50 protein-coding genes (1 of these 50 running past the window's edge) are annotated in these 57,671 nt (G+C 38.3%); 15 read left to right on the plus strand and 35 right to left on the minus strand.

Annotated elements, in window-relative coordinates; all coding sequences use genetic code 11:
- Positions 1-221, minus strand: a 221-nt coding sequence (locus BM266_RS08420; protein ID WP_175494782.1) for a transposase, incomplete at its 3' end; no start/stop codon positions are given.
- Between the two features lie 46 nt (positions 222-267).
- Here BM266_RS08420 and BM266_RS08425 point away from each other — a divergent pair.
- Positions 268-699: a hypothetical protein gene (locus tag BM266_RS08425; protein WP_139220612.1), complete on the plus strand. Its 432-nt coding sequence runs from the start codon at positions 268-270 to the stop codon at positions 697-699.
- Positions 700-977: 278 nt separating this feature from the next.
- Here BM266_RS08425 and BM266_RS08430 read toward each other — a convergent pair whose 3' ends face one another.
- From BM266_RS08430 to BM266_RS08535, 22 genes are all read right to left on the minus strand, one after another.
- Positions 978-1,925 (minus strand): glycosyltransferase family 2 protein, encoded by a 948-nt coding sequence (locus tag BM266_RS08430; RefSeq protein WP_175494783.1) that lies wholly within the window; start codon positions 1,923-1,925, stop codon positions 978-980.
- 140 nt (positions 1,926-2,065) lie between these two features.
- Positions 2,066-3,166, minus strand: a complete 1,101-nt coding sequence (locus BM266_RS08435; RefSeq protein WP_093408314.1) for a DegT/DnrJ/EryC1/StrS family aminotransferase — start codon at positions 3,164-3,166, stop codon at positions 2,066-2,068.
- A complete protein-coding gene (locus BM266_RS08440) occupies positions 3,159-3,716 on the minus strand; it encodes an acyltransferase (protein WP_093408317.1) in 558 nt (185 codons plus the stop codon). The genes BM266_RS08435 and BM266_RS08440 overlap by 8 nt, the downstream gene beginning before the upstream one ends.
- Entirely contained in the window at positions 3,713-4,132 is a 420-nt protein-coding gene (locus BM266_RS08445; RefSeq protein ID WP_093408320.1) for a sugar 3,4-ketoisomerase, read from the minus strand. The genes BM266_RS08440 and BM266_RS08445 overlap by 4 nt, the downstream gene beginning before the upstream one ends.
- Positions 4,116-4,523 (minus strand): sugar 3,4-ketoisomerase, encoded by a 408-nt coding sequence (locus BM266_RS08450; protein WP_093408322.1) that lies wholly within the window; start codon positions 4,521-4,523, stop codon positions 4,116-4,118. The genes BM266_RS08445 and BM266_RS08450 overlap by 17 nt, the downstream gene beginning before the upstream one ends.
- Positions 4,513-5,385: a glucose-1-phosphate thymidylyltransferase RfbA gene (gene rfbA / locus BM266_RS08455; protein WP_093408325.1), complete on the minus strand. Its 873-nt coding sequence runs from the start codon at positions 5,383-5,385 to the stop codon at positions 4,513-4,515. Before rfbA (BM266_RS08455) ends, BM266_RS08450 begins: the two co-directional genes overlap by 11 nt.
- A gap of 30 nt (positions 5,386-5,415) precedes the next feature.
- On the minus strand, positions 5,416-6,504 hold the full coding sequence (gene rfbB / locus BM266_RS08460) for a dTDP-glucose 4,6-dehydratase (protein WP_093408327.1): 1,089 nt from the start codon (positions 6,502-6,504) through the stop codon (positions 5,416-5,418).
- Positions 6,505-6,643: 139 nt separating this feature from the next.
- Positions 6,644-7,486, minus strand: a complete 843-nt coding sequence (locus BM266_RS08465; protein ID WP_093408330.1) for a hypothetical protein — start codon at positions 7,484-7,486, stop codon at positions 6,644-6,646.
- Positions 7,487-7,660: 174 nt separating this feature from the next.
- Positions 7,661-8,917: a sulfate adenylyltransferase subunit 1 gene (locus tag BM266_RS08470; RefSeq protein WP_093408332.1), complete on the minus strand. Its 1,257-nt coding sequence runs from the start codon at positions 8,915-8,917 to the stop codon at positions 7,661-7,663.
- Positions 8,918-8,950: 33 nt separating this feature from the next.
- Entirely contained in the window at positions 8,951-9,334 is a 384-nt protein-coding gene (locus tag BM266_RS08475; RefSeq protein ID WP_245760411.1) for a GxxExxY protein, read from the minus strand.
- Positions 9,335-9,437: 103 nt separating this feature from the next.
- Positions 9,438-10,343: a sulfate adenylyltransferase subunit CysD gene (cysD, locus tag BM266_RS08480; protein ID WP_093408337.1), complete on the minus strand. Its 906-nt coding sequence runs from the start codon at positions 10,341-10,343 to the stop codon at positions 9,438-9,440.
- Positions 10,340-10,939 (minus strand): adenylyl-sulfate kinase, encoded by a 600-nt coding sequence (gene cysC / locus BM266_RS08485; RefSeq protein WP_093408340.1) that lies wholly within the window; start codon positions 10,937-10,939, stop codon positions 10,340-10,342. Before cysC ends, cysD begins: the two co-directional genes overlap by 4 nt.
- A 19-nt stretch (positions 10,940-10,958) precedes the next feature.
- Positions 10,959-11,402, minus strand: coding sequence for a DUF2061 domain-containing protein (locus BM266_RS08490; protein ID WP_093408342.1), 444 nt, complete (start codon positions 11,400-11,402; stop codon positions 10,959-10,961).
- Positions 11,392-12,192 carry a 3'(2'),5'-bisphosphate nucleotidase CysQ gene (cysQ, locus tag BM266_RS08495; RefSeq protein WP_093408345.1) on the minus strand — a complete coding sequence of 267 codons (801 nt, stop codon included), beginning with the start codon at positions 12,190-12,192 and terminating at the stop codon, positions 11,392-11,394. Before cysQ ends, BM266_RS08490 begins: the two co-directional genes overlap by 11 nt.
- Positions 12,193-12,321: 129 nt before the next feature.
- Entirely contained in the window at positions 12,322-13,716 is a 1,395-nt protein-coding gene (locus tag BM266_RS08500; protein ID WP_093408347.1) for a UDP-glucose 6-dehydrogenase, read from the minus strand.
- 82 nt (positions 13,717-13,798) lie between these two features.
- The gene (locus BM266_RS08505; protein ID WP_093408350.1) at positions 13,799-14,170 is read right to left on the minus strand and encodes a four helix bundle protein; all 372 of its coding nucleotides are present in this window, start codon (positions 14,168-14,170) and stop codon (positions 13,799-13,801) included.
- Between the two features lie 103 nt (positions 14,171-14,273).
- Positions 14,274-15,626 (minus strand): nucleotide sugar dehydrogenase, encoded by a 1,353-nt coding sequence (locus BM266_RS08510; RefSeq protein WP_093408352.1) that lies wholly within the window; start codon positions 15,624-15,626, stop codon positions 14,274-14,276.
- Positions 15,627-15,799: 173 nt separating this feature from the next.
- On the minus strand, positions 15,800-16,027 hold the full coding sequence (locus BM266_RS08515; RefSeq protein ID WP_449415961.1) for a four helix bundle protein: 228 nt from the start codon (positions 16,025-16,027) through the stop codon (positions 15,800-15,802).
- An 84-nt stretch (positions 16,028-16,111) separates the two neighbouring features.
- Entirely contained in the window at positions 16,112-17,110 is a 999-nt protein-coding gene (locus BM266_RS08520) for an SDR family oxidoreductase (protein WP_093408355.1), read from the minus strand.
- Positions 17,111-17,924: 814 nt separating this feature from the next.
- Complete coding sequence (locus tag BM266_RS08525; protein ID WP_093408357.1) at positions 17,925-19,481, minus strand: hypothetical protein; 1,557 nt, start codon at positions 19,479-19,481, stop codon at positions 17,925-17,927.
- 11 nt (positions 19,482-19,492) lie between these two features.
- Positions 19,493-20,362 (minus strand): glucose-1-phosphate thymidylyltransferase RfbA, encoded by an 870-nt coding sequence (gene rfbA / locus BM266_RS08530; protein WP_093408360.1) that lies wholly within the window; start codon positions 20,360-20,362, stop codon positions 19,493-19,495.
- Between the two features lie 7 nt (positions 20,363-20,369).
- On the minus strand, positions 20,370-21,824 hold the full coding sequence (locus tag BM266_RS08535; protein ID WP_093408362.1) for a lipopolysaccharide biosynthesis protein: 1,455 nt from the start codon (positions 21,822-21,824) through the stop codon (positions 20,370-20,372).
- A gap of 95 nt (positions 21,825-21,919) precedes the next feature.
- Here BM266_RS08535 and BM266_RS08540 point away from each other — a divergent pair, with 95 nt between their 5' ends.
- On the plus strand, positions 21,920-22,909 hold the full coding sequence (locus BM266_RS08540; RefSeq protein WP_093408366.1) for a glycosyltransferase family 10 domain-containing protein: 990 nt from the start codon (positions 21,920-21,922) through the stop codon (positions 22,907-22,909).
- Here the strand turns inward: BM266_RS08540 and rfbB (BM266_RS08545) are convergent.
- Both rfbB (BM266_RS08545) and BM266_RS08550 read right to left on the minus strand, forming a co-directional pair.
- Positions 22,906-23,961: a dTDP-glucose 4,6-dehydratase gene (gene rfbB / locus BM266_RS08545; RefSeq protein ID WP_093408368.1), complete on the minus strand. Its 1,056-nt coding sequence runs from the start codon at positions 23,959-23,961 to the stop codon at positions 22,906-22,908. The genes BM266_RS08540 and rfbB (BM266_RS08545) overlap by 4 nt on opposite strands.
- 363 nt (positions 23,962-24,324) lie before the next feature.
- Complete coding sequence (locus BM266_RS08550; protein WP_093408371.1) at positions 24,325-25,332, minus strand: LacI family DNA-binding transcriptional regulator; 1,008 nt, start codon at positions 25,330-25,332, stop codon at positions 24,325-24,327.
- Positions 25,333-25,466: 134 nt separating this feature from the next.
- On the opposite strand from BM266_RS08550, the gene BM266_RS08555 reads away from it, so the two are divergent.
- The 5 genes from BM266_RS08555 (at position 25,467) to BM266_RS08575 (ending at position 28,898) form a co-directional block, all read left to right on the plus strand.
- Complete coding sequence (locus BM266_RS08555) at positions 25,467-25,931, plus strand: thiol-disulfide oxidoreductase DCC family protein (RefSeq protein WP_093408373.1); 465 nt, start codon at positions 25,467-25,469, stop codon at positions 25,929-25,931.
- Between the two features lie 281 nt (positions 25,932-26,212).
- Positions 26,213-26,536, plus strand: coding sequence for a phosphoribosylpyrophosphate synthetase (locus BM266_RS08560; protein WP_093408376.1), 324 nt, complete (start codon positions 26,213-26,215; stop codon positions 26,534-26,536).
- A gap of 96 nt (positions 26,537-26,632) precedes the next feature.
- Positions 26,633-27,136, plus strand: a complete 504-nt coding sequence (locus tag BM266_RS08565) for a Dps family protein (RefSeq protein ID WP_093408378.1) — start codon at positions 26,633-26,635, stop codon at positions 27,134-27,136.
- A gap of 12 nt (positions 27,137-27,148) precedes the next feature.
- A complete protein-coding gene (locus tag BM266_RS08570) occupies positions 27,149-28,039 on the plus strand; it encodes a mechanosensitive ion channel family protein (RefSeq protein ID WP_093408381.1) in 891 nt (296 codons plus the stop codon).
- Position 28,040: 1 nt separating this feature from the next.
- Positions 28,041-28,898, plus strand: coding sequence for a hypothetical protein (locus tag BM266_RS08575; protein ID WP_093408383.1), 858 nt, complete (start codon positions 28,041-28,043; stop codon positions 28,896-28,898).
- Positions 28,899-29,022: 124 nt separating this feature from the next.
- Here the strand turns inward: BM266_RS08575 and BM266_RS08580 are convergent, their stop codons facing one another.
- Positions 29,023-32,742, minus strand: coding sequence for a metallophosphoesterase (locus BM266_RS08580; RefSeq protein ID WP_093408386.1), 3,720 nt, complete (start codon positions 32,740-32,742; stop codon positions 29,023-29,025).
- Positions 32,743-32,792: 50 nt separating this feature from the next.
- Between BM266_RS08580 and BM266_RS08585 the strand changes: the two genes are divergently transcribed.
- Entirely contained in the window at positions 32,793-33,977 is a 1,185-nt protein-coding gene (locus BM266_RS08585; protein ID WP_093408564.1) for a Pycsar system effector family protein, read from the plus strand.
- Here BM266_RS08585 and BM266_RS08590 read toward each other — a convergent pair.
- Entirely contained in the window at positions 33,969-36,338 is a 2,370-nt protein-coding gene (locus BM266_RS08590) for a GAF domain-containing protein (protein ID WP_093408388.1), read from the minus strand. The two genes, BM266_RS08585 and BM266_RS08590, sit on opposite strands and share 9 nt — an antisense overlap.
- 137 nt (positions 36,339-36,475) lie before the next feature.
- On the opposite strand from BM266_RS08590, the gene BM266_RS08595 reads away from it, so the two are divergent.
- Entirely contained in the window at positions 36,476-37,600 is a 1,125-nt protein-coding gene (locus BM266_RS08595; RefSeq protein ID WP_093408567.1) for a TlpA disulfide reductase family protein, read from the plus strand.
- A 218-nt stretch (positions 37,601-37,818) separates the two neighbouring features.
- Here the strand turns inward: BM266_RS08595 and BM266_RS08600 are convergent, their stop codons facing one another.
- Together BM266_RS08600 and BM266_RS08605 are read right to left on the minus strand one after the other, a co-directional pair.
- A complete protein-coding gene (locus tag BM266_RS08600; RefSeq protein ID WP_093408390.1) occupies positions 37,819-38,502 on the minus strand; it encodes an SIMPL domain-containing protein in 684 nt (227 codons plus the stop codon).
- Between the two features lie 133 nt (positions 38,503-38,635).
- Entirely contained in the window at positions 38,636-39,283 is a 648-nt protein-coding gene (locus BM266_RS08605; protein WP_093408392.1) for a rhomboid family intramembrane serine protease, read from the minus strand.
- A gap of 53 nt (positions 39,284-39,336) precedes the next feature.
- On the opposite strand from BM266_RS08605, the gene BM266_RS08610 reads away from it, so the two are divergent.
- Complete coding sequence (locus BM266_RS08610) at positions 39,337-40,242, plus strand: lysophospholipid acyltransferase family protein (RefSeq protein ID WP_093408395.1); 906 nt, start codon at positions 39,337-39,339, stop codon at positions 40,240-40,242.
- Here BM266_RS08610 and glmM read toward each other — a convergent pair.
- Complete coding sequence (gene glmM / locus BM266_RS08615) at positions 40,239-41,624, minus strand: phosphoglucosamine mutase (protein WP_093408397.1); 1,386 nt, start codon at positions 41,622-41,624, stop codon at positions 40,239-40,241. The genes BM266_RS08610 and glmM overlap by 4 nt on opposite strands.
- A 116-nt stretch (positions 41,625-41,740) precedes the next feature.
- Here glmM and BM266_RS08620 point away from each other — a divergent pair, with 116 nt between their 5' ends.
- The gene (locus tag BM266_RS08620) at positions 41,741-42,331 is read left to right on the plus strand and encodes an acyl carrier protein phosphodiesterase (RefSeq protein ID WP_093408400.1); all 591 of its coding nucleotides are present in this window, start codon (positions 41,741-41,743) and stop codon (positions 42,329-42,331) included.
- A 188-nt stretch (positions 42,332-42,519) separates the two neighbouring features.
- Here the strand turns inward: BM266_RS08620 and BM266_RS08625 are convergent, their stop codons facing one another.
- The 5 genes from BM266_RS08625 to BM266_RS08645 form a co-directional block, all read right to left on the minus strand.
- Complete coding sequence (locus tag BM266_RS08625; RefSeq protein WP_093408403.1) at positions 42,520-43,545, minus strand: M12 family metallopeptidase; 1,026 nt, start codon at positions 43,543-43,545, stop codon at positions 42,520-42,522.
- A gap of 447 nt (positions 43,546-43,992) precedes the next feature.
- Positions 43,993-45,474, minus strand: a complete 1,482-nt coding sequence (locus BM266_RS17585) for a thrombospondin type 3 repeat-containing protein (RefSeq protein ID WP_093408405.1) — start codon at positions 45,472-45,474, stop codon at positions 43,993-43,995.
- Positions 45,475-45,553: 79 nt separating this feature from the next.
- The gene (locus tag BM266_RS08635; protein WP_093408408.1) at positions 45,554-46,945 is read right to left on the minus strand and encodes a hypothetical protein; all 1,392 of its coding nucleotides are present in this window, start codon (positions 46,943-46,945) and stop codon (positions 45,554-45,556) included.
- A 160-nt stretch (positions 46,946-47,105) separates the two neighbouring features.
- On the minus strand, positions 47,106-48,764 hold the full coding sequence (locus BM266_RS08640) for a hypothetical protein (protein ID WP_139220613.1): 1,659 nt from the start codon (positions 48,762-48,764) through the stop codon (positions 47,106-47,108).
- A 227-nt stretch (positions 48,765-48,991) separates the two neighbouring features.
- The gene (locus BM266_RS08645; protein WP_093408413.1) at positions 48,992-50,008 is read right to left on the minus strand and encodes a LuxR C-terminal-related transcriptional regulator; all 1,017 of its coding nucleotides are present in this window, start codon (positions 50,006-50,008) and stop codon (positions 48,992-48,994) included.
- 426 nt (positions 50,009-50,434) lie between these two features.
- Here BM266_RS08645 and uvrA point away from each other — a divergent pair, with 426 nt between their 5' ends.
- From uvrA to BM266_RS08665, 4 genes are all read left to right on the plus strand, one after another.
- Positions 50,435-53,266, plus strand: coding sequence for an excinuclease ABC subunit UvrA (gene uvrA, locus BM266_RS08650; protein WP_093408415.1), 2,832 nt, complete (start codon positions 50,435-50,437; stop codon positions 53,264-53,266).
- A gap of 17 nt (positions 53,267-53,283) precedes the next feature.
- On the plus strand, positions 53,284-53,973 hold the full coding sequence (locus BM266_RS08655) for an LOG family protein (RefSeq protein WP_093408417.1): 690 nt from the start codon (positions 53,284-53,286) through the stop codon (positions 53,971-53,973).
- A 77-nt stretch (positions 53,974-54,050) separates the two neighbouring features.
- Positions 54,051-56,861: a gluzincin family metallopeptidase gene (locus tag BM266_RS08660; protein ID WP_093408569.1), complete on the plus strand. Its 2,811-nt coding sequence runs from the start codon at positions 54,051-54,053 to the stop codon at positions 56,859-56,861.
- Between the two features lie 204 nt (positions 56,862-57,065).
- A protein-coding gene (locus tag BM266_RS08665; RefSeq protein ID WP_093408419.1) for an alpha-ketoacid dehydrogenase subunit alpha/beta crosses the window boundary here: on the plus strand, positions 57,066-57,671 show its start. The gene runs 1,797 nt beyond the window's last position; 606 of the gene's 2,403 nt are visible here — the first part of the coding sequence; its start codon is at positions 57,066-57,068; its stop codon lies beyond the right edge, outside the window.

Below are 57,671 nucleotides of genomic sequence, written 5' to 3' on the forward strand. Positions count from 1 at the left end.
TTGCTCTTTAGGGTCTTTTTGCCTTTACCATTACGTTTGTTACCAGCTTTAGAGCCTTTCTCTTCATCTGAAAGATGGGAGGACATCTCTGCTTCCAGCGCCTCTTCCATAAACTCCTTAAGCATCGGAGCAAAAGCGCCATCTTTGCCGGTTAGGGATTCTCCTGATAAAAATTGTTTTAATGCTTTTTCCTTTAATTCTTTAATCTCTTCTTGTGTCATAATCTAGTCTAAAAATTTTAATTTAATTTTCAAAGTCTAGACAGACTTGAGATTACACTCTCAAAACTTCAGCAAATTTTGCTACTCAGAATACTGCAAAACATATGACTTCTCCTTTATAAAAAAACAACTCGGTTCAGGTACTTCTTTTATAAATATTCCTTTTCAAGATTTGACTGATAAGGATAAAATCCTTTTCGATCTTATAAAAATAGATCTGTTCAAGGGTATATCATTTAATGATCATATACGTAATAAAAGTAAAACTTCGAATAACTTAAGGATTCTTACCGAGAAAAGCCTGGTAGAGAATGTAATTTTAAGATTAATTGAAATGAAGCCAAATTTTTTACCTAATTTTGGTTTAGCCAAGCATTTATCTAAATTTTATTCGATTTTCACGAAAAAAGAGAAAAGAGAGCTTAAAGTCCCTGCTGAAATTTTGGAACGATTTAAGGAAATTTCCAGAACGGATTAAGATACCTGTTATCAAAAATCATTCGGTAATATTCTGGAATAAGCAAAAATTCTGATTAATCTGTAGCAGGGTCCTACTAAATGGCGGCGATTCAATCTTGTAGGTATATCAAATTAATAAACCTCTTATCTCACCTGAGAAGTATCATTTTCATTCTAACTCAGAGAAACAGACTTAAAAAATTACATCCAAATATTAAATGCTTTGAATAGAATATTTTTGACATCATTCTTCTTTATTATTTTAGGATAACAGGATTAGGAATTAACTAGAACATTTTAAAAATATTTCTTTTTATACCTATTAGAAATGTGTGCCCAAGGAAAGCCAAGAATTCTAAAAAATATTTTATTTAAAAATTTATTTTTATTTAAATATAATTTATCAAACCAAATAATTCGTTGCAATAAAACAGCCTTCGTAAATCTTTCAAAGAATGGCAAGAATTTTAGATAATGTTTGTAGTAATAAGTGCTTTTTAGTACAATATAGTCAGGCAAAAATTTTTCTGAATTCTTTTGTTTTTGGATGGAGGAAATGTGTTTTCTATACTTTAAACTACAGAAATCCAAATAATGAAGCTTTATTCCATTTTGTGTCATTTTTAATAAAATTGGACGATCTTCCCATAGCTTTGGTTCCTCGTCATAAAGGCCTATTTTGTTAAACACCGCTCTTTTTATAATTAAAGTTCCCGCCAATACTTTATTACTTCTTAACAGAATTTGAAACTGATCTTCAGCGGTTGCAGTAGGATCATTTAATTTAAAATGTGATAGTGGACGAAGTGGTTTTTTATTCTCCATGGATAAAGAGCCATTGAACCATTCTACATTAGAATGAAGCACTTGTATATCTGGATCTTCTTGTTCATTAATATAATCGATATATTTTTGTGTACTATGCGGAAGCAAAGCATCATCTCCGGCAACTATTCTAATCCATTCTCCCTCAGCATTTTTTATTCCGCGGTTACAATTGGCAGGAATTCCCTGATTGACTTTTGCTGTAACTAATTGAGCCCTGACAAATCTTGTTTTATTTTCTTTTATCCAATTCTCACAAATTTCAACCGTATTATCGTTAGAGGAATCGTCACTTATAATAAGTTCAACGTTCTCGTAGGTTTGATCCTTTGCGCTTTCCAAAGTTTCAAGAACAAATTTTGAACTGTTATAGGTAATAACTATTATTGAAACTAAAGGATGTTTTGGATCTTTCTTCACTACTCTAATTTATAGGTTTCTGTTGTTACTCTATCATCCTTTTTCTGTTCTTCTTTTGCCCAAGGGGTACAATAAAGAGGAAACCTTAGGATAACTGCCGAAAAAAGTTAGCATTTCGTACTTAAAATCAGTCAAATATTTTACGTAAAAAGATTTAAAATCTCTGTTACTTCTTCTATTTCGTTCACATTCATTACGGGACTTAACGGCAAACTCAATACCTCATCATGAATGCGCTCCGTTATTGGAAAGCTCAAGTGAGCATATTCCTTATAAGCATTTTGTTTATTTGGCGGAATTGGGTAATGTATTAATGTTTGAATTCCATTATTTTTCAAATATGTTTGTAATTCATCTCTTTTTTTTATGCGAATAACAAACAAATGCCATACATGTCCTTTTTCCTCTATAACTGAAGGCATAATGATCGCCGAATTTTTAATATTCTGCAAATAATAGTTGGCAACTCGTCTTCTTTCTAAAATATCTTTTTGAATGTATTTCAGTTTAACATTAAGAAAGGCTGCCTGGATTTCATCCAATCTTGAGTTTAACCCCTTAAAGATATTTTCATATTTATTAAGAGAACCATAATTGCGCAAAGCCTCAATGGTTTTTGACAATGTTTCATCATTTGTAGTTACGGCTCCGGCATCACCTAAAGCCCCTAAATTTTTACCCGGATAAAAGCTATGGCCAGCAGCATCGCCAATACTTCCCATTACTTTTTCCTTCCAGATGGCGCCATGAGATTGTGCACTGTCTTCTACCAGTTTAAGATCATACTTTTTACAAATAGCTAACATCTGATCATTTATGGAATTTTGACCATACAGATGAACTGTTAATATTGCTTTTGTTTTTGGTGTAATGGCCTCTTCTATTCTTGAAGAATCCAAATTATAAGTATTAATATTTGGATCAACAAAAACGGGAATTAAATCATTGTCAGTTATAGCCAGTACTGATGCAATATAAGTGTTTGCAGGCACTATTACCTCATCTTTTCTATTAATGATTCCAAGTTCTATATAAGCTTTAAATATTAATCGAAGTGCATCCAACCCATTAGCCACCCCTAAGGAAAATTTTGTCCCACAGAATTCAGCATAATTTTGTTCAAATGTTTCCAGTTCTTTCCCCATCACATACCAACCTGAATCTATAACCCTGTTGGCTGCTACCTTTAATTCCTGCTCAAATTGAAGGTTAATTTTATGTAAGTCCAAAAATTTAATCATTCGTAACTTCTAAATCGTTATTATTCCACTTAAATCTTTTGCTGGTCTCCTTATGAATAAAATTCAAATCCAAAATTTCACCATCCTTTGTAATATATCCAACCAATTTCGCAGGATTACCAACCCATAATTCATTTTTACCAACAGATTTTGTTACTACAGCACCAGCACCAATCAGCGAAAATTCGCCTATTTCATTTCCTGCAATAATAGTGGCATTCGCACCAATGGATGCGCCATTTTTAATTAAAGTTTTTTTAAAAGAATATGGATATTTTTTTGATCTAGGCACCATGTCATTTGTAAATGTAACGTTTGGCCCTATAAAAACATTATCTTCCAATCTTGATCCATCCCAAATTTGGGTACCACTTTTTACGGTAACGTTATCACCGATAACCACATCATTTTCAATAAAAACATGGGAATTTATGTTACAATTTTCCCCAATTTCAGCATTAGGCAAGACTACTACGAATTGCCAAATTGTTGTCCCTTTACCAATATTTTCTGATTGAACATCTGATGATTTATGACAAAAATATTTCATTTTTTAAATTCTAAAAATTCATCGTGATCTCTTATATAATCGCTTTCATCATATTTATGTGAGGCCAAGACCAAACATATGGAACCCGAAGAAAAATTATCCAATTCGCGCCATAGCCCCGGAACAATATGAAGTGCAAGATTAGGCCTGTTTAAATTAACTGTTTTTCTGTTTTTACCATCATCTAAAATTACATCGAAACTTCCGCCGGCTGCAATTAGATATTGCTCCAATTCATAATGTGCATGCCCTCCTCGTGATTCACCTCCCGGCACATCATATAAATAATACACTCTTTTAACATCAAAGGGAATATTTATACCATTTTCTATAACGGTAATATTTCCTGCATAATTATGAACTTTAGAGACATCGATTATAGAACAATCAAAGACTGTATTATTTTTTAGCTTCATTTTTAATCATTTTGAATTTATCAAAATCTCTAATATAATCACCCTCATCATATGGTATGGAAGAGACTATTAACGCCAATGAATTAGTGGAAAAATTATCCATACTCCTCCATAATAGATTAGGTACATAAAGTCCATAATATGATCTATTTAAACTGTATTTCATTTCCTTTTCACCATCATTTAAAACTAAATCAAAACTACCAGAGAGTGCAATTATAAATTCCTTGGATTCTTTAAAAGCGTGACTTCCTCTCATTTCTCCCCCAGGCACATCGTAAATCCAATAAGTTCTTTTAATCTTAAACGGAATATGGTTTTCCTCTTCTATAAAAGAAAGGTTTCCACGAGGGTCCTCAAGTTTCGGAAGGTCGATTAATTTAACGTTCATATTCTCTCAAAATGGTTTGAAGATATTCCCCGTACTTACTCTTGCCATATTTTTTAACCGCCACTTTGATTTCATTTTTTTTGATGAAATTATGTAAAAACGCGACTTCTTCAACACAACCAATCATCTCACTTTGTCTATTTTGCAATACTCTTATAAATTCCGTAGCGTCATCCAAAGACTCTACAGTTCCTGTATCGAACCAGCTCATTCCTCGGGTCATCACTCCTACTTCTAATTTTCCGGCCTTCAGGTACATTTGGTTAATAGTAGAAATTTCTTTTTCTCCTCTGACTGATGGTTTAACTTTCTTAGCAAATTTCACTACGTTATTATCATAAAAATAAAGCCCCGGCACAGCATATTTAGATCTCGGTTCTTTAGGTTTTTCTTCTATACTAATAGCCTTGTTATTCTCATCAAATTCAACAACACCGTAACGCTGTGGATCTTTAACAGGGTAGGCAAAAATTGCAGCTCCATCGATGTCAACCTTACTTCTCAAAAGACTGCCCAGCCCATTACCATGAAAAATATTATCGCCCAGTGCCAATGCAACTTTATCGTCACCAATAAATTTTTCACCTATTACAAAAGCCTCTGCCAGGCCATTTGGCTTTTCCTGTACTGCATATTGGAAATCACAACCAAGCTGAGAGCCATCACCTAATAGTTTTTGGAACGATTCTTGATCTTGAGGTGTGGTTATAAATAATATTTCTTTAATTCCCGCTAACATCAATACAGATAATGGGTAATAGATCATTGGTTTGTCATAAACTGGAAGCAGCTGTTTACTTACCGCTATTGTTATTGGGTATAATCTTGATCCACTTCCTCCTGCTAATATAATTCCCTTCATTCCTTCTCGAATTTCACTGATTTAAACGAATTAACACGAATGGTATTGCTCACTATAATAGTCTTTATAAGTACCTCTAGTAACATTATCTAACCAGATTTCGTTTTCGAGATACCAGTCGATTGTTTTTTCGAGACCTTGTTTGAATGTCACTGAAGGTTCCCAACCAAGCTCTTTATTAATTTTACTGGCATCTATAGCATACCGCTTATCATGCCCGGGCCTATCTTTTACATAAGTAATTAACTTGGCAGATTCGCCTGCTTTTCGGTCTAATTTTTTATCCATAATTTGGCAAAGCATATTGATCAAGTCAATATTCTGCCATTCATTAAAGCCACCAATATTATAAGTTTCATTAATTTCACCTTTATGGAAAGCAAGATCAATAGCTTCCACGTGGTCTTTCACGTACAGCCAGTCCCTGGTATACTTTCCATCCCCATAAACAGGTAGATCTTTATTATTCATAATATTATGGATGAACAATGGAATTAGTTTCTCAGGAAACTGATTGGGTCCATAATTATTTGAACAATTAGAAATTATATAGGGAAGTCCGTAAGTTTCTCCATAGGCCCGCACGAAATGATCTGAACTTGCCTTGGAAGCCGAATAAGGTGAGTTTGGATCGTAAGCAGTAGTCTCTGTAAAGAATCCTGTTTGACCTAAGCTCCCGTAAACTTCGTCGGTACTGATATGATAGAAGAGTTTATCCTTAACATCTTCCTTCCAGGCTTTTTTAGCTGCATTTAACAGGTTCAAAGTCCCGATAACGTTAGTCTTAACAAAAGCAAGTGGATCGGTGATAGAACGATCTACATGTGATTCTGCCGCCAGATGAATAACCCGGTCAAATTTATATTCATCAAAGAGCCTGTCAATACTTTCAGCATCGTTGATATCGGCTTTTAAAAAGGTATAATTTTTAGATTTCTCAATATCCTTTAAGTTTTCAAGATTTCCGGCATAAGTCAAAGCGTCCAGATTAAAAATATTATACTCAGAATATTTATTTACAAATAACCTTGCGACATGCGAGCCAATGAACCCGGCTCCACCGGTTATTAGAATTCTTTTATTTTCTGACCTACGATTTACACTCTTATTTATTTTCATTCTGTCCACTCGGTAATAAGATTTTTCTTATTTTTCAAATCTGCAGTTGTTAGGCTTCAAAAATAGGTTTTCTGGGGTACTAAATCCTAATTTAATCTTAACATAAAGTGTGCTGATATTATGAAAACTCTTTCAAATATTAAAAATTTTTAATTTGATTTTTGATATTAAAAATTGCAGAATACCAATTCAATTCGATTAAATACGTTATTTTTCTTCTTAACTTAAAGTCTTGATAACCGAAATTATTTAAAAATTCGCTTGTTGCCGGTTTTAAAAGATGTCCATACTGCGAATCCATTTTCCATTTATCCACCGATCCTTTTTTAAAAGAAAAATTAAATTTAAGAGGCTTTTCTTTTAAAATGGACTCTCCAAAAGAAGTTTGATTCACCAATATTTCATATTTGACGATTTTCATATTTAAAGATATTTTCCAGTTTAGAAGGTTTAAATATGAAACATACCACTCTTGCTCAAATTTATTTGGCAAATATTTCCATCTCTTCCATGCGGAATATAAAACGGCTTGAGGGTGTCTTACTAAACCAATATTATAAAATTCAATAACATTTTTATACCTGTTTTGAAAGTCTGCAATTAGCTTTAAATTTGATTCGTTGTAAAGATGATGAGGGCTTTTCTCAATGAATCGCGGCCCAAATTTAGAAATTAATTTATAATAGAACCATTCAAAATCTTCCTGTTTGGAATCTTCAGTACAATGTATTTCAGGAAGACCGTTCTCTACAAAAAAAGAATTTAAACTTTCCACTGCTTTTGAAACTGAAAGAGGAACTACAGAACGATACATACTTTCCTGAGGCTTTTTTAAAATAGAAGCTACTTTTGTCCAGTATAGCGTTTCTTCTTCTTGATGTTCAGTATAAGTCACTGTCTTGAATCCATAATTCTTTTTAAAATAGTTTTGAACCGCAGTCGATCCGGCCGATTTGGTGGATAAAATTGTTATATGCTTCACTAATTTAATTATTTTTTCTTTTTAAAATCAAAGAAGATAAGTCTTTAAGCAACTTCTAATTACTTTAATACTTAATCCATACCGATTGCCAATATTTAAAATCTTCTGGGACATGATTAATTTTATGAGGCTTACCAAAAACTTGAAGCCAAATTAGCATTATAAATTTTTGCACTATACTACCATCCCCGCTGCAACGGTTTCGTTTGTATTCTCATCAATTAAAATAATACTACCGGTATTACGGTTATCCCTATAGGAATCCAGCATTAACCTTCGGGTAGTTCTGATCTTCACCCTAGCAATATCATTCATCTCTAAATTGGAATCTTCACTATCTCTTTCAAAAGTGTTGATATCCATTTTATACACAACTTCCTTAATTATCGCTCGTTCTTCATTTGAAGTATGCATTATGGTATATTTTGCTCGGGGTTTTATAGCATCGTTGTTCAACCAGCATAGCATGACGTCAAATTCCTGCTCCATCTCAGGCTGATTATTCTTCTTTACGATCATATCTCCCCGGCTCACATCTATATCGTCTTCTAAAGTAATAGAAATACTCATCGGGGCATAAGCTTCTTCCACCTCCTGCTCCCCGGCATTGATCGATCTTATCTTAGAGGTAAACCCTGATGGCAATACAGCGACTTTATCCCCTGTACGATAAATTCCACTGGCGATTCTTCCTGCATAACCTCTGTAATCTCTGAATTCCTCAGTCTGCGGGCGTAGGACGGTTTGGACCGGAAAACGTGCATCTATCTTATTGATATCACTGCTAATATGAAGATTCTCTAAAGTACTCAACAATGTTCCGTTCTGATACCATTCCATATTCTTAGATCGGTTTACCACATTATCCCCTAATAAGGCACTGATTGGAATAAAACGAACATCCTTCATCAAAAGCTTAGAAGAGAATTCCTCGAATTGAGCGATAATGTTGTTATAAACTTCCTCAGAATACTCTACCAGGTCCATTTTATTGATACAAACAATTAAATGCGGAATATTCAGCAAAGAAGCGATAAAAGAATGACGCTTTGTTTGCTCAATCACCCCGTGACGTGCGTCGATTAGGATCACCGCTGCATTGGCAGTAGAAGCTCCGGTTACCATATTTCTGGTATACTGAATATGCCCCGGAGTATCTGCTATAATAAATTTACGTTTAGGCGTGGTAAAATACCGGTAAGCTACATCTATAGTAATTCCCTGTTCCCGTTCATCTTTTAAACCATCGGTAAACAGTGCCAAATCCACCCCATCGTGACCTTTTTTTGCACTCGTATTGCTCACCGATTCCAATTGATCTTCAAATATAGATTTAGAATCGAATAAAAGCCGGCCTATAAGGGTACTTTTCCCGTCGTCTACGGAGCCTGCTGTGGTGAATCTTAGTAGTTGATTGTTATCTATCTGCATAATATTACTAATTAACGCGAATTAAAATCCGAATTATCGCGAATTCTGTGTATTAATTATTCTTTTATAAGTATAAGTAAGAGAAGGCTGACCAAAATTAATCAACATTCCTAATTCTTTCTTGGTGGCGGTTAAATAATTCTTAAGCTGAGAATAAAATAAAACAGGTACATACGAAACTGCTTTAATTTCTAAAATGATTTTATCAAAACAAATAAAATCAGCTCGGTAATATTTGTTCATTTTTTCATTATCGTAATAAATCTCTAACTTTTCCTGGCGCTTAAACGGAATGGACGATTTCATGAATTCTTTCTCCAAAGCTTCTTCATATACTGCTTCAAGAAATCCCGGACCCAATGCTCGATGAACTTTCATACAAGCCCCTATGATCTGATAGCTTTCTTCTTTAAACAATATTTTGTTATCGGACTCCATTAGTAAAAATTCGCTTATAATTCGAGAAAATTGGTGTGAAAACCATTCGCGTCAATTCGTTAAAAATTCGCGTTAATTCGCATCAAAAATACCCTTGTTTCTTACGATCCTCCATCGCCGTTTCACTCCTCTTATCGTCAGAGCGATCCCCTCTTTCTGTCTTCCGCATTGCAGAAACTTCCAGTACAATCTTTTCAAGCGTATCGGCATCTGATTCTATTCCCCCGGTGATGGTGATATCTCCCAGAGTTCTGAAACGAATCTTCTTCTTCTCGACTTTTTCGCCTTCTTCAAGTTTAAGGTATTCCGATATGGGAATCCAGGAATTGCTTCTAAAGACCACTTCTCTTTCATGGGCAAAATACAAAGAAGGTATACTGATATTCTCCCGCTTGATATAATTCCACACATCCATTTCGGTCCAGTTACTTATTGGAAAGGCTCTGAAATGTTCTCCTTCAAAATGTTTTCCGTTTAAAAGGTTCCACAACTCCGGACGTTGATTTTTAGGATCCCACTGTCCGAAATCGTCACGATGACTAAAAAAGCGTTCTTTAGCCCGTGCTTTCTCTTCATCCCTTCTTCCACCACCAATAGCACAATCGACTTTATTTGTCTCAATAGCATCAAGCAAAGTCGTAATTTGTAAAGCATTTCGGGTGGCGTTTTTACCTTTTTCTTCAGCTACACGCCCCTGGTCAATAGATTCCTGAACAGAACCAACGATGAGTTTCACTCCGAGACTTTCCACAAGATCATCTCTGAACTTTATAGTCTCCGGAAAATTATGTCCGGTATCCACGTGCATTAAAGCAAAGGGGATCTTACTCGGATAAAAAGCTTTTTTCGCCAGATGGGTAACCAAAATAGAGTCTTTCCCACCTGAAAACAGGATAACGGGATTCTCAAATTGGGCCCAAACCTCTCTTAAAATATAGATCGCTTCCGATTCTAATTCGTCTAAATAATTTAAATAATACTTGCTCATTGTACTGAAATTTTCAGTTTATCTTGAAGGTGTAAAACTATTCTTTTTATTGCTTCTTCCAAATTCTCCGATTCTGTTTTTATCTCTAAATCAGGGTTTTCGGGGTTTTCATAAGGCGCATCAATTCCTGTAAAATTCTTAATCTCCCCGGCCCTGGCTTTTTTATAAAGTCCTTTTACGTCACGGCGCTCACATTCTTCCAGGGAAGTATTGACAAAAACCTCTATAAAATCTTCTTCACCTATGATTTCTTTTATCAGCTCCCTGTCTTTTTTCAGCGGAGAAATAAAAGAGGCAATCACCACCGCGCCCGATTCAACAAAGAGTTTAGCTACTTCCGCGATTCTGCGGAGGTTTTCCTGTCGGTCTTCAGCCGTGAATCCCAAATTATTATTCAGGCCTTTCCGGATGTTATCTCCATCCAGAGAAAAAGTTTTAATTCCTTGTTCATATAATTCATGTTCCACCTGGTTGGCTATCGTCGATTTTCCGGAGCCTGAAAGACCAGTAAACCAGACTACAAAAGAGGTATGGCCATTTTGTTTATTTCTTTCCGTTTTTGATATATGAAACTCATGAGGAATTATGTTCTCCATTTTTAAATTTTTATATTTACTATGCTTGCTGTTCTTTAATTCTTTTTCTTCTTTGTTTCAGTCCGAAATCAATTTTATACCAGGCTCTTTCATGCAGGTAATACAAGATCATTTTGGTAACGACCTCTGCACCGCCCACCTTTAAACCTATCATAGGATCACCGGAAATTACCCAGGCCAATATCATAGTGTCGATTGTACCAACCACTCTCCAGGTGATGGTTTTGGCAAGATGGCGTTTCTTGCTATCGCCATCTTTGGTGATACCCGCTCTTATTTTGAACCAAACTCTTTCGTGCAAATAGTAAAGCAGCATTTTAGTAACTACTTCTGCAAAACCAATTTGCAAGCCGGTATAAGGATCTCCCGAGATCAACCAAGCCAGTAAAATAGTATCTAGGGTACCTATAAACCTCCAGGTAATACTTTTGGCGATATGTCGTTTATAGGACTTAGCCAAGATTGGACACTAAAAAGTAATTATTCAATAGGTTTTCTCTGTTATATCTCATAGAGGAACCGGTATTCTTGTCTATTACTTTTAATCCAACAGCTTCACAAATCGCCTGTCCGGCAGCGGTATCCCATTCCATGGTCGGCGCAAATCTGGGATAAACATCAGCCTCCCCTTCTGCAACAAGACAGAATTTCAAAGAGCTGCCTTTGGAAACAATCTCTACTTCTTTGTTGTATTTACTCTTAAGCTCATCTATATAATCCAGGGTATCCTGATTCATATGAGAACGACTCCCCACCACTTTTATTTTTTCTCCAACTTTGGATGGTTCGATCGCCTTAAATTCTGAGATTTCAGCCTCAAAGTCTTTCCCATCAGGAATAGTACCTTTCAGACTTTTTTGCTCCAGAACATCTCCAAAATAAAGTTCATTTTTTGCAGGCACATAGATAACTCCAAAAACGGGTTGGTTTTCCTTTACCAGAGCTATATTAACCGTGAATTCTCCATTTTTTTTGATGAATTCCTTTGTTCCATCTAACGGATCCACGATCCAGCACTCTTTCCAGTTTTTTCTTTCTAAAAAATCCAGCTGCTTATTCTCCTCGCTAATAATAGGAATACCGGTTGGAACAAGGTGCTCATTTATAATATCATTGGCTTTTTTATCAGCTATGGTAAGCGGAGAATCATCTTCTTTATTCTCAACTTGAAAATCTTCATTTTCATAGATCTCCATGATCTTCTTCCCACCTTCGATAGCCGCCTTGATTGTTGTTTTATATATTTCTTTCATTTACACATTTTTGTAAATCCACAAATTCATTAAAAAATCTAAGCTTCCCCAAGTCTCTTCTTCTCCAAGTCACCTCTTCCCCAAGTCTCCCTTTCTCCAGGTTAACAACATCACTTCGTCACAACTAATCTAACTCCCTATTGCATAAAACTCAAAGCCAATCTCTTCCTTTGTCTTTCTTTCCAATAACCTTCTTCCATCGAAAAGAAATGCCGGTTTAAGCATCTCCTCATAGATCTTCTTCCAGTCTAGTGCTATAAACTCATCCCATTCCGTTAAAACCGCAACGGCATGAGCGTCTTTGGTTGCTTCATAAGGAGTGTTCACCACTTTAACTCTGGCGCGGTTTTCTTCTGAAGACCGGGTGTTTAAATAATCCAGATCGGCATAGATCTGTTCGGTTTTAACTTTTGGATCATAAACCACGATCTCTGCCTGTTCGTTCAATAAGTAATCGGCAACATATATCGCAGCCGATTCCCGGGTATCGTTCGTGTCTTTCTTAAATGCCCAGCCTAATAAAGCGATCTTCTTTCCTGATACCGTATTGAACAAAGTCTGTACGATCTTAGCAGCAAATCTTCTCTTTTGATGATCATTCATCAGGATCACCTGCTCCCAGTAATCGGCTACCTCATTTAATCCAAAAGATTTTGAGATATAAACCAGGTTTAAAATGTCCTTTTGAAAACAAGAACCTCCAAAACCTACTGAGGATTTTAAGAATTTAGGTCCTATTCTGGAGTCCATTCCTACAGCTTTAGCTACCTCATTAACATCGGCTCCGGTTTTCTCGCATAATTCACTCATCGCGTTTATACTGGAGACCCGTTGTGCTAGAAATGCATTGGCGGTTAGTTTGGATAATTCAGATGACCAAACGTTAGTAGTAAGTAATCTTTCTCTGGGAACCCAATGGGCATAAACATCTACCAAAGCTTCCACAGCTTCTTTCCCTTCAGGTGTATCTATATCCCCGCCAATCAAAACCCTGTCAGGGTTCATCAGGTCGTCTACCGCAGTTCCTTCAGCTAAAAATTCAGGATTGGATAGAATTTGATAATTCACCCCGTTCCCGGTATTATCCAGGATATTCTTTAAGGCTTCTGCCGTACGTACCGGTAGGGTGGATTTTTCAACTACAATTTTATCGTTTTTAGAAACCCTGGCAATTTGTCGGGCACAAAGCTCGATATATTTTAAATCGGCAGCCATTCCTTTCCCTATTCCATAGGTTTTGGTAGGGGTATTCACCGATATAAAGATCATATCTGCCTTATCAATAGCAGCATCAACATCGGTAGAAAAGAAAAGGTTTCTGCCTCTGGCCTCTTTTACCACAGCCGATAGGCCGGGTTCATATATCGGAATGTTCTCTACGTCCTCATCATTCCAGGCCGCGATTCTTTCCTTATTTATATCTACAACTGTAACATCAATCTCAGGGCATTTCTGAGCGATAACGGCCATCGTTGGCCCTCCTACGTATCCTGCTCCTATACAGCAAATGTTCTTGATTTTCATTATTCGTTAGTTCGTTAGTTCGTGAATTGGTTAATTGGTTAATTGGTTAGAAATCCGAATTGCTATTTAGAATTAACCATAATTATTCACTATTTCTATTCCTCAAATATTTGATATATCCATTTGTCAGCCTGAGGCATGATTCTACTCGTTCTCGGAGCGACTTTAAAACCTCCTCAGAGATGTAGTTACAATCCTTTGCCTCAATACCATGGACCAATACCTCAGCTACCGATCCTCTCGCATTTAAAAGAAATTTAATATTCTCTTTATAATGATATCTTCCCCATCCTTCTGCAATGTTGGCAGTACCGGATCTCGCAGCTCTCAATAGCTGAGAATACAATTCAAAACGTTCAGTTTTCGGTAAATTAGTTAATATTTCCTTTTTTACATAAAGCTCTAAATCATAGCAAGCCTTCCAACAATCAAGATCCTCGAAATTTGTAGCCATATCTAAAAGTTTACCTAATTAACCAATCCCTAATCCCCAATTAACTAATTCACCATTCCCTAATCACAGCGTCACATCGTCACTCCATCACAAGGTCACAGCTTCACAACTTTTTATCACACCTATCTCCCAACACTCCCTTCACATCATAAACAACAGTACTTCCATTCTTCAGTTGTTCCAGATCGAGATCTAAGAACTCTTTATGAGCCACTGCTAAAACAACGGCGTCATAATTTTCCTTTGGAAGTTCTTTTAGCGTTTCGAGTCCATATTCATGTCTTACTTCATCCGGATTCGCAAGCGGATCATAGATAGTAACATTTGTCCCGTATTCCTTGAGGTTTTTGATCACATCTACCACTTTAGTGTTTCTTACATCCGGACAATTTTCCTTAAAGGTAATTCCCAGCACCAGAATACTGGAGTTTTTAACCTTCTGGTCATTTTGCAGCATTAGCTTCACAACTTCAGAAGCTACATATTGTCCCATTGAATCATTCATTCTCCTACCAGCAAGGATAATCTCCGGGTGGTATCCAATCTCCTGGGCTTTCTGAGCGAGATAATATGGGTCCACCCCTATACAGTGTCCCCCAACCAAACCTGGCTTGAAGGGCAGAAAGTTCCATTTGGTACCTGCCGCTTCCAATACATCCTGGGTGTCAATCCCCATCATATTGAAGATCTTGGCAAGCTCATTCACAAAGGCGATATTGATATCCCGTTGAGAATTCTCTATAACTTTGGCTGCTTCCGCTACTTTAATTGTCGGTGCTAAATGTGTTCCCGCGGTTATTACTTCCGCATAAAGCTCATCCACCTTTTTTCCTATTTCCGGAGTTGAACCTGCAGTAACCTTCAGGATTTTCTCTACGGTATGTTCCTTATCTCCCGGGTTGATTCTTTCCGGAGAATAGCCCACGAAGAAATCCTCATTAAATTTCATGTCACTGGCTCTTTCCAGAACCGGCACACATTCATCCTCGGTTACTCCGGGGTACACCGTAGATTCATAGATCACGATATCTCCTTTCTTAAGAACCTTTCCAACAGTCTCACTGGATTTGTAAAGCGGAGTAAGGTCCGGACGGTTATTTTTATCTACAGGAGTAGGAACGGTAATGATGTAATAATTACAGTCTTTTATGTCTTCCAGATCTGCGCTACAGAAAAGCCCGATTTGATTTCCACTTTCCATTCTCCACTCTCCACTATTATCTACTAATGCCGACTGCAAAACTTCATCTTCCACTTCCAGGGTAGAATCATGACCTGCCATCAATTCCTTAACCCGACCTTGATTGATATCAAATCCAACTACAGGATATTTAGTGGCAAAAAGTCTTGCCAACGGTAATCCTACATATCCTAAGCCTATAACGGCTATTCGGGGCGATGGCGAAGAGGCGGCAAGGGGATTGGGAGACTGAGATGTATTTTCTTCGTTGTTCATTTTTATATTTTACTTTAAACGCTGATTTATAAAGTCCATTTCGATGGGTTAATTCTCATATTAACCTACATTCCTAAAATGGAATCATATTTATCATAAATTAGTTTATGTTGTTCTTGATCAATATATTCGCAGGCAAGGGCATAATCCAGCCAAACCTGAGTTTCGGCGGCTTAGCCTTCACAATCAACTAATTTGGACACAAAAGATTTCGGATACTTTCGCTTCCTCCAGGCTTCAGCTAAATTACCAGAGACGGATCTTGACGATCTTCGTATTTGGTCGATTATTGAATATTTTTCTTCCTTACGAAATAATTTTGAGAGCCTAAAAACATCCATCCCTGCTTCAAAAGACAGCTGATATACCCTTAAATCTTTATGAGTTTCTATTTTGGCCATGATTTAATATTTTTTCAAAATCCATATTTTAAAAATCTCCATCTCTCCTGTTCCCCTCTTCTCCAAGTCTCCTTTTCCCCAAGTCTATCTCAAATTCTCCCAGTACCAACCCACCGCTTCTTTCAATCCCTTTTCGATATCATGACTCGGATTATACCCTAATAATTTCTCAGCTTTTTCAACCGAAGCATGAGAATGGGGAATATCTCCCGGACGATTAGGTCCGTGTTTTACTTCCACCTTTGCAATTTCAGCATCATATTCTGAAAGGTATTTTTTGAGAAACTGGGTAAGCTCAACCAGATTGGTTCTGTCTCCAACGGCTGTATTGTACACTTCATTTACAGCTTCAGGGTTATCGGTGGTCATTGCCAGCAAATTCATCTGAAGCACATTGTCTATATAAGTGAAATCCCGGGAATAGGTACCATCGCCGTTTATTACCGGACTCTCATGTTTCATAAACTGCATCACGAATTTCGGGATTACAGCAGCATAAGCCCCGTTTGGATCCTGCTTTCTTCCGAAAACATTGAAATACCGAAGCCCTATAGTATCAAAATTATAAGCCTTCTGAAAGATATCCGCATATAATTCATTTACATACTTGGTAATAGCATAAGGAGAGAGTGGTTTCCCTATCTCATCTTCCACCTTAGGGAGCTTTTCTGAATCCCCATAAGTTGAAGAGCTAGCAGCGTAAACAAAGCGTTTTACTTCCGCATCCCTGGCTGCAACCAGCATATTCAGAAATCCGGAAATATTTACCTCATTAGTTGTAATAGGATCATTAATAGACCTTGGCACCGAGCCTAATGCCGCCTGGTGAAGCACATAATCCACTCCTTCACAAGCCTTTTTACAGGTTTCAAGGTCCCTGATATCTCCTTCGATCAACGTGAAGTCTGAATCGTCATTAAATGCTTTTAAATTATATCTGTGCCCGGTGGCAAAATTATCGAGACAAATTACTTTAGCGTCAAGACTAAGTAAAGTTTCACATAAATTGGAACCAATAAATCCGGCCCCACCTGTTACTAATATCGTTTTTTCTTGAATTTTTTCCTTCGAAAAGTCAATCATGTAGAATTGGGAATTTTTAACATTTTAACAGCCGCAAAGATAAGTTTTCTTCTTTAGGCAATTACTAAAGAATCCTTAAAGCTTTAATAACGTCAAGAATCGTTTTATTTAAGGCCAACTAAATGGTTCTTATTGATTTTAAAACTCCAGCCGACCTGCAAAAACCTACAAAAGATTGCCACAGTCGGCCTTGGCCGACTTCGCAATGATGATGAAAAATTTAATTTGATTGCTTCAAAAAAACAGAATTCAGAGCATCAATATCACTGGAAGAAGTAAAAAAATATTCGTGTATTCGTAGCAACCTAATTTAAAAAAGCAAACCAAACTCCCATAGTAATGGTGATTGAGGCTGGTATTGATGTTAAGGTGGGATTGTTTAAAAAATCTACTCTAAAGTTTCACGCGAAGCCCGCAAAGATTCCGTAGAGGATGCAGACCTTAAATTGCAGGCTGATTTCCGGATATGTAATTTCTTTGCATTCTTGGCCTTTTGCTTCGCCTGCTTTGTGTGAAATCAAGTAAAATAATTTTCCCGGACAATTGTAATCAAAAAATATTTATGTAATCGTGGTAACCTTAATCAATCCACCCTAAAAAACCGAATCTATCCATTCAAGAGATTACCACAGGCGGCTCCACTTACTTCGCAATGAGGAAATAAATTTTAATTAGCTTACTCCAAAATAACAAGATTTAAATCCTCTATATCACCGATGGAGAGAAAAACATTTGTGTATTCGTGGCAAAATAAAGAGTGCTGCCTAAAATAGCAATCAATGAAGAAACACCCCCTGGGAATAATTTTCAAAAATTATTTCTTCCAGTAAATTCTAAGCCTGGAATTATTTAATCTGGTAAATCCATTTTCTATTAACTCCTCTTCTATATAATAAATTGAATCAGAGGACTTTGCCACAGGATAATAACCGCTTAAAATTAGAGCCTTAGGTGAGTTAGGAGATTTGTTTTCCAGTTCCCTAACAGGCCTATCTGTGTCAAGCGGTTGAAAGAATTCCAAAACACTTAAAGCACTTCCGGGATAAAGGTAATTAATAATATGACTTTTGTTTCCCCAGGTATGCACCTCTATACCTTCATCCTTTAAACTATCAACAGTAGCTTCTAAATCCTGGAGATATTCTTTCCTGATTTCGCTTGTCCTTACCCATGCCAACTCTTCGTCTAATTCCTTATCAAGATACCACAGCGGCAGATCTTCATATATGTTTTTTAGGTTTATACTAATCGAAAAAAATATCAGAGGCAGTAATAATATCGTATAAAATATTCTATCCTTTATAACTCTTATATAGAAAACAGCCGGAATTAGAACTATGATTAAACCGGACTTAATTAAACCTGTATTTGATCCAAAGGCTAAAACACTTAAAAATAAGAGATAAACAGATAAATGAAAATTGGTTTTCCCAAATAACTCCTTTTTATAATCTATCTGCCTGCCAACAACCAAAATAGTTAAGGCAATAAGGAATAAAATATAGGTTCTTGAAAACTTTTCATAACCTACTCCGAAGAAAAGAAAAAGCGAAAAAGCGAGGATTAGTACTATGATATAAACATTATCATTTCTATTTTTAATTCTTTTATAAAATTGAAGGAATAAAAAAAGTACGCCAAGATATATTATTACATATATAGCATCTATTCCATAATTTTTAAACAGTTCAACTGGATTATGATAATCATTGTTCCAATCAAAAAGTCCCTCTAATCCAGGATACTGCAATAAATAACCGCTAATAACAAATATAATTGAGAGTGCAACAAACAAAATCGGGTGCTTCAACCTGAGCGAAGACACGGATTTATGATGAACCAAATAAATGCTCAAAGAAATTAACGGAATTAAGATCAGGTTGGGAAGACGAATAAAAATTGCTAAAACACAAGCGAGGCTTAACAATAACAGCTTTCTTCCAGTTGGCTTTCTCCTGTAAAGTATCAATAAAGAAAAAACAAGACTTAAAAAGAAAAGGGAAAAAGTATCATAGCCGAGAATATTTGCATTTAATGGACTAATTAAGATTAAAATAATGGATATAAGAATTAAATCATTTTTATTTGGTTTCCGCTTTAAACTTATTAAGGGTATAACTATAGAAAGCAGGATTAATATCGCATTAAAAACCCGATAAATTATTATTTTTTTACCGGCAAAAAGGCTAGCTCCTTTAATGATATAGGAGCTGAGGAAAAAAGTAGAGGGATAATTTTCTGACGGGGAATCTAAGGCGACATTGAGATGGTAGAAGGAATCAGTAAAATCTATACCAAAGAATATTTTCGAGAAAAAATATATTAATCCAAAAGCAAAAAATAGAATACTGACTGTTTTATTAAAACTCAAGGTGAAAAATTTTAAGAGATATTTCTTAAGTACTGTGCATAATCGCCCTTTCCTATATCCCCGGCAAGTTTTATTAACTCATCTTTACTGATATACTTTTTGCGATAGGCTATTTCCTCTAAGCAAGCAATTTTAAGGCCTTGTCGCTTTTCTATTGTCTGAATAAAATTCGAGGCTTCTAACATAGAATCATTTGTCCCGGTATCCAGCCAGGCATACCCACGGCCCATAAGCTCTACATTCAGTTTATCTCTTTTCAAAAACTCCTGGTTAACGGAAGTTATCTCCAATTCTCCTCTTTTGCTGGGTTTACAGGCTTTAGCAATTTCCACGACTTCATTGGGGTAAAAATAGAGTCCGGTAACGGCAAAATTACTTTTTGGTTTTTCCGGCTTTTCCTCAATGCTTAACACCTTCTCATTCTTATCAAAATCTACCACTCCATAGCGTTGAGGGTCTTTTACATAATACCCGAAGACCGTGGCCCTTCCCTCTTTTTCACAGGCTTCAATGGCATTTTGAAGTAAGAACCGGAAACCCTGCCCATAGAAAATATTATCTCCCAGTACAAGACAGGCCGGTTGACCGTCAAGAAATTTTTCACCAATAATAAAAGCATCGGCAAGTCCGCGGGGTTCTTCCTGAACTGCATATTCAAGGTTTAACCCTAAATCCTTTCCCGTTCCCAGTAGTTTTTTGAATTGTTGCTGATCCCCGGGCGTTGTAATAATAAGAATATCCCGAATTCCAGCTATCATCAATACTGAGAGCGGATAATAGATCATCGGTTTATCATATATCGCCAGTAACTGCTTGGAAACACTTTTTGTAATAGGGTATAATCTGCTGCCGGTACCTCCGGCCAGTATAATTCCTTTCATAATTTTATCAATTGGTAGCTCCTTTAAGTCTGTCGCTTATTAATTCGTAGAGCTGTGGTAATTGTTCAAACCTGCCTATTTTCGAAATTAACAAATAAAAGCTGGCTCCAATAATCCCCCCACTTAAAAGACGGATTATATCCGGGTAAATCTCCAGGAAATTATAATCTATTCCCCATACCAGCAAAGCACTGATGAACGCAGCCGTGAGAATTGGAACTATATCCAGTAATTGGCGTATAGGCGAATAAAAAATATACTTCTGGGTATATTTCGCGTTAATAAAAAAAGCTACCAGGGAAAGTGCCACCTGTCCCCAAAGCAGCCCATATATCCCAAATGGTATTGCCAGTAAAACCGCCAGAACAATCAGAAATTTCTTGTAGACTTCCAGTTTTAAAAAAAGATCGCTTCTTCCGTAAACGTTTAAAATCCCCAGGTTATAGGAATGTAAAGGAAATAGTAAACCACTTAAACAAAGCACCTGGAAATAAGGAGCCGAGGGAAGCCACTTTTCGGTAAAAAGAAACCGGAACAGCGGTTCAGCCATAGCAGCCATGATCAGTAAAACCGGACTAACAACGAAGATGACCATTTTTAAAAGTTTCCTGAAAGCCTTCTTAAGCCTCTCAGGATCATCTTTGATCTCGACAAACACTGGAAAACTCACTTTATTAAGGGCGCGGTCCAGATTGGATACCGGTAACTGTTTCATAGTTTCCGCACGGGTATAAAACCCTAATTGCGCTGCTGAAAAATATTTCCCGATTACCACCAAAAATATATTATTGAAGAACCTGTTCAGCAAGTCGGCAAGACCAAGTTTATATCCGTAATCCCAATGCTTTTTAAATTTTATGGTATCAAAGTTAAGAGATGGATACCAGCCTGAATATTTCCATATCAAAATAAAACCCACCAATGCATTCACTAAACTACTATACACCAGGCTCCATACTCCAAAATCCTGAACGGCCAAAACAATACCTACTATCCCCGCAATTACCGCCGCCGGTAAAGCCACAAGAGTTTGGGTTCTAAACTTCATCTCTTTGGTAAGTTTGGCAAGTTGTACAGAAGTTGCCGCTGTAAAAAGGAAACTTAGACAGTAAACTCTAACAATATTGGTCAGGATAGGATATTCATAAAATTTCGCGATGAGGGGAGCAGAGATGAAAACCAGTAGGTATATCAAAAACCCGGCGAACAGGTTAAAAAAGAATACTGTGGAGTAGTCGGCATCATCTGCTTCGCGGTCTCTTATCAAAGATTTGCTCAAACCACTATCCAAGAGTCCGTTCCCCAGTGCTACAAAAACCGCTATCATAGCTATTAAACCAAATTCTTCGGGAAGAAGAATACGAGCCAGCACCAATGAGACCACAAAACCAATGAGCTGGTTCCCAAATTGCTGGGCAAAGGTCCACATCAGTCCGAATACAGCCTGTTTCCTTAACGACATTAAACTGGTTTAGCGAGGCTAAGTTAATCTTTTTAGAATAATCCCTTTCAGCTCAACCCGGCTAAAAAAAATTACTTAGTTTTAATTTCGCAATTATGAAACACACGCAAAAAATCAAGATCTGGTTCACCGATTTCTATAAAGGATTTGATCCTTATAAAAATTATTTAACAGAGCTCCTGCAGCCGGAATTTCTGCTGGAAGTTAATCCTGAAAACCCCGATTTCCTTATTTACAGCTGCCACGGAAAGGATTTTTTAAATTTTAACTGCGCACGGATTTTCTATACCGGCGAAAACCTGGTACCAGATTTCAACCTGTGTGATTATGCCATAGGCTTTCATCACCTGGAGTTTCATGACAGATACCTGCGTTTCCCTAATTATGCTTTTCTTCGGGATCAGTTTGAAAAGTTAGTAAGGTCCAAAACTTTTACTTCAGAAGATCTTAACCAAAAGAAACATTTCTGTAATTTTATTTACGCCAACGCTCAGGCCCACCCAGCCCGGGATGATTTTTTTCATGCACTGAACAAATACAAAAATATCTCCTCTCCCGGCAAACACCTAAACAATATGAACTTTGATATAGGGGAACGTTTTGCTGAAGACTGGATGTATACCAAACTTGCCTTTCAGAGCTCCTGTAAGTTCAGTATTGCTTTTGAAAATACTTCCACCCCAGGCTATGTTACTGAAAAGATCATGCACGCTTTTATCACCGGTACTATCCCAATCTATTGGGGCGACCCGGAGGTGGCAAAAGATTTCAATCCCGATGCCTTCATCAATTGCCATGATTTCAGGGATTTTGAAGAAGTTGTTGCTTATATAAAAGAGATCGATAATAATCAGGAACTTTATCTCAAAATCCTGAACGAACCGGCTTTTCGGAAAAACCGGGTACCTAAACATTTACAACTGCAGAAATTAATTGAATTCTTCGGAAATATTTTCGGCCAGAATGAAGAACAAAGGATAAAAAGACCTTTGTACGGCGCTTGTAAAAATTATGAACAGGAGCTAAAAAGTCGTGTAAACAAAAAAGGCGATTGGGAAAAACTGAAAGGCAGGTTTAAACTTTAATCAATATATTGCCTTTTATAATACTCCTGATAATTGCCGGAAATAACGCCTTCCATCCATGCGGAGTTTTCCAGATACCAATCCACTGTTTTTTCCAGACCTTCTTCAAAATTCACTGAAGGCTCCCAGCCCAATTCGTTTTTTATCCTGGAAGCATCAATAGCATAACGTTTATCATGCCCCGGCCGATCTTTTACGAAACTAATTAGGGTTTTAGATTCCCCTATTTCCCAACCCAGTTTTTTGTCCATGATTCCGCATAGAAGATTGATGAGGTCTATATTCTGCCATTCATTAAAACCACCGATATTGTAAGTGGCTTTATTCCTTCCTTCGTGAAAAACCAGATCTATAGCCTGGGCGTGATCTATCACATATAACCAGTCCCTGGTATATTTCCCATCCCCGTATAACGGCAGCGATCTTTTCTTAATAATATTATTGATAAACAAAGGAATGAGCTTTTCAGGAAACTGGTTGGGACCGTAATTATTCGAGCAGTTGGATATAACATAAGGCAAACCATAAGTTTCCCCATAAGCCCTCACAAAATGATCTGAAGCCGCTTTCGATGCAGAATATGGAGAATTCGGTGCATACGGACTGGTCTCAGTAAATAAACCAGATTTTCCCAAGGAACCATATACCTCATCGGTACTAATATGATAAAAAAGTTTGTCTTCGAAATTTCCCTTCCAGCATTCCAGGGCTGCTTCCATTAGGTTAATAGTCCCGGTAATATTGGTATCTACAAAGCTCTGCGGATCTGAAATAGAACGATCCACATGCGATTCTGCTGCCAAATGAATCACAGCATCGAAATTATACTTTTGGAACAATTGCTGCATTTCCTCTTTATCCCGGATATCAGCTTTTATAAAGCTATAATTCTCTTTCTTTTCAACATCCCTTAAATTCTCCAGATTTCCGGCATAGGTTAAAGCATCCAGATTGAAGATCTGGTAGTCAGGATATTTATTTAAAAATAACCGAACCACATGAGAGCCGATAAACCCGGCTCCACCCGTAATAAGAATTTTCTTTTTTTCCATTGGAATTATTTAGTGCCCCAAAATAAAGGGATCAAAATATTTTGAACCAGAACTTAAAAGTAAAATTACTTACAAAAGTTAGATATACCTACTTCTAAAAAGTAATATTAGGCCTCCTGGCTTTGATGATATAGCTATTTCAGGAGGGGGCAAACTGTCTTGTATATCGTAGATACTCCATACATAGCCTATGGATACCCCTTACCAAATCCATATAAGAGTCATAGCTAACTCGTAACTTCTTCGAAGAAACATCGAAGTAGATATGGAGAAAATAAGCCTAAACCATAGCTATAATGTCTGTTAAGTCAATAAGATATTATGTTTTTTTATTGAAAACCTTGCAAGGTTACAAACCGAAACTTAAAACCGCGTCGACTCCAGATCTACCAGGCTGGTTTTGAGAATCCTTTCAGAGTTGGATTTATCTTTATTGTAATTATTCAGGCGGGCCTCGAGTAACTGCATGGCGCCTGCCCCCATCTCTTCAGGAAACTGATCGATATAGCTGATACTCGGAGTTAAAAAGTTGGCGAATTCCTTCCCTATAAAACCTATTACTTTCAGGTCTTTCGGGATATTTATCTCATGCTCATAAGCCGTTCGGTAGACCCGCATAGTACTTACATAATCGGTACAGATCACGGCTTCCACCTTATCTACCACAAGCATCTTTTCTGTTTTTTCTTTTAAAACTTCCGGCCGGGCTGAGTTGGCGATATAAAATGTCCTGTTTTCAGGTAAAGCTTGCTTATAACCGTCAATCCTCAGTTTTCCCACCCCCATATGATGGATGGTAGTCGCGATCCCTATTTTCTTAATGCCTTTGGCCAGCAAGCGCCTGGTGACATCAGCAAAAGTGCCTACATCATCTATTCCTATTCGGTCCGCGGGAATGTCAAAATTTATTCTATCGTACAGGACCACCGGGATTCCATAATCCACCAGCTGGTATAAATGATCGAATTCTTTTTTTCGCTGGGTCTCTTCAGCTACGGCGATCAAAACCCCGTCCACATAACCGGTGGTTAACATATCACAGATTTGCTTCTCCCGCTCCAGCTTTTCATTTGAAATATAAGTAATCACCTGCAAGCCTGCACGCTGGGCTTCAGCTTCGATTCCGGAAAGTACCCGGGCAAAAAAGGAATTTGAGATATTTGGAATGATAACCCCAATAGTTCCGCTCTTACTGCTTTTTAAATTCACAGCCACGGGATTAGGCCTGTAATTATGCAGCTTTGCAAGTTCCTTTACCCGCTCAGCGGTTTTGGTACTTATCTCAGGGCTGTCATTTAAAGCTTTTGAAACGGTTGAAATGGATACATTAAGCAGTTTTGCTAATTCTTTAAGGGTGATCTTATTCTTCATAATTCCTCTGAAAAATTAAATAATTCGTAAAAGTATGAATATTTGCTGGAAAATATTCTTTACCCCGGTTTGTTTCATCAATTAATTAAAGATTTAATAACTTTAAACGAGCTTAGAAAATTACTCTAAATAAAATGTTTGTTAAAATAAATAAAACCGAATATCCCCCCAGGGAACCTACAATGGTTTGGGATGGCACCTGCGGCTTTTGTAAATACTGGAAGACCCGCTGGCAACTAAAAACGAAAGGTAAAATCAGGTTCGTCACTTATCAGGAGAAGGCCTGTGATTTTCCGGATATTCCTCTCAAGGAATTCAAAAAGGCCAGCCGACTCATAGAACCCGATGGTAGTGTTTATAGCGGCCCCGACTCTGCATACAGGAGCATTTACTATACGGGTAATGAAAAATGGCATCACTGGTATCGGAAATATCCCTGGTTTGAGAGATTCAGTGATTTAGCTTATAACCATATCGCGAAAAACAGAGATTTTTACTTTAAGATTACAAAAGCACTTTTCGGCAAAGATCCTGCAAACCTCAAATCCTACTGGCTTTTTTACCTTCTCGCTGTTTTTGTAATTTTGGCATTATTATGAATTTTCTGCGTACCTATTGGTTTTATATTCTTGCAGCCCTTATCACAATAATCGGGATCCTCACCGGGTGGTACCTGTTTATTTTCCTTGTTTTTCCCCTTAGCTTCTTCCGCAAAAAAAAGAAAGATGGGGATCAGGAAGAAGGAAGAGACTTTTGAATTTTTCTTTCCTACGGAAGTGTTTTTTTTTGCGAGTTAAACTTATCCTAAACCCCCGGAGTAGTTTGCAAATATTGGGCTTCCGCCGTAATTTAAACCTCTAATTAAGTCAAAATAATTAAAATGAAGGATTACGGAACACTATCTCAGGCAATTAATAAACTTAAATTGGAAGAAGGCTATGAACACGATTTCAATCTGCTGGATGAGCAAATTGAGATCAAGTCTACAAACGAAAGCTATAGCGTTGAAGAATTTGACGTGGATAAGGTGCTTCGTTTCGAAGGCATGAGCAACCCTGATGACAACGCTATTCTTTATGCTATTACCACTACCAATGGGCGGAAAGGGGTTCTTGTAGATGGGTATGGCATCTCCAGCGGACAGGTTTCCGATGAAATGATGAAAAAGCTGGACCTCAAGGACCATCGCCCCATCGATGAATAACTCGTTAAACTTCTATTAAAGCAATAATTCGGCTTGGCAAGCTCACTAAACTATTGTATTTTAGTATCATAATTTAAAAATCAATAAACAAAAACTATGAGTTACTTAGGATTAGATAAAAAGAAAACCGAGAGCACAGTAAAAGAGCTTAATGTTCTCCTTGCCGATTATCATCTTTATTACCAGAAACTTCGGAATTTTCACTGGAATGTTATAGGAAAGAATTTCTTTGACCTTCACGAAAAATTCGAAGAGTTGTATGATGATGCAAAGCTAAAAGTAGATGAAATAGCCGAAAGGATCTTAACCCTTCGCCATCAGCCAACAAGTAATCTAAGCGAATACCTGAAAGCTTCTAACCTTAAAGAAGCAAAGGCCGATCTTACCGATTACGAAATGATTGAAGCGCTTCTTAAAGATCACGGAGTTCTGCTTAAGCAGATGCGAAGTGTGGTTGAAATAGCCGATAAGGCCGGCGATGAAGGTACCATAGATCTTATTGGAGCTTATATTAGAGAACTGGAGAAAACTAGCTGGATGCTTGACGCCTGGAAAATGAAAACTACCGATGGCCACGCCCCGGTGAAAAAAGGCAAGTAATCTCCCCTCTTAATGTTCGATGATTATAATTTTTATGATTCCCTGAAAAAAATAGGGGTCAAGCTTCAGGAATGGCTGGACGCAATAATTCTGAATTTACCGAATTTTGTGCTGGCCATTCTTGTTTTTGTATTATTTCTGATTCTGGCACGCTATCTAAGTCGGGTTTTAGACCGGCTTTTAAGAATCAGGATTAAACAAGTTTCCATCCGCAGGATGATCATAAAGGTCCTGAAGCTTGTCGTGGTCCTTATTGGCTTCTTCGTCGCCCTGGGATTACTGAACCTGGATAAGGTTCTAACTACGGTTCTTGCCAGTGCCGGAGTGGTTGGTCTGGCTATAGGTCTTGCCCTGCAAGGCACTTTAAATAATACTTTCTCGGGAGTTATTTTAAGTTTTCTTCCCGAAATACAAATAGGCGACTGGATCGAAACCAATTCCTATGCCGGGCAGGTTATAGATATTAATCTTCGGAATATCAAGATCAAACAGAGCGATAACAATTATGTGATTATCCCTAACTCTAAAATTGTAGAGGAGCCATTCAAAAACTTTACCAGTACCCCGAGGTCGCGGGTTATTCTCGACTGCGGAATCGCTTACAGCTCCAACCTCGAGTTTGCACGTCAATTAACGCTGGAAACCATTGAGAAAATTTTCCCGCCGAATCCAAATGAAGAAGTCGAATTCATGTATACCGAATTCGGAGATAGTTCCATTAACTTTGTCATTAGGTTCTGGACAGATGTAACCAATAACCGGGATATTTTAAGAGCAAAAAATATAGCGATCATAGCGATCAAAAAAGCTTTTGATGCTAACCATATAACTATTCCATTCCCAATTAGAACCATCGATTTCTCCAACAATCTATCGCTAAATAAGCCTGAAAGCGACCAATAATATGAATCACTTCAAAATATTAGCTTTCCTGGCGATATTCCTGCTGTGGAGTTGCGAAGACTATGGGCAGTTGAAAAAAATCCAACACTTACCGGCTACGTTGAAAGAGGTGAGTGGGATGGAAAAATTCCCGAAGTCTGACCTTATCTGGATGATCAATGATTCCGGCAACAAAAATATTCTATACGGACTCCAACCGGGAAATTCAACCTTGAAAACTATAGCGATCACCAATGCCGAAAATAAAGATTGGGAAGACCTGGCCCGGGACACTTCCGGCAATCTGTATATCGGAGATTTTGGTAATAACCGCAATAAGCGGGAAGATCTGGTAATCTATAAAGTAAAGAATCCTGAAGGAAATACTTCTGGAAAAACTACCGCAACAAAAATAATTTTTGCCCTGGAGGACCAAACTGAATATCCTCCTAAAAGAAAGAACAGGAACTTTGATATTGAAGCCTTCGTACATTTAAACGGAAACCTCTACCTCTTCACAAAAAACCGAAGTAGTAAAAGCAATGGGGTTTCAAAGATTTATCGCCTAACTGATCAACCGGGAGAATCCACTGCAGAATTAATAGGGGAATTCCAGAGTTGCAAAAAGAAATCCTGCTGGATTACCGGGGCAGCTGTTAGTCCAGATCGAAAACGTCTTGCTTTACTTACCAACAAGTCTGTACATATAATATCGGATTTCAAGGATGATAATTTTACTACAGGAAAAACAACACATCTGGAATTTGGTCATAATTCCCAAAAAGAGAGCATTATTTTCAAAGATGATTCTACCATTTACGTTGCCGATGAACAAACAGGCGCCTTTGGCCGAAATCTTTATGAATTTAGTTTAAATTAAAAACTTAAACCTGTCGATAGTGATTTAAACCAAGAGCGCCTTCCTACTGGACAAAAAATTTAGCCTAATATTCCTCAAAGAGCAGGCAATTTAGGCTCATTATAAATTTTACCAGGAAGATTTGTTAGAATTCAAAACCAAGGCCAAAGGCAAATCTCCAACCTTCCGATCCCTTAAAGAAACTAAAAGTCCCATTTACGGCGCGCGCGCTGGTAACCCAGAAACCACCACCGTAAGAGTCATGCCATTTGTTACTTTCTTCAAAATCATTCCAAACTCTACCGAGATCATAACCCCCAAAGACTCCTAACTGAAGTGGCAAAAATCCGGTCTTGAATTCATCAAAACTATAGCGCAGATCTCCTCCCGTAGCGAAGGCGCTTTTCCCTATAAACCTGTGCAACCTGTAACCTCTGAGACCGCTTTCGCCTCCCAGGCGTGCCGCCTGATAGAATTCATAACCATCACCCATATTTAAATGCGCCATAACCTTGGATTTAAGGACCAGTTTCCGGTTTCGGCTAAGGGCATTAAAAAAGCTCCAGTAGGGTTTAAAATAACCATAATGTTGATCGGTATCCGAAGTATTGAGCTTTCCACCCAGATTGAGTTCAAACTTCATCCCCCGGGTTGGGTTAAGTGAATTATCGTAGCTTTCATAACGATATAAAGCATCCAGCCCGGCAAAATACTTCCTTTTAAAGAAATCTTCGTCGGTAGTATTAAAGTCTTCGTGAATAAACCGCCCTTCGGTATCTTCTACTTTATTAATTTCAAAATTTGCCATGTAACTAAAGTAGCTCCCAAAAGGGGTTTTTCTTACAAATCCCGCCTTGGCAGCATATCGACTTATCTTCACACGGTTATAATCCATTCCCAGTTCGTCATCAAAATTTTCGGTTTCGTTTCCGTAGCCAAAGAGGTTACTGGCAAAATTCGGACTGTTATAACTCGCTCCCACCTGTAAATTATACCTTCCGATAATATTAGCAAATTCCCCTTCATAATACAGGTCAAAACCATTGGTAGCAAAATAATAACCCCCGCCATAAGTATGTTTTGAAGTGAAGGGATTCCTTTTAAAGTCATTAACAGTATAAACGCTTTCAATCCCTATTTTAAAACCATCATCGGGGTTATACCCCAGCCCCGGTAAAAATGCTCCACCTTTAAAATTCTTTTTATCCTTATCATAAGTATTTATATCATAGTGATCCCGGAAACGGAACCTGGCATCTCCAGCCTCCGTTATCGTATTAGGCAGGGATTTATGATCATACAGCTTTAATTTGCTGCCGTTTTTAATGGTATAGATATCGTTGCCCAGGCCACCAATTATTCTTAGATAGATCTTCTCATCCCCTTTTCCTTCTACCCGAATTTTATCCTCATCGTCGAGTCCATAGATCCAGATATCTTTAGTTTCTTCCCTGGAATAAATTTTATCGCTGAGGATTTCGGCACGTTCCCCACCTTTATTTCGGGTCACCGTCACCCGGGTCTTTCCTTCAGGCATTCGGATAACATCTATAAAATCGTCTTTATCTGTACCCGTTACAATGGCAAGACTCGCCAGATGGTCATAATATCGCATCGAAATACTTACAATATTATCTCTTCTGCCCTTTAACTTTGCGATAAGGTCTTCCAGAGTTTCCTCTCTGCTTTCCGGCGGAAGTTTCTCAAAAGCTTCTTCAATGACTTCGTCGGTCATATTCTCCTGAATAAACTTAGCCTCTTTCAACCAGGTATCGCGTCCCACATTCTGAAGCAGAGATCGGTCAAGGCCAACAGCCGCGATATTAAACCATTCCACATCTTTAATATCTTCATCATACACAGCAAACTGGTTTGCAAAACCTGCAAGAGCTCTAAGCGTTCCGAAGAAAGCACCATCAAAATTAGAAAACACCTGGTCCCGATCTCTCGGAATAGCTTCAAAAGTGCGGTTTCCTTCCTGGTCCTCGATTTCGGCCCAGCGCCATTGGTCCTGGTGGCGATCCCAGTCCCCGATAAGCATATCGAAAATGCGGGATCTCACATATCTTGGCTCATCGAGAATATATTTCTCATCCCTTCTCAGCCTATCGAACATATCTGCAGTACTCACGATATCATGGTTCGGACTCCCGAAACTTTCTTTACCCAACCAATTTTCTTCCGGGCGTTCAACAATCATATAAATATCATCGCCGTGTTCTTCATTATATTTTCCCAGGATTGGTTGCTTTGGCATATAAAACAATTCAGGGTTGGTATGGTGCACATCCACGGCAGAAGCCAGTCCCGGCACAGCCAGAAACGCATAAGGGTGGGCAGCAGTATAAAAATCGGTCATCAGTCTCTCTGCAACGGTATTTTCCAGATCATCCTGAATAGGAGTTGTTTTAAAGGCCACTTTCTGCAAATACTGGACAGATTCCTTTCTAATCCTTCGCATATTATACTCCCGGTTTAGCGTATCTTTCAACCGCACCGATACCGTTTGGTGTCCTCCCGACTTTATAAGTGGTTCGAGCCCCCCATATAGCGTATCTAGATCGGCTACCTTTACTTCGATCTCTTTTCCATAGAGTTCACGATAGCGCTTACCCCATACTGTTCGATGAAAATCGTTTTTCTCGGTTTCTTCTTTTGAATACACCGAAGTTGTAATCGTTTCAGGAAATTCTGTGGAGAACTGGCTCAAGTCATACTCCTGTGGTGCAGAAAATATTTCCTTCTGAAAAAGTAATTTGGCTTTATTCTTTTCATTTCCGTAGAAACTTACCCAGGAAGATCCATCCTTAAACACATCCAAAACTGCAAAACCCTGTCCCCCATAGGCAAAACGTCCGTCATTGCTAAGGCTCGCAAAAGTTCCTTTAGATCCCGACCCCGAAACGATCTGTTTAATATTACCATTGTCTATATATTGAAGAGAATGTTCGTGCCCTGCGACAAAAATCACCCGCTCTCTTCTGTGGGCTATAGTCTCCAGTCTTCGGGCCAGCGACTTATATCTTTCATTCTGAAGGTCCTGAATTGAAACTCCTCCTGTGGTCCTGATCAACATCGCCAGGGAACCCAGTATGGGAATTGGCAGTTTCTTCTGAGTAGGATAAATATGACGATTGAAATTGTATTGCCCCCCGTGAATCCCGTTAGACAGCACCGGGTGGTGCAGGGTAATTAACACAGTTTTGTTCTGACTCTTTTTTAACTCTGTTTCTACCTCCAGCAACATAGCTTCGCGGGTTTTGATCTGCCCGCAATCGTTGTTGATCTTAGGGTGCCTGTCCCAATCTTCAAGGTACCACTGGGAATCGATGACTATAAGTTGTATATCGTCTGACACCTCTATTATGTCCAGACCGCAACCTGTATCAGGAGACCAGATGAGATTGTTTTCAAACTTTTCTTTTAAATACTCCTCCTGGCGATCAAGGCCGGGAATACCTTTATTATACCAATCATGGTTACCTGGGATCACAAGCACATTGCCATCATATTCTTCAATAGCGTCAAGCTGGGCATCAAGCATATACTCCGCCTTTTCCCTTTCAGGGTCGCCTTCCGGCGGCATACCGTCCGGATAGATATTATCACCAAGGAAAAAGGTGTAATTTTCCGGTTTTTTTACCGAATCCAGAAAATTTTTAAAAGCGATAAGGCCTTCAGAAGAACCACCTTCCGGCGAATAACCGCCATCACCAATTAAGTAAAAAGATTTTTCGATTTCTTTATCTGCAGGATAGCCAAAGTTCTCTTTAGGCTCATCTTCATGGATTTTCGTTTTTACTGTAGCACATGAGGTTATTATAACCAGAAGGGCAAGAAAAGGCAAGAAGATATATTTTTTCATATATGAGTTTGATCTTTTTTGTAATTTGGCTTGGACAAAAAAAAGTGCACATGGATCAACTAATTGAGAAAGCCGATAAATTTGTGCTGAATCTTTTTAAGGAAAAATTACCCAATACCTTTCTATATCATAACTACAGGCATACGCAGCGAGTGGTTAAAAGTACTAAAGAATTAATTGATAATTCTGAAATTAATGTTAAAGACAAAGAGGCGCTATTACTGGCTGCATGGCTTCATGACACCGGTTACACCCGTGCTTTTAAGGGGCACGAAAAAGAGAGTGTAGCCATTGCAACTTCCTTTTTAAAAGCGCAAAATGCCACCCCTGAGCTCATCGAAAAAGTTCGACAATATATAAAAGCTACCTGCTTTGATACTGAACCGAAAACCCTTCCTGAAAAGATTATTAGAGATGCCGATTCCTCCCACTTTGCTAAAGATTATTTTGAGGAAACCAGTGAATTGCTCAGGCAGGAATTAGAATTGCAGAATATAAAAAATTTCACCGCATCGGAATGGGTTCAGGAAAATATAAAAATGCTTACCGAAAAACATCAGTTCTATACCACTTATGCCCTAACCAATTGGCAGCAAGGCAAAGAAAAGAACCTTCTTGACCTGATAGAATCGCAGAAAAAACAGGAAAAAAAGTTTAAAAAAGAAGAGGCTAAGGCCCGCCTGAAAGCAAAGTTTAAAAATGATAATCCCGAGCGTAGTATCCAAACGCTTTTCAGGGTCACTTTGCGAAACCATATAAAATTAAGCGATATAGCCGATACCAAGGCAAACATCCTTCTTTCGGTAAATGCTATAATTATTTCCCTGGCATTTGCCAACTTATTGCCCAAACTGGACGCCGAAATGCATAAACACCTTCTTATACCCAGCCTTATTTTAATGCTGTTTAGTGTGGCCTCTATTATTCTTTCAATATTGTCTACAAGACCCAATGTCACCAGCGGTGAATTCACAAAAGAGCAGGTTAAGAATAGAAAAGTGAATTTACTCTTCTTCGGGAATTTCCATAAAATGCCTTTCGAACAGTTTCGTTGGGGTATGCAGGAGCTCATTAAAGACAAAGATTATGTATATGAATCTTTAATGCTGGATTTACATTCGCTGGGAAAGGTTTTACACAGAAAGTATATGTTGTTAAGGCTAACCTATTTAGTCTTTATGATTGGAATTATCCTTTCGGTACTAAGCTTTGTTACCGCCTTTTATTTAATTTAATTCTTGCATAAGATCCTCGTAGGTAATGGTTTTTTCGGGGTCTGCTTCGTCTGGCGTATAAAGTATATTAACCCTTATGGCCTTTAGTCCAACCACACCCTGAACATCTTCCAGCTCAAGAATTTCTACCTCCTCGCCTAAATATTTCTTAGCCTGGAGGTATTTTATATAGCGAAGATATTCACGCTCATCACCGCGTTGAGAATAGATTATAGCGATCTTACCTTTTTGGGTAATTCGTTCTTCGGTATTTTTAATAAAAGCCTTATCAATACGTTTTTTTATGATCTCATACCGTGCATTATAAGTGCCATCTACATCAAATTTCTTCTCATCCATCCTGTATCTTATCGATAAGGTGGAATTAAACACCAGGATAAGGGATGCTGCCTCCAGTTTAATTGGGGTGTCTTCCTGCAACTGATAAAAACGATTTTCCATCTCGATCATCGTGCTTAACTGCCACAATCTAAGATTGTATAAATAGACCTTATTAAAAGGTTTGTTCTGCGCCATGGAAGCTCCAATGTAAATATTGTGATCTACCCCATCGGTTTTATAGCGCTCAAAATAATGCGGATAGATCTCCTGGGCCTGTACCTGCTTCCGGTCTATATAACGAGACATGGTGCGATTGATTTGCTGCACGGTTTCATCATAATTCTTCCGGTGATTGTAAATAATTCCGGTTTCGGGATTTAGCTCTTTTTGATAAGCAGTGACCATCTCCTTTAAATCCGGCGACTGCTTTTTGAGATGAGACATTATAGGATTCACCTCTTTTTTTAATAGATTGAACACCTTCTGTTCACTTGATGCATTCAGGCTTTCCTTTAATTCCTTTCTGAAATCGGCAATTCTGAATTTCACCTGCTCATAGATAGGAAGTTTTTCTTTCTCGTAGGCTTTGTCTATAATCTTTACAATTATTTTTAACTGATTTAGCAAATCTTTCTGTATAGCTTGGTTTCTGGCCTCTGAGGAACCTACAACATCTATCTGACCATAAAGGGGAAATATGTCCTTAAATACAATATCCTTAAATGAGGCCAGCCCGTCTTCATCAAAATCCCTGATGAATTTCTTGGCTTCTTTTTCAAAAACCCAAAGTACGCTTGGATGAATAGAAGTACATTCACTCTGGATAACCGCTTTTATTCTATTCTCAAATTCGGTGCGGTTTCGATCTACAGCCGTCGAAATGTAAGGAAGGATTTCATCCAGCTTTATAGTGTTAATACTATTGAGTTCATTTTTTCGGGTAGAAACAAGTTCCAGAATCCCCAATAGCTTATTATTCTTAATGACAGGAGCCAGAATGCAGCTTTTCACATCATTGGAAAGCAACTGTTGAGAAAGCATATTATTGTTATTCTTCTGAGCATATGCTTTGACATTAGGAATACTAAAGAGGCTACGTTCTTCAAATAGTTTCCTGAAACCTTCTTCACATAAACCGGATTTACAATCACTTTCCTGCTTTTCCCTAAGAATAAAACTGTAGGCATCCTTGCCCTCCATCTTTTCAAATACACTATCCTGGGAATTGTAAACCGTAAAACCAACTCTTAGGTCGGGAATCTTATAAATAGACCTGAAGATCTTCTGAAGTTTCAGCAATTCATCTTTTTGTGAGGCCTTTTCAAAAAGTAAGGTTGTCTTTAATTCAGAAATAGCCTCATCCATAGTTACATCGGTAAGGTTTAAAATAACGAACCCTGAGAAGATCCAGCTTTGAGGCGGAAAAATTTCCTTCCATACTGAAACATTTTCAAAATTCTGAATTAATCTATCTACGTCCTCCTCACTTATTTTCTTTGCTTTATCGGTGGGTTCTAAATTCACAAAATCACCGTTTGTAGCAATACGGTAGTGATGCACTATTCCGTTTTTATCGGGAATATCGTAGTATAATGGTCGGGAGAAATCTATATCATAGCCATAGTAGTCATTTAAAATATGAATACAGGCCTGGATGTAATACATATTCTCATCCATATTGCGCATCTCCAGGGTAAAATCTTCCCCGGCATTCTGCATTATCCCTTTCAATCTTTTCGATCGGTTAAAAAATATATTGTGGTAGGGTACAGATGCAGTTTTGATCTCGTTACTGCTTAAAATGTTCGGGAAGATATCATCCAGAAGGATCTTTATAGGCTCTCTTAATTCAATAAGCTCAGCCGGGTCTTCAATACCTTCGGTTAACTGGGGAAACGACTCTATATACTCAAGGATCTTTTCGATATATTCACGGGAAATGCCTCCAATACCATTTTCCAGTTGCTGTTTGTAAACTTCGATTACTTTTTGAAAGCTTATCTTGATTTGTAAAGGAAAATCTCCTATTTGTTCTTTCATTACCTAAATATATAGCGTAAAATTACATTTAATGTAAAGTAGTAAACTGTCGATTCTTCAAATTAACAATATTTTATAAAAATGAAAGTCTCTTCTAGTGGCAGTTGTTTATTTTTGCTGAAATTAAAAATGATATTATGAGAAAATTATTAGCAATAGCCGGCCTGGCCTTAATAACGATATCCTGCCAGGATGATCAAGGTTATTCTATTAAAGGTACCGCAGAAGGTATTGAAGATGGAAAAATGGTCTATATTTCTGAGATCCAGAATCCAAATTCCCGTCCCGAAAGAATTGATTCTACACAGATTAAAGATGGAAAATTCGAACTCGACCTTGCCGAAGTTGAAAATTCTAATTTAAGTTTTCTGGAAATTGAAGGTCTCGACGGAAATGTGATTTATATTTCTGAAAACCAACCTATCAGCTTCGAAATTTATAAAGACAGCTTAAGAACTTCGCAAATAAAGGGTGGAAAAGAAAACCAGACTTTGGTATCTTACCTCGATCATCTTAAGGAAACCAATAAAAAAGTAGGGGAAGGACGCCAGGAAATGCAACAGGCTTTTCAGCAGAGAGATTCTACTCAACTAAGAATTCTCCAGGAAGCCGAAGCCGAATTGATGGATAACGACAAGGTATTCAAAAAGAAAATGGTGAAAGAAAACCCCGATTCGTTTGTTTCGGTAATGATTCTTTTGGATATGATGAATATGAAATCTTTTCCTGTTAATGAGATCAAAGAATTATATGAAGGCCTGGATGAAAGCGTAAAACAAAACTCCATTGCAAAATCTTTGGAACAAAAACTTGAAAGAGAAAGCGCCGTGGCCATAGGAAGCAAAGCTCCTAATTTTACAGCTCCAAATCCTGAAGGCGAAGAGCTTTCTCTGGAAGATATCCGCGGAAAAGTTACTCTAATCGATTTCTGGGCTGCCTGGTGTAAACCCTGTAGAGTAGAAAACCCTAACATAGTTAAGATCTATGAAAAATATCATGATAAAGGTCTTGAAATTATAGGTGTTTCCCTGGATCGTCCAAATCAGAGAGATAAATGGCTTCAGGCAATTGAAGACGACAAACTGCCCTGGTACCAGGTTTCTAATCTGGAATTCTGGAATGAACCGGTGGCTCAGCAATACGGGATCCGTTCTATACCTGCTGCCTTTATCCTGGATGAAGATGGTATAATTGTAGCGCGTGACCTGAGAGGCCAGAATCTTGATAACAAGATCGCCGAACTTTTAGGAGAGGAAGAATAAACCTGATAATTTATCACATTAAAAAAGCGCCTCAGGGCGCTTTTTTTGCTTTTGCATCTATATTAGTGTCACTCAAAAGAGTATAAGAAGGCACCTTGAACTTGATCCAGTGTCTTACCGAAATTGATTAGCTGGATGAGATTCTGAATTAATCCAGAAAGTCTTCGGGACAGAATGACGTTTTAACTACTTTTCAAACAGCCTTTGGATTTATTTCTTTAATGCAATTGAAAGCCAACATTCACTGTCACCCTAATTTCCATCTCCCCGGGAGAAAGAGTTTCCTGTGATCCCGATTCTTCACTCATTTTCATATCGGCCATTCGGTATACGGGCTGAAAATTATTCCCGGAAGACTCACTGATCGTAATCGCTTTTCCAACCTCCTGATTCAGGGGACCTGCAAATTCCTCGGCTTTTCTTTTAGCAGCCAGAACGGCTCTTTTCCGGGCTTCGGTTTTATGTATCTCAACTTCAGAAGATTTGAACTGAATTCCGCTAATTCCGTTTAAGCCGTTTTCAAGTAATCCGCTGATTATTTCCTCGTATTTATCAAGATCTTCCAGGGTGATAGAAATTGCCTGTCTCGCTACATAAGTATAGGATTTATCGTTATAATTATATCTTTTGTTCAGGTTAACATAATCGGTTTGGATATTTTTTTCAGGAATATCCTGGGATTTTAAATACTTCAGGATAGCATCTGCGGTTTGATCGTTTTCTTTTTTAACCGTATTCGCATTTACACCTTCATGTTCAATCTGGGATTTTATGACAACCTGGTCCGGAACCACTTTTACGATCCCCTCCCCGGAAACAAAAATTCCCTGATTCATTTTGTCTTCCTGGGCGAAAGCGCCCACACTTAACAATATTGCAGTAAGCAGAAGTAGTTTTTTCATAAGTAATTTTTTTGTTTTTTATTAGTCTAATGTAATTCGCATAGATCGGGGTTTTAAATTCATTTCCGTTAGGCTCATTTCATAATTATATAAGATTATGATTTATTCCTTCAGGAACAAGAAAAGTACCAAATTACAGTTTTCCCATTTTTTGCAGCACAAATAAGATTACAATAGGGACTGCCAAAAGGATCACCATCAGCAAATGATTCTCAAAAACCCAGGGCGCCAAGGCCAGAGTTAAAACATATCCTCCCACGGCTCCCCCAAAATGAGCATCGTGACCTATATTACCCAGCCTTTTTTTCATTCCGTAAATGGTATATAAAAGATAACCTATTCCGAAGATATAAGCCGGAACAGGAATTATAAAAAATAATCCAAGCATCATATCTGGCCGAAGAAGAATTGCCGAGTAGAGCACTCCCATCACAGCTCCACTAGCGCCAACAGCAGTGTAATGCGGTTCGTCTTTATGAAAGAAATAGGAAAGTAAATTACCTAATATTAAACTCACCAGGTAAACAATCAAAAACCCAACAGAACCGATTCCAAAAATCACCACATTGGCAAAAAAATAGAGCGTAAGCATATTCACGAACAAATGCGTAGTATCAACATGCAGGAAACCGGAGGTAAAGATCTGAAATTTCGAACCTCTTTTTAGATCGGCTATATTAAATTTGAATTTTTGAAAGAATGAATCATCATTAAAACCTTTAAAAGAGATAAGAATATTAGCGGCAATAATGATAATAGTGACAAGGTTTATTTCCCCCATAATTGGATTTAATTTAATGTCAAATATACCATATATTTGCTGAAAGTTGTCTTATGTATCGCCTGGTTTTCTGGTTAACCTATCCCCTTCTCTGGTTTATTTCTATACTTCCTTTCCGGTTGTTTTACCTGGTTTCTGATATGGTATTTGTATTGGTATATTACATAATTGGATACCGGAGAAAGACTGTAAAGGAGAACCTCGACCTCGTATTTCCTGAAAAATCAGGGGAGGAAAAGAATAAAATTACCAGAAAATTTTACCGGCACATGTGTGATATGTTCCTGGAGATGATTAAAAGTATTTCTATTTCGAATGAAGAACTTAAGAAAAGGTTTGTTTTTACCAATCCGGAAGAATTTGAAAGAATAAAAAAATTAGATAAAAGCATTGTGGCCATGTGTGGGCATTACGCCAGCTATGAATGGCTAATCGCCCTGCAACTCCACGGCATAGACTATAAAGCATTTGGGATATACAAAAAGGTGAAAAACCCGTATTTCGATAAAATGGCAAGAGACATTCGGGGTAAGTTCAATGGAGTATTGATTCCCACCGTTCAGGCAACTTCACAAATTACCGCTTTAGAGAAAGCCGGCGAACGTGGTATCTATGCCATGATCGCCGATCAATCTCCAAAACGTTTCAAAAAGACCCATTGGATTGATTTTATGGGAATTAAGGCTCCCGTTTTTATAGGTTCTGAGATCCTGGCCCGAAAACTGGATATGGTGGTGGTATATTTAAATGTTGAGAAAGTAAAACGAGGCCATTATGCCGCTACTTTAATCAATATTTCTGATAATCCACGGCAGGAACCAGAATTTGCCATTACTAAAAAATATATCAAACTACTGGAACGGCAAATCAACAACGATCCCCAATATTATCTATGGACCCATAAACGCTGGAAACACCGCAACAGGCCCATTTCTGAAGATTCTATTGTAATAGACTAGGCGATAATCGATTTGATCTCTGCTATCATCTTCCTGGCAAGATCATCGGCTTCCTGTTGAGATTTTGCCTCGGTATATATCCTGATAATCGGTTCAGTATTAGATTTCCTAAGGTGAACCCAGTTTTCGGGAAAATCGATTTTCACACCATCTACAGTAGACACCTGTTCGTCCCGATGTCGTTGCTCCACTGCTTTCAGGATTCCATCTACATCAAGATCGGGGGTTAATTGGATCTTATTTTTACTCATAAAATAAGCAGGATATTCTTTTCTTAATTCTGATACCTTCTGCTTTCTTTCAGCCAGAAGACTTAAAAATAATGCAACCCCAACGAGGCTATCCCTTCCGTAGTGGGATTCGGGATAAATAATCCCGCCATTTCCTTCTCCACCAATTATTGCATTGCTGTCTTTCATTAACTTAACAACATTTACTTCACCTACAGCGCTGGCCAGGTATTTTCCATTGTGTTTTTTAGTAACATCACTAAGAGCACGGGAAGATGAAAGGTTGCTCACCGTGTCGCCCGGAGTTTTGGAAAGCACATAATCGGCACAGGCAACAAGGGTATATTCTTCGCCAAACATCTGGCCATTTTCGTCTATTATTGCCAGCCTGTCAACATCCGGATCTACGACTAATCCCATATCAGCCTTTTCTTTAACCACAAGGTCAGAAATATCCTGAAGATGCTCCTTTAAAGGTTCGGGATTATGCGGAAAATGGCCATTAGGTTCACAGTACAATTCCACGACTTCCACGCCGAGTTTTTTTAGTAAAGCCGGGATGACGATTCCCCCCGTAGAATTCACTCCGTCTACCACTACTTTAAAACCTGCCTTTTTAATTTTATCGACTTCCACGAGATTTAGTTTGAGGACCTCATTTATATGAACATCCATATAATTCTCCTTAAAGATGATTTCACCAAGCTCATCAACCTCTGTAAAATTAAAATCTTCAGCCTCTGCAATGCTAAGGATTTTCGCTCCCTCTTCTCCATCCAGAAACTCTCCTTTAGAATTCAGCAATTTAAGCGCGTTCCACTCCTTGGGATTATGGCTGGCGGTTAAGATTATACCACCGTCTGCCTTTTCCAAAGGAACAGCGATCTCTACAGTAGGTGTTGTGGACAGACCAAGGTCTATTACATCAATTCCAAGGCCTGTAAGGGTGTTCATCGTTAATTCCTGAATCATTTTCCCTGAAATACGGGCGTCTCTTCCAACCACGACTTTCAGATTTTCTTTATCTAAGGAGTTTTTTAACCAGGTACCGTAAGCTGCGGCAAATTTCACGGTATCCAATGGGGTAAGGTTTTCCCCGGTTTTCCCGCCAATTGTACCCCGAATTCCGGAAATAGATTTTATTAAGCTCATAAATTTATATTGATTTGTAAAACGAAATTTTAACAAATATACAAGTCGCAGGAAGTATCAGACAAAACTTAACACAAAATAAACAGGAAAAAGCCAGAATTCACTAACTTTCTTCAATGAACTACCTGGCCCATATATATCTCTCTGGAGAGGATAATGAGTTGAAAATCGGCAACTTTATTGCCGACTCTGTGAAAGGGAAGGATTTTCTAAAGTATCCCGGAAGAATTCAGCAAGGAATTATTCTACACAGGGCCATAGATACCTATACAGACGTACATCCGGTTTTCGGAAAAAGCAGGAAAAGACTTTTCCCAAAATATCGACATTATAGCGGGGTAATTGTAGATATGTTCTATGATCATTTTCTCGCTGCCAACTGGAATAAATATTCTAAAGAACCGCTTGAAGAATACACTAATAATTTTTATGCCCTACTCGAAGAAAACTGGGAATTTTTACCTCGGCAGGTTCAGGATTTTTTTCCCTATATGTTACGCGATGACTGGTTTTTATGTTATGCCACATTAGAGGGAGTAGAAAAAATATTGGCTCAGATGAACGGGAGGACAAGCTTTATTTCACAATTGCATCTCGCCGTAAAAGAATTGGAAATATATTATAAAGACTTCGAAAATGAGTTCCTGGAGTTTTTTCCAGACCTAATAGATTTTACTTCAAAAGAAATTGAGCAATTAAAGGACTAAGGGATTTCCTGTATTTTTTAAAATTATTTACAGCCTTCTTTTGAGTTCTATTTTTTTTGGAAGATTTTTGGGGAATATTAACACAACTTTGTGTGGAATGGGATTACCCAACCTGAAATCCAAAAATTGTTAACACAAAAAAAAAAGCCCGGAAATTTCCGGGCTTTTTTTAGGAATAGGTTAAAAGGCTAGGCCCAGTACCAAACTCCATCAATTAAATTTAATCTTCTCCATCCAAATTGGGTTTTGAGATACCAATTATCATACATACGTAAAACCGTCACTCCATTAATAGTATAATATTCTCCGTTTTCATATGTAGGAGCAGTTGTACCTCCAGGGTACATGGCAGCTATTCCTTGTTTATCTCCACTGGATAACTGGGTACGTTGCACGTTATAGGTGCTCCCGTTGGTCTTTGTAATTGTAGGTTCTCCATTCTTGGAGAAAGAATAAGAGCCATACATCATTATTGACCCCAGATCCAGGCTTGAAGTATATTCATCGCCATCGAATCCTCCATCGTCATAAGTATGGAAATTATGCTCAGTCCCACTCTTCACATTATCATAATGAACGGTAATATAGTTATTTCTGTCGGCCCTGCTTTGCTCGTGCCATAGTCCAACAGCGTGTCCTATTTCATGAATCGTATTTCCGGTAGAGCAACTACTTGAAAGAGTAATGTTTTGTCTCCCTCCAATCATTCCAACATAGGAAGAACACCCGGAACCGGAAGTGAAGTATACGTAATTCGACTGTCCAGACCTTTCAATAAATTCAATATTGGTATTAGCTTCCCAATGCTTCAGGGCATCATACACCCTCTCTTTACTGGATAAGCTTCCGTCAATAGAATAATAGACCTTATTATCCGGCCATAACCCGTTAGTACGACCCACACTTTTAACATCAACTTTTTCACCTTTTTCATAAACCAGTTTCTGAGGCTCTGAACTGGTTAAATGAGCGGGAATCATTATATCCCCTTGGTAAACATAATCCTGACCGTGTTTCTCAACCGGGATTTTTTGTCCAGTATAATAAACATCTGATACGGGTCCAACATTATCGGGATAGGCTATCTCTGTAAGTGATTCTCCAACTTCGTTGGTTTCTGTTTGCGTTTCTGCTTCTTCCGTTTCATTAACCGGGTCTTTACTACAGGCCAGAATCGCTAGAACCGATAGTAACATAAATTTGCTTTTTCTCATAAGTAGGGTTTTTCCTAAATTTTGTTAATAATGATTTTAATTAAATTTACTGACTCAGGTTTTACAAAGGTTATTCCAAAAATTTTTATCAATTAAGCTTCTAATTAATTAACAGTCAGTTTCCTACAAAAAATTACAAGAATCAAAATAATTACGTATCCGGGGCAGGGTAGATAAATATCTCTCTTCTTGATAATGCAACAAAACTCACTGAAAATGAATTACTTAAAGGTCAAAATTGATTATTAAACCCTGTAACACTCTGAGTTAGCCATTACTAACATAGGAAACTTCATATTTTAATAAAACTTTTTGATAATTTTAACAAAAAAAAGCTGTTCGGAAAATCCGAACAGCCTCCTTTTACTACCATCGCAAAGGATGATAATAAAAACTAACCAGTATATTAGTCACCCCCCGGTTAATCAATAACTGGTTAGTATAGAATTAAATTGCAGGGCAAACGTTTACCCTCATATCCAAATCAAATCCTAGGGTGTAATCACCCTCGATAGTCATTGTTGCAGTGCCTTCATTATCGAAATTGAAACATTCTATATAGTCTCCAATAATAACTTCAGTTTCATCAACTAAATAAGCATCATTGGCTATATTCATAGTTATTTCAATAATCACATCACCGCTACCATTAACACTTACTGCTACATTTCCAACTTCGGTACCGTCAACAAGTAATTGATAAGGAAATTGATCACTCACATTTTCCTCACTAAAGCTTGTAGTCTCACAATTACTTGTAGTATCAGGATCTGGTAAACAAGGAACTATTACCACTGCTCCACAGGTTGGATCAGGATTGTTCACACATCCTTCAGCTTCTTCAGCATCAATTATTCCGTCGCAATCTGCATCAGGATCCTGGTCTGGATTAGCCAGATTAGGACAGTTATCCTGGCTGTCTGGTATGCCGTCCCCATCAGAGTCTTGTGGACCACCGTTTCCACCGCCGTTGTCATCATCGCAGCCAAATCTCAGGTGAGCATACTCTGCAGTTTCTCCATCATCATTTAAAAGCGACATAATAGCATTTCTGGTTAATGTACCGTCAAGAACCATTTCTGGAGCTTCTCCATAAACAGCATCCCAATCTTCTAAAGTAGCTCTCCAGTAAATATAAGGAACATCACCATCCAGGTTAGTTGGATTAGGTAGAGCAAAACATAATGGTGCTACTGATGGATCTTCACCATCTGTGCTAGGTACAGGGTATAATAATTCATTATATAATAAATCCCCGCTATCATCAGTACCCATATATACTTCAAAAGAATAGTAAGCAGGATAATGCCTTCCGTTTTCATCACAATAATTGGCAAAAACACAGAATTCAAAAGCTTCTTTTCCAATTATATCGAAGAACAGATATCCATATTCGTTAACCATACGGTCATCAAAACATAAAACCTCTACGTCTACATATTTTTTTACTCCGGCTCCAAGACTTATATCAAGTGGAAGGGGGTTATCTACAAAATCGTCCAGGTCGCCTCCCATTGTTGGAGCAAGCCAGATACGATCCCCTCCTTCATTGAAAACAGCAAAATATGTTAAAACATAGTCCCCAGGAGTAAGTTCAAGATCCGCAGATTCCTCAGTAAACCATACATCTTCTCCATCTTCTTGTATGGGTGTAGGATTAACATTAATCACTAATGGTTCTTCCATGCTCCCCAGGCCCTCATCACCTGTTAGTACCACTTCTACATAAGCAGGTTCATCATCCACACAAACAGGAATTCCTAAGTCAGCCTGCTGCTTGCTATTGTTCACCAGATCATTTAGGACAGTACCAAAAGACAAAGTGGCTTTGGCTTCATCCTGTAAAACATCAGTTTCTTCTTTACTACACGAGGTAAATAACATTGCTATTATAGCAATGGCCCCAATGTACTTATTAAAATTTTTCATAATTAAATTATTTAAGAATGGTTATAAAAGTGTTTGGTAAAAAAGGGAAAGGCGTATTTCCACCTTTCCCTTAATTATTTTAGTCAAATTCATGCAGATCAATTGCTCCACAGGCTACTGGAATTCCGGGAACATATTCCCCGTCTACCGTCATCCCATGAATATTGATAGTTCTATCCTGCAATTGTCCTAATGCAGCTAATTCAGGATCGCTTAGAGTAAATACTCTGTTATAGTTAAGCCATCCCCACATAGAATGAGCTCTTGGCCATTCTCCGTTTTGTTCATCCAAATCAAAGATTGGTAATCCCGAATCATCACAGTTGTCACCTTCATGAATATGCTGAGGATGTGTTTTGTGCTGACCTTTTTCAAGGTTAGTTGCCATTACTGTTGCTCTCAGCATATTGTCTTCAAGCTTAAAATAGGCGAACCCAAATACCTCAGATCCATTTTCAGGATATAAACAGGCTTTATAATGCTTAGCATCCTCTCTTGGATCCTGGAAAATAGGAGGTTCATCACCGGTTTCACAACCTTCACGGAAGTGCCAGTAATCAAGGCTATCCTCGCCATCAAAGAAGCTTTTTACTTCAGTATCGGTGATAGTACCTACTCTAATTATTTCTTCAATAACATCTCCGTAGGCATCAGAACTTAAGAGCGTGATTTCATAATAGTATTCATCATCGCCGCTGGTGTCTGGTAAGGCCATACATAATGGGGTTCCTGCCCAGTCTCCATCGTCATTTAATTCTACGGTATTGCTTAGATCATCATAAAGCTGAGTGCCTTTTTCGCCATCTTCCCATACCCATACATCTACACTAAAGGCAGCTGGATAGTGTCTTCCACTAGGAGGACAGAAGTTTCCGAAAATACAGAACTCTATTGCTTCTTTTCCAATAATATCGAAGAACAGGTATCCGTATTCGTTCACCAAACGGTCATCAAAACAGAGTACTTCTACATCAACATATTTTTTAACTCCGGCTCCAAGATTGATGTCAAGGGGAAGTGGATTATCAACAAAGTCGGCAAGATCCCCATCGGTGGTAGGTGCAAGCCAGATCATGTCTCCTTCCGCATTAAATACTGCAAAATATGTTAAAGTATAAGACCCTGGTGTTAATTCAAGATCTCCGGATTCCTGAGTGAACCATACATCCTCCCCATTTTCCTGGATAGGAGTAGGATTAACATCGATCACCAAAGGATCTTCTTCGGTTCCAACATTCTCATCTCCGGTTAGAATTACTTCTACATAAGCCGGTGCATCATCTACACAAACGGGAATACCGAGATCGGCCTGTTGTCTGCTGGTTGTGACAAGATCATTCAGCAGTGCTCCAAAGGAAAGGGTTGCTTTCTCGCCTCCGTTGTCGATCACCGGAGTTTCTTCCTTACTACAGGAGGTAAAAAGCATCGCAAAAACCGCAATACCTCCCAGGAATAGTTTAAAGTTTTTCATAATAAAAAATTTAAGGTTAATAAATAAGTGAATGGTTAATAAAGTTATTGAGATGGCCGATTGGCCGCAACTTTTCATAATCTCAGTGAAATATGCAGCTGATTAATCTCCGGCTCTCCATAAATTGGAGAACCGGATATTAATTTTACTACATCAAGATTTATAACTCTGATTCGTCTGGACAAACATCCAGGTGTACAACCAACCAGAAGTCGCCGTCACCGGAATATTCGGTACTCCATGTCTCGATATCGTCAAACTCAGAAAGTTCATCTCCGAATTGTCCGGGAGCCGTAGTTGTTGGCGCATCTTCATCATCGAAGTAAATATGTCCGCCTTCAGCATCAACACCTCCGTAAAGATCAATCTCTACCTCAACATCATCACCGTCAACTTCAAGGGTAACTACTCCCACAAGGGTTCCCTTATCAGTATCGTTTTGAGCAGCTCCGGCATAGATGTTATACTCGTAGGTACCATCTTCACCATCAAAATTAAGCGCCCATCCCCATCTGGCATTACCTAATTCAAGGTCCTGAAGCGTGTAATTTCCAACCATAAAGGCGGTTTCACAGTCATCAAGATCGGCAACGGGATCATCTCCCCCTCCGTTATCATCTTCAAGACAGTCTGGAATGCCGTTATCATTGTCATCAATGGTATCATCTTCACCTGGACATTGGTCACAGGCATCACCTACACCATCACCATCGGTATCGGCTTGGTCTTCATTATCTACGAAAGGACAGTTGTCACAAGCATCTCCATGACTATCGTTGTCAGAATTTTCCTGATCTGGATTGTAAACATTTGGACAGTTATCATCATCATTAGGAACATCATCATCGTCGTCGTCAGCAGGAGGAGGTGTGTCGCCACAATTGAAACGAATGTGTTCGTAATCTACATTGTCATCTCCGTCAAAATTGGCTTCGATGTCATTTCGGCTTAGAGAACCACTTTCCGTATATTCTCCTACAGTTCCATATACATCATCCCAGTCAAGTAAAGTAACTTCATAATGGATGTATTCAACATCATCTCCGTAAGAAGCAATATTCGGAAGTGCAAAACATAATGGCTCTGCAGATGGGTCTTCACCTTCGGTAGATACTGTATTTGTAACTCCGTCGTATAGAACTGTTCCATCATCAAGAGTAATAGTCACTTCATAGTAACCAGGGTAGTGTCTGCCATCGTCATCACAATAGTTCACAAAGAAGCAATATTCAAAAGCTTCCTTACCTATAATATCAAAGAATAAGTAACCATATTCATTGACCAGACGATCATCAAAACACAGCACTTCTACATCTACATACTTTTTAACTCCGGCACCAAGCGAAATATCAAGTGGTAAAGGAGTATCAACGAAGTCTGCGAGTTCACCGCCTGATACCGGTGCTATCCAGATCAAAACATCGTCTTCACTAAAGACAGCAAAATAAGTAAGTTGGTAATCTCCGGGAGTGAGTTCAAGGTCGGCAGATTCCTCTGTGAAATAAACCATTTCCCCATCTTCTTCAATAGGAGTTTCATTTACGGGGATCATAAGAGGATCGCCCATTTCACCAACATTTTCCTCACCGGTAAGTACAACGTGTACATAGGCAGGCGCATCATCACTACATAATGGAATTAGATCGCCAACTGATTGTTTAGTGGCATTATCCATCAAGTCATTTAAAGCCGATGCAAAGGAAAGGGTCGCTTGCTCCTGATTTTCGATGACAGAAGATTCATCGTCTGTACTACAGGAAGTAAATAGCATTGCGAAAATTGCAATTGCTGAAAAATAATACTTAAAGTTTTTCATCATTAAAGATTTTTAGTTAATAATTATTTTAGAATGGTTAATAAATATATAGGTGCCCAAAATGGGTGATCTATCAAAAATGCATTAAACACAGTTGTTGGGGAAAGTTGGCTTACAGATAAGATGGAAAGTGGGGTGACTATCTTATCCTAAATTCATTAATAAAAGTACTTCAATTTAAATGGGAAGTACATAGGGGAAAACCCGTAAAATTGTATCACTTGGTTTTTTTAGGCCTTTTGAGAATCAATCAAATTATGGTTAATGGCATAGATAATACTTTCAAGTATCGTCTCAGAATTGGTTCTTTTTATAATATTGGATCGATGCTTCTCTATGGTCTTTGGCGAAATAAATAAGGTAGAAGAAATATCCTTTGTTTTATAACCCTTGATCAATAACTGGATAATCTCTTTCTCCCTTTTTGTGAAGCTAAATTCAGGAATATTACTGTTTTCCTTAAAACAAGCCTCTACCAGTTCTGAATTTGTCCCGAGCTTAGGATTTACCATAACCTCATCTCCATTGAAATCTATTATCATAATAAAATGATTCCCGTAATTCTTATTCAGTTTTGAGAAACTTATTTTCGCATCGCGCACTTTATTGGACCTGAGAAGGAGAGCGGTTTTTGTAGATGCTTTCATATGTTTCCCTCTGCCAAAATTCCGAAGAGCATTTTTCACCTTAGCTTTATTCTCACATTGCACCAGGTCGGTAAGTTTTAATCCCTTGGTTTTCTCTATTCTGAAGTGCTGTTTGAAAGAATCGTTCATCGCGACAATTTCGTCCTGCTGAAGCAAGACTACAGGCTTCGCCATTAAATTGAAGAGCCCCATAAAGGAATCTTTCCAGAAATTAGAAAGCGAATTATTCGCAAAAACGAGTTTTATGAGTTTCCCGCACAGGGCCTGGACCGAGGGGGAATAGATAAATTCGTCTACTACTCTTCTAAAACGACTTTCTACTTCCATTTTCAGGCTTTCTTCCGCATAAACGATTAGCCAGGCTTTGTTGAGAAAATGAGTAGATTTAAAATTTGAGATATTTTTAAAGTTTCTTCCGGATCTGTAGGAAGCATAATCTATTAAGATGATATCCGGTAATAGATTCAATGCACAATTGAATCCTGTGTGCAAAGAACTGGCTGTATGAACTTCAAAATGTAAACTTAGTCCATCCTTAATGCCCCTCTGGAGTTCACTCCTGCTGGTAATTAACAGCAGTTGCTTTTTATCTGTAATCATTCCAATATATTTTAGTGTGCCTGAGCACTGGTTAATAAGCAATACTATCTGTTTGGGGCAGTAGTCTACAAACCCGCAATAAAATGGAGTTTGGCTTCCGGGGGGGAATAATTAAAGATTTGGGTAAGAATTTACTATTATAAATATAGGTGAAAATCCCCATTCTCTGGAAATATTTTCTGTAATATTATACTGACATTCCACAGGTTTATTTCCTGATTTAAAACTAATTTTCACAGTTTAAATTTGAATTTTATGCAACCATATAGTTTTATTTAACAAACCATTTGCATTTATGGATTTCCATAAAATTCCTAAAACAATACAAAACCACTAAAAATATTACATCTTAATTAACAGGCATCAGAATAAGCTTTCTTTTTAGTTAGCAACACTTTAAGTACCTTTGCCACCTTGTTTAAAAATATGGCAAAATTCGAAGAATATATAGAAGTTTTAGGAGCCCGGGTCCACAATCTTAAAAACATTGATGTAAGAATTCCACGTCAAAAACTGGTGGTAATTACCGGACTTTCAGGTTCAGGGAAATCATCCCTGGCTTTTGATACGATTTATGCTGAAGGACAGCGTAGGTACATCGAAACATTTTCGGCCTATGCCAGGCAGTTTCTGGGAGGTCTTGAACGCCCAGATGTTGATAAAATAGACGGGCTTTCCCCGGTTATTGCCATTGAACAAAAAACCACCAGTAAGAATCCCCGAAGTACCGTGGGTACTATTACTGAAATTTATGACTTTCTACGACTTTTATATGCCCGCGCCGGGGAAGCATACAGTTATAATACCGGAGAGAAGATGGTTAGTTATTCCGATAGCCAGATCAAAGATCTGATCCTGCAGGATTTTAAAGGAAAAAGGGTAAATGTCCTGGCTCCGGCGGTGAGATCAAGAAAAGGACATTACCGCGAGCTCTTTGAGCAGATCGCAAAACAGGGTTTCGTAAAAGTACGCACCGATGGCGAGATAAGAGACATCGTAAAAGGAATGAAGCTGGACCGCTATGTCACCCACGATATCGAAATTGTAGTAGACCGCCTGAAGATAGACGATAAAACCGAGGCCGATAAACGTCTGGACGAAAGTATAAAAACTGCCATGTATCATGGCAACGATGTGCTTATGATCATGGAGCAGGAAACCGGGGAACTCCGTTTCTTTAGCCGAACGCTTATGTGTCCCACTACCGGAATATCTTATCCAAATCCGGAGCCTAATACATTTTCCTTTAATTCTCCAAAGGGCGCCTGTGATTCCTGTAACGGGATAGGCACCTTATTCAAGGTTAATATCGATAAAATCATCCCAGATCCAAAAAAGAGCATTCAAAACGGCGGCCTCGCGCCTCATGGTCCCCAAAAAAAGAACTGGATCTTCTCGCAGCTGGAACTAATTGCTGAAAAATATGATTTTAAGCTTTCCGAGCCTATTAGTAAAATTCCAAAAGAAGCAATGGACCTCATACTTTTCGGCGGGAAGGAAAAATTCTCCAAAGAATCCAAAACCCTGGGAATTACCCGCGATTTTAAAATCGATTTTGAAGGAGTAGCTACTTTTATTGAAAACACCTATTATAATAACGATTCTACCTCCCTTAGACGTTGGGCTAAGGAATATATGGATAAGATAGAATGCCCCGAGTGCCAGGGCACACGTTTGAAGAAAGAGTCTCTTTACTTTATGATTCACGATAAAAATATCGCCGATCTCGCCCAGCTGGATATCAGCGATCTGGCGAAATGGTTTAAAGGCCTGGAGAAACACCTCAGCACAAAACAAAATCAGATCGCTTCAGAAGTAATTAAGGAAATTCGAACCAGAATTCAGTTCCTCGTAGATGTCGGTCTAACCTACCTTGCTCTCAACCGGGGCTCTAAATCGCTTTCGGGAGGAGAAGCTCAACGTATCAGGCTGGCTACCCAAATAGGTTCCCAGTTGGTAGGGGTGCTCTACATTTTAGATGAACCCAGCATTGGATTACATCAGCGGGACAATGAAAAACTCATCAATTCCCTGGTTTCTCTGCGCGACCTGGGAAATTCGGTTATCGTGGTGGAGCACGATAAGGATATGATAGAGCGGGCTGACCACGTGATAGATATTGGCCCCGAAGCCGGAAAACACGGTGGAGAGATAATTAGTGAAGGGACACCTTCAGAATTAAAAGAACACGACACCCTTACCGCTGCTTATCTTAATGGAACTAAAGAAATTATGGTTCCTGAAAAAAGAAGAAAAGGCAACGGAAAATTTATAGAATTAAAGGGGGCTACCGGCAATAACCTAAAGAAAGTTTCGGTAAAAATTCCTCTGGGAAAAATGGTGGCTGTAACCGGAGTTTCCGGTAGCGGCAAATCTACCCTGATCAATGAAACGCTCTACCCCATTATGAATGCCTATTATTTTAATGGAGTTAAAGTTCCTATGCCTTATACTTCCATAAAAGGCCTGGATAATCTCGATAAGGTGATCGACATCAACCAGACGCCAATTGGAAGAACTCCACGTTCCAACCCGGCAACCTATACGGGAGTGTTTTCTGAGATTAGGAATCTTTTCGCCAAAACCCCTGAATCCCTTATTCGGGGTTACAAGCCGGGCCGCTTTAGTTTCAACGTAAAAGGCGGAAGATGTGAGACCTGTAAAGGCGGTGGCCTTAGAGTGATAGAGATGAATTTCCTCCCTGATGTTTATGTGGAATGTGAAACCTGCCAGGGAAAACGCTTTAATCGTGAGACCCTGGAAATTCGGTATAAGGGGAAATCGATTTCTGATGTACTGGAAATGACCATTAATGATGCTACCCAATTTTTTGAAGCTATTCCAAAAATTTACCGCAAACTAAAGACCATTCAGGATGTTGGTTTAGGATATATCACCCTGGGCCAGCAAAGCACTACTCTTTCCGGAGGGGAAGCACAGCGAATTAAACTGGCTACTGAACTTTCTAAAAGAGACACCGGTAATACCTTTTATATTCTAGACGAACCAACAACAGGATTACACTTTGAAGACATCAGAGTGCTGATGGATGTTTTAAATAAATTAGCCGATAAGGGGAATACTGTTTTAATTATCGAACATAATATGGACGTGATTAAAATGGCAGATTATATCATAGATATTGGTCCCGAAGGTGGCAAAAATGGCGGGAAACTTATCGCTAAGGGAACACCGGAAGAAGTGGCTAGGTCTGGAAAAGGTTATACCGCTCCCTACCTTAAAAAAGAATTAAATTAAATTATCAAAAATCTAATATGCAAACAAGTTTAAAGAATAAAGCCTGGAACGAAATTAAAACAAACGATTCCTGGGCTATTTTTAAGATAATGGGGGAATTTGTACACGGTTATGAAAAACTAAGTCAAATAGGTCCCTGTGTTACTATTTTTGGATCTGCCCGAACAAAACCGGACCAGAAATACTACAAACTGGCAGAAAAAATATCTAAAAAAATAGTTGAAAACGGCTATGGTGTAATTACCGGTGGTGGCCCCGGAATTATGGAAGCTGGTAATAAAGGAGCCCATCTAGGCGGCGGGACTTCAGTGGGACTTAATATAGACCTGCCTTTTGAGCAGCACGATAATCCTTATATCGATAATGATAAAAGTCTTGATTTTGATTATTTCTTTGTTAGAAAAGTAATGTTCGTGAAATATTCTCAGGGATTTGTAGTAATGCCAGGTGGTTTTGGAACGCTGGACGAACTTTTTGAAGCGATAACCCTTATTCAGACCCATAAAATAGATAAATTCCCTATAATACTGGTAGGCACCGAATTCTGGGGTGGCCTCATAGATTGGGTGCGAAAAACCCTTCTGGATAGCTTTCAAAATATTAGTGAACCCGATATGGACCTGGTTCAGGTGGTGGATACTGAAGATGAAGTCATTGAAATCCTTAACCAGTTCTACGATGAGTACAACTTAAGTCCTAACTTCTAATCATAATCAGTATAGGGGTAATAAACTTTGATTATATTTAAAAAAAATCTGTTACACGCTAAATAGCCTTGTTTCCCTTGAAGTATTTTATATTTTACCTGCTGCTCATTACAGGAATAGGTTTGGGTTTTTCTCAAAACTCTATTACTATCGATGCGCAGTTAAATGACTCCCTGAGAACCTTTGATATTCAGCAGGAGATCATTTACAAGAACGAAAGTAAAGATACATTAAGGGAAATTTATTTAAATGACTGGGCGAATGCTTTCAGCAGTAAATCCACTCCCCTGGCCCGAAGGTTTGCTGAAGAATTTTCCCGACGCTTTCATTTTTCAAAGGAAATTGAAAGAGGAGGTACTTCCATAAATTCGCTTTCTCAAAAATCTGGTAATGCCCTTACCTGGAGCAGGCCGGAATTACATCCCGATATTATTAAAGTTGAATTACCACAGGCTTTACCACCGGGAGAAGAATTTGAAATTCATCTGGATTATAAGTTAAAAATCCCATCTGATAAGTTTACCCGATACGGGGTAGACAATGTTGGGAATTACAAGTTAAGATACTGGTATATCAATTTAGCGGTATACCGGGATGGTTGGCAGATTTTTAGTCATCGTAACCTTGACAATCAATTCACTACGCCGGCTAGACTTAACATCACCCTGAGCATTCCTCAAAACCTCTATATTGCGAGTGCTCTGGCCAAAAGAAGTTCCCATACCCCAAACGGTATAAAAACCGTTCAACTTGTAGGACTGGACAGGACAGAATCTAAACTCTACCTTACAAAAAGTTATCTCTTTGACTCTGAATACGCCCACTCCCACGAAATTCTAACCGATGTAGAAGACGATGGGCTCCAGCCGATAGTAAAAAATGCCATTCTCGACAGAATAATAAAGTTCATTTATCAGCGTCTGGGAACTTATCCCCATAGTACCTTATTTGTTACTCAGGAGGATTATTTAAACAGTCCAATCTATGGTCTCAACCAACTCCCGGGTTTCTTAAGGCCCTACCCAGATAGTTTTCAGTATGATATCAAACAGTTTAAGACCATAGTTAACAACCTGTTGAATAATTCAATTCAGGTAAATCCACGGGATGAACAGTGGGTTAAAGATGCTATTCTCATTTCTCTTATGATGGATTATGTGGACACGTATTATCCCAGGATGAAGTTAATTGGGAACCTAAGTGATATTATTGGAATTAGATGGTTTCACGCCGCCGACCTGGAATTTAATGACCAGTACCAGTTTCTCCATATGAATACGGCAAGACTCAATCTGGATCAGCCACTGGCTACCTCTCAGGATTCCCTCATAAAATTTAATATAAATATTGCAAACCCATACAAAGCCGGGGTAGGAATAAAATACCTGGAGGATTACGTTGAAAGTGACGCTATAAAAAATTCCATTCAGAAGTTCTATAAAGAAAAAAGCATGGAGCCGGTTTCAGAAAAAGATTTTGAATCCTATCTGGAAGAAGGAACTGATAAAGATATCTCCTGGTTTTTTGAGGAATATGTAGCTAAGAATGAAAAAATTGATTTCAGAATAAATAATCTGGTAAAGACAAAAGATTCGCTAAAAGTAACTGTCCTGAACAAACGCAGAAACGGTTTCCCCGTTTCTCTCTATGGCCTTAACGATGGACAAATCGTTTATAAAACCTGGGTGGATGATTTTGAAAGAGAAAAGACCGTAAATATTCCCCGAAAAGATATAGACCGGCTTGCCTTGAACTATGAAGGAATAATACCTGAAATTAATCAGCGTGATAATTATAAACGGGTAACCACATTATTTAATAAGCCCCTGCAATTCAGACTATTACAGGATATTGAAGATCCGCGTTATACGCAGGTTTTCTTTATGCCAGAATTCGATTATAACCTTTATGACGGTGTTTCTATTGGGCCCAAGATGTACAACAAAACCTTCCTGAATAAAAATTTCCAATTCAGTATTTCTCCTAAATACGGGTTTAACAGTAAAACCATTGTGGGTTCTGCCTCTTTATTATACAACCAACAATTTGAGAATAAAGAACTACATTCCATACGCTATGGTCTTAGTGGTTCCCGCTATTCTTATAACTATGGTCTTTTCTACGAGAAATACACTCCTTTTATTGGCTTTTACTTCAGAGACAAATACTTAAGGAATAATGAACGGCAACGTTTACTTATCAGGAATGTAAATGTAAGAAGGGATAAAAATCCCGCTGTTCCAATGGCCCGGCCAGATTATAATGTTTTCAACATTAATTATCAGTACAGCAAACCACATTTGGTAGACTTTCATGGGGCTTCTTTCGATTATCAGCTTGCGGAAAAATTCAGCAAAGTTTCTATGAGCCTTGAATACCGTAAACTCTTTAAAAGCAACCGGCAGATTAACCTAAGATTCTTCGCAGGAGCATTTTTATATAACGATAGTCAAAAAACCGATTATTTCAGCTTTGCCCTTGATCGCCCTACAGATTATTTGTTCGACTATAATTATTACGGAAGAAGTCAGGGTAGCGGGCTTTTCAGCCAACAAATTATTGTTGCTGAAGGTGGTTTCAAATCTCAATTGCAACCCGAATATGCCAACCAGTGGCTTACCACGGCTAACGGGAGTACAAATTTGTGGAAATTCATCTTTGTATATGCTGATGCAGGTCTGGTAAAAAACCAGTTTGAAAGTGCGAAATTTCTCTACGATTCGGGTTTGCGCCTTAGTCTTGTAGACGATTATTTCGAGGTGTTTTTCCCGGTATATTCCAGCTTAGGTTGGGAAGTTGGTCAAAAAAATTATGACCAAAAGATACGGTTCATCGTCTCCCTGGATATAAATACCCTTATTAAACTCTTCACCCGCCGGTGGTATTAACAAATATTTAAAGCATTCGCATATTTGTGCTTATAAGGTATCCAATTATGTGAAATTCACCTAAACAGTTAAACACTTCCATTTTATTTCGTAAATGACAATTTAAATTAAAAAATTTAATTATTTCGTAAAATATTCAGCTTTTAATGAATTGTGTATAATTATAGTTTTCGTTACATTTGTTATTCAATAAAATGAATGTCCATGCAAAGCGAAACACAGACTAAAGATTCAATTTCATTTGAAGATTTCAAGGCACAAGTGATCGAAGATTACCGCATAGCGGTTACCAGCCGCGAATGCAGCTTACTGGGAAGAAGGGAGGTGCTCACCGGGAAAGCTAAATTCGGGATTTTTGGTGATGGAAAGGAAGTGCCGCAACTCGCTATGGCTAAGGCCTTTAAAAATGGCGATTTTAGGTCTGGGTATTACCGTGATCAAACCTTTATGATGGCGATCAATAAACTTAGTATTGAACAGTTTTTCGCAGGACTTTACGCCGATAATAAAATAGAAAATGAGCCTATGTCTGCCGGAAGGCAAATGGGAGGCCATTTCTCCACTCACAGTTTAAACGAAGACGGGAGCTGGAAAAACCTGATGCAGCAAAAGAATTCCAGCGCCGATATCTCTCCTACAGCAGGCCAGATGCCCCGACTTTTGGGTCTTGCCCAGGCATCAAAAATCTATCGCAATGTTGAAGGAATTGATGCTGAAAAATTTTCAGAAAACGGTAATGAGGTAGCTTGGGGAACCATCGGAAATGCGAGTACCAGCGAAGGTCATTTCTGGGAAGCCCTAAATGCAGCC

Source organism: Salegentibacter flavus (genome assembly GCF_900115145.1).
Taxonomy (GTDB): domain Bacteria; phylum Bacteroidota; class Bacteroidia; order Flavobacteriales; family Flavobacteriaceae; genus Salegentibacter; species Salegentibacter flavus.

Excerpts from the sequence above, each read along its gene's own strand:
- BM266_RS08435 (WP_093408314.1), bottom strand. The coding sequence starts at position 3,166 with ATGATTAAATTTTTGGACTTACATAAAATTAACCTTCAATTTGAGCAG.
- BM266_RS08440 (WP_093408317.1), bottom strand. The coding sequence starts at position 3,716 with ATGAAATATTTTTGTCATAAATCATCAGATGTTCAATCAGAAAATATT.
- BM266_RS08445 (WP_093408320.1), bottom strand. The coding sequence starts at position 4,132 with ATGAAGCTAAAAAATAATACAGTCTTTGATTGTTCTATAATCGATGTC.
- BM266_RS08450 (WP_093408322.1), bottom strand. The coding sequence starts at position 4,523 with ATGAACGTTAAATTAATCGACCTTCCGAAACTTGAGGACCCTCGTGGA.
- rfbA (WP_093408325.1), bottom strand. The coding sequence starts at position 5,385 with ATGAAGGGAATTATATTAGCAGGAGGAAGTGGATCAAGATTATACCCA.
- rfbB (WP_093408327.1), bottom strand. The coding sequence starts at position 6,504 with ATGAAAATAAATAAGAGTGTAAATCGTAGGTCAGAAAATAAAAGAATT.
- BM266_RS08470 (WP_093408332.1), bottom strand. The coding sequence starts at position 8,917 with ATGCAGATAGATAACAATCAACTACTAAGATTCACCACAGCAGGCTCC.
- cysD (WP_093408337.1), bottom strand. The coding sequence starts at position 10,343 with ATGAGCAAGTATTATTTAAATTATTTAGACGAATTAGAATCGGAAGCG.
- cysC (WP_093408340.1), bottom strand. The coding sequence starts at position 10,939 with ATGGAGAACATAATTCCTCATGAGTTTCATATATCAAAAACGGAAAGA.
- cysQ (WP_093408345.1), bottom strand. The coding sequence starts at position 12,192 with ATGAAAGAAATATATAAAACAACAATCAAGGCGGCTATCGAAGGTGGG.
- BM266_RS08500 (WP_093408347.1), bottom strand. The coding sequence starts at position 13,716 with ATGAAAATCAAGAACATTTGCTGTATAGGAGCAGGATACGTAGGAGGG.
- BM266_RS08505 (WP_093408350.1), bottom strand. The coding sequence starts at position 14,170 with ATGGCTACAAATTTCGAGGATCTTGATTGTTGGAAGGCTTGCTATGAT.
- BM266_RS08510 (WP_093408352.1), bottom strand. The coding sequence starts at position 15,626 with ATGAACAACGAAGAAAATACATCTCAGTCTCCCAATCCCCTTGCCGCC.
- BM266_RS08515 (WP_449415961.1), bottom strand. The coding sequence starts at position 16,027 with ATGGCCAAAATAGAAACTCATAAAGATTTAAGGGTATATCAGCTGTCT.
- BM266_RS08520 (WP_093408355.1), bottom strand. The coding sequence starts at position 17,110 with ATGATTGACTTTTCGAAGGAAAAAATTCAAGAAAAAACGATATTAGTA.
- rfbA (WP_093408360.1), bottom strand. The coding sequence starts at position 20,362 with ATGAAAGGAATTATACTGGCCGGAGGTACCGGCAGCAGATTATACCCT.
- BM266_RS08535 (WP_093408362.1), bottom strand. The coding sequence starts at position 21,824 with ATGTCGTTAAGGAAACAGGCTGTATTCGGACTGATGTGGACCTTTGCC.
- BM266_RS08540 (WP_093408366.1), top strand. The coding sequence starts at position 21,920 with ATGAAACACACGCAAAAAATCAAGATCTGGTTCACCGATTTCTATAAA.
- rfbB (WP_093408368.1), bottom strand. The coding sequence starts at position 23,961 with ATGGAAAAAAAGAAAATTCTTATTACGGGTGGAGCCGGGTTTATCGGC.
- BM266_RS08550 (WP_093408371.1), bottom strand. The coding sequence starts at position 25,332 with ATGAAGAATAAGATCACCCTTAAAGAATTAGCAAAACTGCTTAATGTA.
- BM266_RS08555 (WP_093408373.1), top strand. The coding sequence starts at position 25,467 with ATGTTTGTTAAAATAAATAAAACCGAATATCCCCCCAGGGAACCTACA.
- BM266_RS08560 (WP_093408376.1), top strand. The coding sequence starts at position 26,213 with ATGAAGGATTACGGAACACTATCTCAGGCAATTAATAAACTTAAATTG.
- BM266_RS08565 (WP_093408378.1), top strand. The coding sequence starts at position 26,633 with ATGAGTTACTTAGGATTAGATAAAAAGAAAACCGAGAGCACAGTAAAA.
- BM266_RS08570 (WP_093408381.1), top strand. The coding sequence starts at position 27,149 with ATGTTCGATGATTATAATTTTTATGATTCCCTGAAAAAAATAGGGGTC.
- BM266_RS08575 (WP_093408383.1), top strand. The coding sequence starts at position 28,041 with ATGAATCACTTCAAAATATTAGCTTTCCTGGCGATATTCCTGCTGTGG.
- BM266_RS08580 (WP_093408386.1), bottom strand. The coding sequence starts at position 32,742 with ATGAAAAAATATATCTTCTTGCCTTTTCTTGCCCTTCTGGTTATAATA.
- BM266_RS08585 (WP_093408564.1), top strand. The coding sequence starts at position 32,793 with ATGGATCAACTAATTGAGAAAGCCGATAAATTTGTGCTGAATCTTTTT.
- BM266_RS08590 (WP_093408388.1), bottom strand. The coding sequence starts at position 36,338 with ATGAAAGAACAAATAGGAGATTTTCCTTTACAAATCAAGATAAGCTTT.
- BM266_RS08595 (WP_093408567.1), top strand. The coding sequence starts at position 36,476 with ATGAGAAAATTATTAGCAATAGCCGGCCTGGCCTTAATAACGATATCC.
- BM266_RS08600 (WP_093408390.1), bottom strand. The coding sequence starts at position 38,502 with ATGAAAAAACTACTTCTGCTTACTGCAATATTGTTAAGTGTGGGCGCT.
- BM266_RS08605 (WP_093408392.1), bottom strand. The coding sequence starts at position 39,283 with ATGGGGGAAATAAACCTTGTCACTATTATCATTATTGCCGCTAATATT.
- BM266_RS08610 (WP_093408395.1), top strand. The coding sequence starts at position 39,337 with ATGTATCGCCTGGTTTTCTGGTTAACCTATCCCCTTCTCTGGTTTATT.
- glmM (WP_093408397.1), bottom strand. The coding sequence starts at position 41,624 with ATGAGCTTAATAAAATCTATTTCCGGAATTCGGGGTACAATTGGCGGG.
- BM266_RS08620 (WP_093408400.1), top strand. The coding sequence starts at position 41,741 with ATGAACTACCTGGCCCATATATATCTCTCTGGAGAGGATAATGAGTTG.
- BM266_RS08625 (WP_093408403.1), bottom strand. The coding sequence starts at position 43,545 with ATGAGAAAAAGCAAATTTATGTTACTATCGGTTCTAGCGATTCTGGCC.
- BM266_RS17585 (WP_093408405.1), bottom strand. The coding sequence starts at position 45,474 with ATGAAAAATTTTAATAAGTACATTGGGGCCATTGCTATAATAGCAATG.
- BM266_RS08635 (WP_093408408.1), bottom strand. The coding sequence starts at position 46,945 with ATGAAAAACTTTAAACTATTCCTGGGAGGTATTGCGGTTTTTGCGATG.
- BM266_RS08640 (WP_139220613.1), bottom strand. The coding sequence starts at position 48,764 with ATGATGAAAAACTTTAAGTATTATTTTTCAGCAATTGCAATTTTCGCA.
- BM266_RS08645 (WP_093408413.1), bottom strand. The coding sequence starts at position 50,008 with ATGATTACAGATAAAAAGCAACTGCTGTTAATTACCAGCAGGAGTGAA.
- uvrA (WP_093408415.1), top strand. The coding sequence starts at position 50,435 with ATGGCAAAATTCGAAGAATATATAGAAGTTTTAGGAGCCCGGGTCCAC.
- BM266_RS08655 (WP_093408417.1), top strand. The coding sequence starts at position 53,284 with ATGCAAACAAGTTTAAAGAATAAAGCCTGGAACGAAATTAAAACAAAC.